This window comes from Dactylosporangium sp. NPDC006015 (assembly GCF_040614215.1).
GTDB classification, from domain to species: domain Bacteria; phylum Actinomycetota; class Actinomycetes; order Mycobacteriales; family Micromonosporaceae; genus Dactylosporangium; species Dactylosporangium maewongense.
Genome location: NZ_JBEXUD010000002.1, coordinates 202345 through 259020 on the forward strand (window position 1 = coordinate 202345; position 56676 = coordinate 259020).

52 protein-coding genes and 1 tRNA gene (2 of these 53 cut by a window edge) are annotated in these 56676 nt (G+C 72.4%); 35 read left to right on the top strand and 18 right to left on the bottom strand.

Annotated features, from left to right (window positions below):
* The 3 genes in view from ABZ321_RS04005 to ABZ321_RS04015 are tightly spaced (at most 2 nt apart) and all read left to right on the top strand, a layout consistent with a single transcriptional unit that may run on beyond the window.
* On the top strand, positions 1–949 hold the 3' portion of the coding sequence (locus tag ABZ321_RS04005; RefSeq protein WP_354889191.1) for a bifunctional polysaccharide deacetylase/glycosyltransferase family 2 protein. 1208 nt of this gene lie to the left of the window's left edge; 949 of the gene's 2157 nt are visible here — the last part of the coding sequence; its start codon lies beyond the left edge, outside the window; it ends in the stop codon at positions 947–949.
* Positions 946–1866: an RNA polymerase sigma factor gene (locus ABZ321_RS04010; protein ID WP_354889193.1), complete on the top strand. Its 921-nt coding sequence runs from the start codon at positions 946–948 to the stop codon at positions 1864–1866. Before ABZ321_RS04005 ends, ABZ321_RS04010 begins: the two co-directional genes overlap by 4 nt.
* 2 nt (positions 1867–1868) lie before the next feature.
* Positions 1869–2678 (top strand): hypothetical protein, encoded by an 810-nt coding sequence (locus ABZ321_RS04015; RefSeq protein ID WP_354889195.1) that lies wholly within the window; start codon positions 1869–1871, stop codon positions 2676–2678.
* Here the strand turns inward: ABZ321_RS04015 and ABZ321_RS04020 are convergent.
* A complete protein-coding gene (locus ABZ321_RS04020) occupies positions 2675–3124 on the bottom strand; it encodes a MarR family transcriptional regulator (protein WP_354889197.1) in 450 nt (149 codons plus the stop codon). The two genes, ABZ321_RS04015 and ABZ321_RS04020, sit on opposite strands and share 4 nt — an antisense overlap.
* 62 nt (positions 3125–3186) lie before the next feature.
* Between ABZ321_RS04020 and ABZ321_RS04025 the strand changes: the two genes are divergently transcribed.
* The 5 genes from ABZ321_RS04025 to ABZ321_RS04045 all read left to right on the top strand — a co-directional run bounded on the left by ABZ321_RS04025 (position 3187) and on the right by ABZ321_RS04045 (position 6603).
* Entirely contained in the window at positions 3187–3753 is a 567-nt protein-coding gene (locus ABZ321_RS04025; RefSeq protein ID WP_354889199.1) for a hypothetical protein, read from the top strand.
* 36 nt (positions 3754–3789) lie between these two features.
* A complete protein-coding gene (locus tag ABZ321_RS04030; protein WP_354889201.1) occupies positions 3790–4428 on the top strand; it encodes a sugar O-acetyltransferase in 639 nt (212 codons plus the stop codon).
* Position 4429: 1 nt separating this feature from the next.
* On the top strand, positions 4430–5014 hold the full coding sequence (locus ABZ321_RS04035; RefSeq protein ID WP_344515249.1) for a TetR family transcriptional regulator: 585 nt from the start codon (positions 4430–4432) through the stop codon (positions 5012–5014).
* Positions 5011–6252, top strand: coding sequence for an MFS transporter (locus ABZ321_RS04040; protein ID WP_354889202.1), 1242 nt, complete (start codon positions 5011–5013; stop codon positions 6250–6252). Before ABZ321_RS04035 ends, ABZ321_RS04040 begins: the two co-directional genes overlap by 4 nt.
* A gap of 72 nt (positions 6253–6324) precedes the next feature.
* The gene (locus ABZ321_RS04045) at positions 6325–6603 is read left to right on the top strand and encodes a GlsB/YeaQ/YmgE family stress response membrane protein (RefSeq protein WP_344515253.1); all 279 of its coding nucleotides are present in this window, start codon (positions 6325–6327) and stop codon (positions 6601–6603) included.
* Between the two features lie 327 nt (positions 6604–6930).
* On the opposite strand, the gene ABZ321_RS04050 is transcribed toward ABZ321_RS04045, so the two are convergent.
* Together ABZ321_RS04050 and ABZ321_RS04055 are read right to left on the bottom strand one after the other, a co-directional pair.
* Positions 6931–9294 (bottom strand): FtsX-like permease family protein, encoded by a 2364-nt coding sequence (locus ABZ321_RS04050; protein ID WP_354889204.1) that lies wholly within the window; start codon positions 9292–9294, stop codon positions 6931–6933.
* A complete protein-coding gene (locus ABZ321_RS04055) occupies positions 9291–9989 on the bottom strand; it encodes an ABC transporter ATP-binding protein (protein ID WP_354889206.1) in 699 nt (232 codons plus the stop codon). The genes ABZ321_RS04050 and ABZ321_RS04055 overlap by 4 nt, the downstream gene beginning before the upstream one ends.
* Positions 9990–10057: 68 nt before the next feature.
* Here ABZ321_RS04055 and ABZ321_RS04060 point away from each other — a divergent pair, with 68 nt between their 5' ends.
* A complete protein-coding gene (locus tag ABZ321_RS04060; protein WP_354889208.1) occupies positions 10058–12730 on the top strand; it encodes a LuxR C-terminal-related transcriptional regulator in 2673 nt (890 codons plus the stop codon).
* A gap of 24 nt (positions 12731–12754) precedes the next feature.
* On the opposite strand, the gene ABZ321_RS04065 is transcribed toward ABZ321_RS04060, so the two are convergent.
* Complete coding sequence (locus ABZ321_RS04065) at positions 12755–14380, bottom strand: beta-1,3-glucanase family protein (protein WP_354889210.1); 1626 nt, start codon at positions 14378–14380, stop codon at positions 12755–12757.
* A gap of 156 nt (positions 14381–14536) precedes the next feature.
* Complete coding sequence (locus ABZ321_RS04070) at positions 14537–15394, bottom strand: flagellin (RefSeq protein ID WP_354889212.1); 858 nt, start codon at positions 15392–15394, stop codon at positions 14537–14539.
* 145 nt (positions 15395–15539) lie between these two features.
* On the opposite strand from ABZ321_RS04070, the gene ABZ321_RS04075 reads away from it, so the two are divergent.
* The 3 genes from ABZ321_RS04075 to ABZ321_RS04085 all read left to right on the top strand — a co-directional run bounded on the left by ABZ321_RS04075 (position 15540) and on the right by ABZ321_RS04085 (position 19949).
* On the top strand, positions 15540–16265 hold the full coding sequence (locus ABZ321_RS04075; protein WP_354889214.1) for a DUF6086 family protein: 726 nt from the start codon (positions 15540–15542) through the stop codon (positions 16263–16265).
* Positions 16266–16346: 81 nt separating this feature from the next.
* On the top strand, positions 16347–18800 hold the full coding sequence (locus ABZ321_RS04080) for a LamG-like jellyroll fold domain-containing protein (protein ID WP_354889216.1): 2454 nt from the start codon (positions 16347–16349) through the stop codon (positions 18798–18800).
* A gap of 114 nt (positions 18801–18914) precedes the next feature.
* Positions 18915–19949: a DNA polymerase IV gene (locus ABZ321_RS04085; protein WP_354889218.1), complete on the top strand. Its 1035-nt coding sequence runs from the start codon at positions 18915–18917 to the stop codon at positions 19947–19949.
* On the opposite strand, the gene ABZ321_RS04090 is transcribed toward ABZ321_RS04085, so the two are convergent.
* The 3 genes from ABZ321_RS04090 to ABZ321_RS04100 all read right to left on the bottom strand — a co-directional run bounded on the left by ABZ321_RS04090 (position 19946) and on the right by ABZ321_RS04100 (position 24287).
* The gene (locus ABZ321_RS04090) at positions 19946–20359 is read right to left on the bottom strand and encodes a GNAT family N-acetyltransferase (protein WP_354889220.1); all 414 of its coding nucleotides are present in this window, start codon (positions 20357–20359) and stop codon (positions 19946–19948) included. The genes ABZ321_RS04085 and ABZ321_RS04090 overlap by 4 nt on opposite strands.
* Before the next feature lie 313 nt (positions 20360–20672).
* The gene (locus ABZ321_RS04095; protein WP_354889222.1) at positions 20673–22745 is read right to left on the bottom strand and encodes a cellulose binding domain-containing protein; all 2073 of its coding nucleotides are present in this window, start codon (positions 22743–22745) and stop codon (positions 20673–20675) included.
* Positions 22746–22850: 105 nt separating this feature from the next.
* On the bottom strand, positions 22851–24287 hold the full coding sequence (locus tag ABZ321_RS04100) for an ankyrin repeat domain-containing protein (RefSeq protein WP_354889224.1): 1437 nt from the start codon (positions 24285–24287) through the stop codon (positions 22851–22853).
* A gap of 1050 nt (positions 24288–25337) precedes the next feature.
* Between ABZ321_RS04100 and ABZ321_RS04105 the strand changes: the two genes are divergently transcribed.
* From ABZ321_RS04105 to ABZ321_RS04135, 7 genes are all read left to right on the top strand, one after another.
* Positions 25338–25790: a helix-turn-helix domain-containing protein gene (locus ABZ321_RS04105; protein WP_354889226.1), complete on the top strand. Its 453-nt coding sequence runs from the start codon at positions 25338–25340 to the stop codon at positions 25788–25790.
* Between the two features lie 57 nt (positions 25791–25847).
* Positions 25848–26201 (top strand): hypothetical protein, encoded by a 354-nt coding sequence (locus ABZ321_RS04110; protein ID WP_344514846.1) that lies wholly within the window; start codon positions 25848–25850, stop codon positions 26199–26201.
* Between the two features lie 93 nt (positions 26202–26294).
* Positions 26295–26456 (top strand): hypothetical protein, encoded by a 162-nt coding sequence (locus ABZ321_RS04115; RefSeq protein WP_354889228.1) that lies wholly within the window; start codon positions 26295–26297, stop codon positions 26454–26456.
* Between the two features lie 20 nt (positions 26457–26476).
* Positions 26477–27922, top strand: coding sequence for a hypothetical protein (locus tag ABZ321_RS04120; protein WP_354889230.1), 1446 nt, complete (start codon positions 26477–26479; stop codon positions 27920–27922).
* Positions 27913–27985: transfer RNA gene (locus tag ABZ321_RS04125), tRNA-Met, on the top strand. The genes ABZ321_RS04120 and ABZ321_RS04125 overlap by 10 nt, the downstream gene beginning before the upstream one ends.
* Positions 27986–28007: 22 nt before the next feature.
* Positions 28008–29762 (top strand): ankyrin repeat domain-containing protein, encoded by a 1755-nt coding sequence (locus ABZ321_RS04130; protein ID WP_354889232.1) that lies wholly within the window; start codon positions 28008–28010, stop codon positions 29760–29762.
* Positions 29763–29779: 17 nt separating this feature from the next.
* Positions 29780–30130 (top strand): cyclic-phosphate processing receiver domain-containing protein, encoded by a 351-nt coding sequence (locus ABZ321_RS04135; RefSeq protein WP_344514946.1) that lies wholly within the window; start codon positions 29780–29782, stop codon positions 30128–30130.
* On the opposite strand, the gene ABZ321_RS04140 is transcribed toward ABZ321_RS04135, so the two are convergent.
* The 3 genes from ABZ321_RS04140 to ABZ321_RS04150 all read right to left on the bottom strand — a co-directional run bounded on the left by ABZ321_RS04140 (position 30101) and on the right by ABZ321_RS04150 (position 35513).
* The gene (locus tag ABZ321_RS04140) at positions 30101–30664 is read right to left on the bottom strand and encodes a GNAT family N-acetyltransferase (protein ID WP_354889234.1); all 564 of its coding nucleotides are present in this window, start codon (positions 30662–30664) and stop codon (positions 30101–30103) included. The two genes, ABZ321_RS04135 and ABZ321_RS04140, sit on opposite strands and share 30 nt — an antisense overlap.
* Before the next feature lie 41 nt (positions 30665–30705).
* Complete coding sequence (locus tag ABZ321_RS04145) at positions 30706–34140, bottom strand: glycoside hydrolase family 2 TIM barrel-domain containing protein (protein ID WP_354889236.1); 3435 nt, start codon at positions 34138–34140, stop codon at positions 30706–30708.
* A gap of 95 nt (positions 34141–34235) precedes the next feature.
* The gene (locus ABZ321_RS04150; protein ID WP_354889238.1) at positions 34236–35513 is read right to left on the bottom strand and encodes a hypothetical protein; all 1278 of its coding nucleotides are present in this window, start codon (positions 35511–35513) and stop codon (positions 34236–34238) included.
* A gap of 111 nt (positions 35514–35624) precedes the next feature.
* Here ABZ321_RS04150 and ABZ321_RS04155 point away from each other — a divergent pair, with 111 nt between their 5' ends.
* Genes ABZ321_RS04155 through ABZ321_RS04165 form a run of 3 tightly spaced genes read left to right on the top strand, consistent with a single transcriptional unit; the run spans position 35625 to position 38033 of the window.
* On the top strand, positions 35625–36845 hold the full coding sequence (locus tag ABZ321_RS04155; protein WP_354889240.1) for a sensor domain-containing protein: 1221 nt from the start codon (positions 35625–35627) through the stop codon (positions 36843–36845).
* Between the two features lie 2 nt (positions 36846–36847).
* On the top strand, positions 36848–37486 hold the full coding sequence (locus ABZ321_RS04160; protein ID WP_354889242.1) for a response regulator transcription factor: 639 nt from the start codon (positions 36848–36850) through the stop codon (positions 37484–37486).
* Between the two features lie 31 nt (positions 37487–37517).
* A complete protein-coding gene (locus ABZ321_RS04165; RefSeq protein WP_354889244.1) occupies positions 37518–38033 on the top strand; it encodes an N-acetyltransferase in 516 nt (171 codons plus the stop codon).
* Between the two features lie 30 nt (positions 38034–38063).
* On the opposite strand, the gene ABZ321_RS04170 is transcribed toward ABZ321_RS04165, so the two are convergent.
* Entirely contained in the window at positions 38064–39179 is a 1116-nt protein-coding gene (locus ABZ321_RS04170; protein ID WP_344514864.1) for an aromatic ring-hydroxylating dioxygenase subunit alpha, read from the bottom strand.
* A 159-nt stretch (positions 39180–39338) separates the two neighbouring features.
* On the opposite strand from ABZ321_RS04170, the gene ABZ321_RS04175 reads away from it, so the two are divergent.
* The 7 genes from ABZ321_RS04175 to ABZ321_RS04205 are packed head-to-tail and all read left to right on the top strand — an operon-like array spanning position 39339 to position 45251.
* A complete protein-coding gene (locus tag ABZ321_RS04175) occupies positions 39339–40946 on the top strand; it encodes an AAA family ATPase (RefSeq protein ID WP_354889246.1) in 1608 nt (535 codons plus the stop codon).
* Positions 40943–41398 carry a hypothetical protein gene (locus ABZ321_RS04180; RefSeq protein WP_344514868.1) on the top strand — a complete coding sequence of 152 codons (456 nt, stop codon included), beginning with the start codon at positions 40943–40945 and terminating at the stop codon, positions 41396–41398. The genes ABZ321_RS04175 and ABZ321_RS04180 overlap by 4 nt, the downstream gene beginning before the upstream one ends.
* Complete coding sequence (locus ABZ321_RS04185; protein ID WP_344514870.1) at positions 41395–41613, top strand: DUF2997 domain-containing protein; 219 nt, start codon at positions 41395–41397, stop codon at positions 41611–41613. Before ABZ321_RS04180 ends, ABZ321_RS04185 begins: the two co-directional genes overlap by 4 nt.
* Positions 41597–42532 (top strand): helix-hairpin-helix domain-containing protein, encoded by a 936-nt coding sequence (locus tag ABZ321_RS04190; protein WP_344514872.1) that lies wholly within the window; start codon positions 41597–41599, stop codon positions 42530–42532. Before ABZ321_RS04185 ends, ABZ321_RS04190 begins: the two co-directional genes overlap by 17 nt.
* A complete protein-coding gene (locus ABZ321_RS04195) occupies positions 42525–43205 on the top strand; it encodes a 4Fe-4S cluster-binding domain-containing protein (RefSeq protein ID WP_344514874.1) in 681 nt (226 codons plus the stop codon). Before ABZ321_RS04190 ends, ABZ321_RS04195 begins: the two co-directional genes overlap by 8 nt.
* A complete protein-coding gene (locus ABZ321_RS04200) occupies positions 43193–44539 on the top strand; it encodes a S9 family peptidase (RefSeq protein ID WP_354889250.1) in 1347 nt (448 codons plus the stop codon). The genes ABZ321_RS04195 and ABZ321_RS04200 overlap by 13 nt, the downstream gene beginning before the upstream one ends.
* A gap of 49 nt (positions 44540–44588) precedes the next feature.
* The gene (locus ABZ321_RS04205) at positions 44589–45251 is read left to right on the top strand and encodes a hypothetical protein (RefSeq protein ID WP_354889252.1); all 663 of its coding nucleotides are present in this window, start codon (positions 44589–44591) and stop codon (positions 45249–45251) included.
* Between the two features lie 183 nt (positions 45252–45434).
* On the opposite strand, the gene ABZ321_RS04210 is transcribed toward ABZ321_RS04205, so the two are convergent.
* Entirely contained in the window at positions 45435–45818 is a 384-nt protein-coding gene (locus ABZ321_RS04210; protein ID WP_354889254.1) for a hypothetical protein, read from the bottom strand.
* A gap of 124 nt (positions 45819–45942) precedes the next feature.
* On the opposite strand from ABZ321_RS04210, the gene ABZ321_RS04215 reads away from it, so the two are divergent.
* The 4 genes from ABZ321_RS04215 (at position 45943) to ABZ321_RS04230 (ending at position 50439) form a co-directional block, all read left to right on the top strand.
* Positions 45943–46359, top strand: coding sequence for a hypothetical protein (locus ABZ321_RS04215; protein ID WP_354889256.1), 417 nt, complete (start codon positions 45943–45945; stop codon positions 46357–46359).
* Between the two features lie 76 nt (positions 46360–46435).
* Positions 46436–47104, top strand: coding sequence for an NAD(P)-binding domain-containing protein (locus tag ABZ321_RS04220; protein WP_354889258.1), 669 nt, complete (start codon positions 46436–46438; stop codon positions 47102–47104).
* Positions 47105–47395: 291 nt separating this feature from the next.
* A complete protein-coding gene (locus ABZ321_RS04225; RefSeq protein WP_354889260.1) occupies positions 47396–49018 on the top strand; it encodes a DUF885 domain-containing protein in 1623 nt (540 codons plus the stop codon).
* Between the two features lie 131 nt (positions 49019–49149).
* Positions 49150–50439 carry a cellulose-binding protein gene (locus tag ABZ321_RS04230; protein WP_354889262.1) on the top strand — a complete coding sequence of 430 codons (1290 nt, stop codon included), beginning with the start codon at positions 49150–49152 and terminating at the stop codon, positions 50437–50439.
* A 42-nt stretch (positions 50440–50481) separates the two neighbouring features.
* On the opposite strand, the gene ABZ321_RS04235 is transcribed toward ABZ321_RS04230, so the two are convergent.
* Together ABZ321_RS04235 and ABZ321_RS04240 are read right to left on the bottom strand one after the other, a co-directional pair.
* Positions 50482–51342, bottom strand: a complete 861-nt coding sequence (locus tag ABZ321_RS04235) for an RNA polymerase sigma-70 factor (protein WP_344514892.1) — start codon at positions 51340–51342, stop codon at positions 50482–50484.
* A 5-nt stretch (positions 51343–51347) separates the two neighbouring features.
* A complete protein-coding gene (locus ABZ321_RS04240; RefSeq protein WP_344514894.1) occupies positions 51348–51677 on the bottom strand; it encodes a DoxX family protein in 330 nt (109 codons plus the stop codon).
* A 110-nt stretch (positions 51678–51787) separates the two neighbouring features.
* Between ABZ321_RS04240 and argG the strand changes: the two genes are divergently transcribed.
* Complete coding sequence (gene argG / locus ABZ321_RS04245) at positions 51788–53236, top strand: argininosuccinate synthase (protein ID WP_354889265.1); 1449 nt, start codon at positions 51788–51790, stop codon at positions 53234–53236.
* Between the two features lie 212 nt (positions 53237–53448).
* On the top strand, positions 53449–54213 hold the full coding sequence (locus ABZ321_RS04250) for a hypothetical protein (RefSeq protein ID WP_344514898.1): 765 nt from the start codon (positions 53449–53451) through the stop codon (positions 54211–54213).
* 54 nt (positions 54214–54267) lie between these two features.
* Here ABZ321_RS04250 and ABZ321_RS04255 read toward each other — a convergent pair whose 3' ends face one another.
* The 3 genes from ABZ321_RS04255 to ABZ321_RS04265 all read right to left on the bottom strand — a co-directional run.
* Complete coding sequence (locus ABZ321_RS04255) at positions 54268–54882, bottom strand: hypothetical protein (protein WP_344514900.1); 615 nt, start codon at positions 54880–54882, stop codon at positions 54268–54270.
* Between the two features lie 129 nt (positions 54883–55011).
* Positions 55012–55821: a hypothetical protein gene (locus ABZ321_RS04260; protein ID WP_354889268.1), complete on the bottom strand. Its 810-nt coding sequence runs from the start codon at positions 55819–55821 to the stop codon at positions 55012–55014.
* A protein-coding gene (locus ABZ321_RS04265; RefSeq protein ID WP_354889270.1) for a hypothetical protein crosses the window boundary here: on the bottom strand, positions 55818–56676 show its final stretch. Its footprint extends 1262 nt past the window's final position; the window shows 859 of its 2121 coding nt (coding positions 1263–2121); the start codon falls outside the window, past its right edge — the gene reads right to left on this strand; it ends in the stop codon at positions 55818–55820. The genes ABZ321_RS04260 and ABZ321_RS04265 overlap by 4 nt, the downstream gene beginning before the upstream one ends.

Sequence of the window (56676 nt, forward strand, 5' to 3'; positions counted from 1 at the left end):
GATCGGCCGGCTCGTCCAGCCGTTCGCCGACCCGTCCGTCGGCGCGGTCAGCGGCAACACGAAGGTCGCCAACCGGGGCGGGCTGCTCGGCCGGTGGCAGCACCTGGAGTACGTGGTCGGCTTCAACCTCGACCGGCGCATGTTCGACCTCGGCGAGTGCATGCCGACCATCCCGGGCGCGATCGGCGCGTTCCGCCGGGCGGCGCTGCTGGACACCGACGGGGTGCCCGCGGACACCCTCGCGGAGGACACCGACCTGACGATGGCCATCCTGCGCGCCGGGTGGCGGGTCGTGTACGCGGACCGCGCCATCGCCTGGACCGAGGCACCGTCGTCGCTGCGGCAGCTGTGGCGGCAGCGGTACCGGTGGTGCTACGGCACCATGCAGGCGGCCTGGAAGCACCGCCGGGCCGTCGGCGAGCGCGGCCACCTGGGCCGGCGCGGCCTGGTCTACCTGGCGGTCTTCCAGATGCTCCTGCCGCTGACCGCACCACTGATCGACGTCTACGCCGTCTACAGCCTCCTCTTCCTGCCCTGGGCCCAGGTGGCCGCGGTGTGGTGCGGCTTCACCGCCCTGCAGGTCCTGGCCGCCGGTTACGCGCTCCGGCTCGACCGCGAGTCCCTGGGGCCGTTGTGGACGGTGCCGCTGCAGCAGGTGGTGTACCGCCAGCTGCTCTACCTGGTCGTCATCCAGTCGGCCGTCGCCGCGCTGCTCGGCGGCCGGCAGCGCTGGCAGGCATCGGTCCGCACCGGCCTCGCCGCGGCCGCTGTCACCCCGCGCGGGCCCGGGCTCCCGGGTGCCCTCGAACCGCACCAGGCGCCGGCGGTGGACCCGGACCGGGCATCGCACTCGACCCATTCCATGGACCTGCCCGCGCCACAGGGCTTCGAGCCGTGGGTGGCGCGCGACGGCCGGGCGTGGCCGTCGGATCTGTCGGGCCGGCCGTGACCGCCTTGGCCGGTACCCACCCGACGCCGTACTCCAACGGCTGCTCCGCGCGCTCGTCGACGGGCGGCGACGCCAGGACGCCCGCACGCGCCGACGCCAAGCCCTCGGCGGGCGCCGACGCCGGCACGTTCGGGCGCGGCGACGCACGGACGCCGGCCGGCGGCGACACCGGGACGTCCCCGCGCACCGACGCCAAGCCCCCGGCGGGCGCCGACGCCGGCACGCCGGCGGTCGACGCCGGCGATGCCGGCACGTTCGCGCGCGGCGACGCCGGGATGCCCGCGGACGGCGACACCGGGATGTCGCCGGTCGAGCTGGCGCTGGGCGAGACCACGCTCGACGACCGGCTCGAAGTGGCCCTGGCCGGGGCGATCGGCGGCGACGCCGCGGCGTTCGCGGAGCTGTGGCGGGCGCTGCAGCCGCTGGTGCTGCGGTACCTGCGGGTCGTCTGCGGCGACGCCGCCGAGGACGTGGCGTCGGAGACGTGGCTGCAGGCGTCGCGGGACCTGCGGCGGTTCAGCGGCGGCACGACCGCGTTCCGGGTGTGGCTCTTCCGGATCGCCCGCAACCGCGGCATCGACGAGAACCGGCGCGCGTGGCGGCGCCGCGAGGAGCCGCACCAGACCGTGCACGAGGTCCGCGAGGCGGCCGGCGAGATCGTCCGCGACGTGGCCCTCGACGCCGGCGACCGGTCCGGCACCGAATGGGCGCTGCGGATGATCCGCACCCTGCCCCCCGACCAGGCGGAGTCGGTGATGCTGCGCGTCGTGGCCGGTCTCGACGTCGCCGGCACCGCCAAGGTCCTGGGCAAGCGCCCCGGCGCGGTCCGGGTCGCGACGATGCGAGGGCTGCGCCGGCTGGCCGAACACCCCGAAGTCCAGGCGCACCGCGGCACAGATCCGCGGGAAGGCGGCTGATCATGCCCGAGACACCGATCCACGACTCGCTGACCCCTGACGCGCCGGCACCCGACGGCCTGGCCCTGGACGGCCTGACGCCCGACGTCGCCGAGCGCCTGCTCGACCTGTGCGAGCCGGCCGCCGGGCGGCACGCGGGCGTCGCCGCGCTGCTCGTCGCCGCCGCGGGGCCGGCCCTGCCCGCCGAGCTGACCAGCGAGGACGACACCGTGCGGGAGTTCCGCCGGGCGTACCGCCGCAGCTGGCGCAGGCGGCGCAACGCCCTCATCGCGTGCGCCGTCGCGGCGGTCGTGTCGCTGGGCGGCACCGCGTACGCGGCGAGCGGCGCGCCCCTGCCGGATCCGGTGCGGCGCACCGTCGAGTCGCTGTTCGGCGACGACGAGGGCAGCGCGCCGGCCACCTCGCCGCACGCCCCGCCGCCCGGGTCGCCGGCCGCCGCACCGGCGCCGTCGCGGTCGCCGTCACCGCAGGCGAGCTTGTCGGGCGCCACCCGGATCGAGGAGCTCTGCCGCGCGTGGGAGGCGAGCCGCGCCAACCCGCAGGCCCCGCCGGTCAGCGGCGAGGACCGCCGCACCCTCGCCCAGGCGGCGAAGGGCGCGACCGGGATCAACGACTTCTGCCGGGGCGTCCTCGCCCCGGCGCCCGCGCCCACCACCCCGACACCCGCGCCCACCGCCCCGGCGGCCTCCCGCCCGGGCGAAGAAGGCGCGAATGTCGAGCCCTCCGCCGTGGAGGCCTCCCGCCCGGGCACCGTCAAGCCCAGCACCGTCAAGCCCAGCCGCACCCACCCGGTCAAGCAGTCCGGCCGCTAACGCCGCGCCGCGTCCAGGGTGGCGCGGACCTCCGCGAGGAGGTCGACGAGCTGGCGCAGCCGCTCGTCGTCGAGCCCGGCGAAGGCGACCGTCGCGTCGGGGTGCATGGCGCGCATGGCCTGCCCGATCAGCTCGCCGCCGAGCGCGGTGAGCGCGACCGAGCGCCGGCGGGCGTCGCCGGGTGCCGCCTCCATCGTCACCGCGCCCCGGTCGACCAGCGTCTTGAGGGTCTTCGAGACGGCGGGCTGGTTGACCTCCATCGCGGCCGCGATGTCGCCGACCGAGCCCGGTCCGGCGTTGGCGAGGTGGAGCAGGACCGCGGTGTGGGTCATGGTCAGCCCGAGCGGGCGGAGCGCCCGGTTGAGCCGCGTCTCGGCGAGCTGGTGCGCGATCGACAGCTCGCGCATCGCCCGCCCTTGCAGCTCAGCGCGCGTCTGAGGGGTCATGTGGCAAATATATTCCATGGAACACTTGACGTCACCCCACCGCTCTCCGCAAGATACATTCCATGGAATTCATTGAGCGTGTGCAACGCGCGAAGCTCCCCGTCCTGGCCGGCGCCACCGTGGCGGGCTTCGTCGCCCAGCGGGTCACCCAGACGGTCCTCGACGGCTTCTACGCCCGGTCCGGCTACCCGGTGCCCTACTACGTCGGCCAGCTGTCGTTCAGCGCCGGAAAGCTCTCCGGCTGGTACACGGCGATGGGGGACGCGGGCACCCTCGGGGTCTACTGGCAGACCCAGTTCATGGACTTCGCCTTCATCGCCGCCACGGCGCTGTTCTTCACGGCCGCCCTCGCGCTGGTCGCCCGCGCATTCCCGGCCGGCAGCCGCGGCCGGCGGGTCGCCACCGCCGCCGTGGCGCTGGGCCTGTCCGCCCCGCTGTGCGACGCGGTGGAGAACCTGCTCTCCTTCGTCATGCTGCCCGACCCCGCCACGGTGAACCCGGTCGTCGCGGTCCTCTACTCGACCGCCGCGGCGCTGAAGTTCGCCGGGTTCTTCGCGGTGTACCTGTGGATCCCCGCCGCCCTGGTCGCCGCGCTGATCAGCCGGCGGCGCAGCGTGGCGGACGCGTAGTGTACAGATGTACATAGCGAGTGTACGGTTGTACACATGACCGAGAGGACCATGCGGGAGCGGATGCTCGCCGGGGAGCTGTACCGCGCCGAGGACCCGCAGCTGGCGGCCGACGACGCCCGCGCGCAGGCGCTCACCCACAGGTTCAACACGACGGACCCCACCGATCACGAGGGCCTGCGGGCGGTGCTGACCGAGCTGCTCGGCGGCTTCGGCGAGGGTGCCTACGTGCGGCCGCCGCTGCGCTGCGACTACGGGTATCAGACGACGTTCGGCGCCCGCGCGTTCGCCAACTGGGGCCTGGTCTGCAACGACGTCGCGACGATCACGATCGGCGACGACGTGCAGATGGGGCCCGGGGTGCAGCTGCTGACCTCCACCCACCCGCTGGAGCCGGACCCGCGCCGCGACAAGTGGGAGGCGGCGAAGCCGATCGTCATCGGCGACAACGTCTGGCTCGGCGGCGGCGTCATCGTCTGCCCCGGCGTCACGATCGGCGCCGACACCGTCGTCGGCGCCGGCTCCGTGGTGGTCCGGGACCTCCCCGCGGGCGTCCTCGCGGTCGGCAACCCGGCCCGGATCGTCCGCCACCTCACCGACCCACCGGCCCCGGCGGCCACCCCGGCCACCCCGGCGACCACGCCCGCGCCGATGGCAACGCCCGGCCCGGCCTGAGTTGGCGGCGGGGACACGGCGGCACGACCCGAACCGGAAGGACCGCATCGTCGACGCCGCGATCGCGGTGATCGCCGAGCACGGCGTCGCGGGCACCACCCACCGGCTCATCGCGGCGGCGGCGGACGTGCCGCTGGGGTCGCTGACGTACCACTTCAGCAGCCTCGACGACCTGCGGGCGCAGGCCTTCCGGCGGCACGCCGAGCGGATGTCGGTCGTCTACGAGTCGCACTTCCTGCACGTACACACGCATGAAGCGCTGGTCGAGGCGGTCACCGACCTGATCCACGGCGACGCCGGCGCCGACACCGCCGACTGGGCCATCGCCTACGAGCTCTACCTGGCCGCGCTGCGCGACCCCGAGCTGCGCACCATCACCGAGACCTGGATGCGCACCAGCCGCGCGGTCCTCGAGCGCTTCGTCGACCCGACCACCGCCCGGGGCGTCGACGCCCTGATCGAGGGCCTGGTCATGCACAAGACCCTGTCCACGGCACCCGTCTCACGCGAGGAGATCCGCGTGATCGTGGCCCGGGTCCTGCACCAACCCGCACAAGACCCACAGATCAACGGAGACCCGCGATGACCCTGACCGCCGGGCCGGCGCTCACCACCGACCGATCACTGCGCGCCGCGACCCGCGCCGTCTACGCCGCCTTCATCTGGTCCGGGTTCGCGATGGCGAGCTGGGCCACCCGCATCCCGCAGATCCGCGACGAGCTGCGCCTCGGCCCGTCGCAGCTCGGCCTGGTCCTCGTCGCCATCGCGGTCGGGTCGATCATCTCGCTCGTCCTGTCGGGCCACATCGTCGCCCGCCTCGGCTCCCGCGCCACGGTCGCGGCGATGGCGGTCCTGCTCGCCGTCGGCCTGACCGTCGTCGCGGCCGGGTACCACCTCGGCGTGCCGCCGGTCGTGCTCGGCCTGTTCGCGTTCGGCTTCGCCAACGGGGCCTGGGACGTGGCGATGAACGTCCAGGGCGCCCTCGTCGAGCGCCGCCTAGGCCGGGCGATCATGCCGCGCTTCCACGCCGGGTACAGCGTCGGCACCGTCGCCGGCGCCCTGCTCGGCACCGCGATGGTGGCGCTGAAGGTGCCGGTCACCGCCCACCTGATCGCCGTCGCCGTCCTGGCCGGCGCCAGCACGTTCGTCATGGTCCGCACGTTCCTGCCCGACGACGCGCCCGCGTCCGCGGAAGGCGGCTCCCCGGAGAAGAAGGGTGGGCTGCTGGAGTTCTGGACCGAGCCGCGCACCCTTCTCGTCGGCGTCTTCGTGCTGGCGTTCGCGTTCACCGAGGGCGCGGGCATCGACTGGATCGCCGTGGCCGTCATCGACGGGTACGACACCCCGGCCGCCGTCGGCACGCTCGCGTTCACGGTGTTCCTGACCGCGATGACCGCCGGCCGCTGGTTCGGCCCGGCGCTGCTGGACCGCTTCGGCCGCGTCCCCGTCGTGCGGGCGCTCGCCGTGATCGCCCTGGCCGGCCTGGCGCTGTTCATCTTCGGCCCCAACACCCCGACCGCGTACGCCGGCGCGCTCCTGTGGGGCACCGGCGCCTCGCTCGGCTTCCCGGTCGCGATGAGCGCCGCCTCCGACGACCCGGCCCGGGCCGCGGGGCGGGTCAGCGTGGTGGCCTCGATCGGCTACTGCGCGTTCCTCGGCGGCCCGCCCCTGATCGGGGTGCTCGGCGACCACATGTCGGTCCTCCGGGCACTCATCGCGATCCCTGTCCTGCTGACCGTCGCCTTCCTGCTGGCGGGCGCGATCCGCCCGCTGCCGGAGTCGCCGGAGACCCCGGAGACCCCGGAGACCCCTGCGCGTGTTTGATCGCATCGGTGATCGGGCACCCCTGAACCAGCGGCACATCGACGCCGCTGCGTCGGGAAACGAGGAGGAACAGTGACCGTCACCGGAATCATCACCGCGCTGATCGTCGGTCTGATCGTGGGCGCGCTCGGCAGGCTGGTGGTCCCTGGCCGCCAGAACATCCCGATCTGGCTCACGATGGTCATCGGCGTCGTCGCCGCTCTGATCGGCACCTTCATCGCCAACGCCGTCGGCATCGCGACCGACACGCCTGGCGTCGACTGGGGCGAGCTTCTCGTCCAGGTGATCGTGGCCGCCATCGGTGTCGCGCTGGTCGCCGGCTTCGCCGGCCGGGGCCACCGAGCCCTCTGACCGCGTCTCCGAGCGACCCCCGGCCATCCCCGGCCGGGGGTCGCTCGCTGTCTGCACAGCGTTGTCCACAGGGCCTGAGCAGGCAAACCACCTTCGTACACATGTGCTATCCACAGGCTGTGGATGGAACGTGTGTACGAAGAACCCGATCGTCTGAACGTCCGATGAACGGGCGGCGACATCGCGATGGACCAGCCTCCGATCGTCCACGAAGGACGTCATCCGGTTGGCACTGGCGGATGCGCCGCGGGCGGCCTATCCTTGGATGCAGTAGACCGGCGCCTTCCCCCGTGGGTGCCGGTCTCACTATTTCTCCAGGGCTTCCTGTCAGCTCCTCCGGGGCTTCCTGTCAGTGGCTCTGTCAGTGGCTCCCACCAGCGCCGCAGTGACCGCGATGAGCGCCGTCCCCCCGGTCAGGGCGCCCAGGGTCGCCCACGGCACGCTCACCGTCACCGCCCCGGCGACGCCCAGCAGCGTCGTCCACAGGCCGGCCACCGCGACCACCGCGACGACCACCCCGAGCAGGACGCCCAGCGCGACCGTGACCAGCGTCTCGACCGCCGTCCACGCCAGGACCTGCCGCCGGCTGGCCCCCAGCAGGCCCAGCGACCGCCGCTCCCCCGCCCGGTCCGGCGCCGCCATCAGCAGCGTGTTGACCATCGCCAGGGTGGTGTACGCGAGCACGATCCCGAGCACCACCAGCAGCCCGAGCCGGCTCGCCGACCCCTGGCCCTGGCCCGCGGCCGCCAGCCACGCCTCGCGCGTGACCGCCCGGGCCCGGTGCCCGTCGGCGGCGGCCCGCAGCGCCGCGGTCGCGGCGGCCGGGTCGGTGCCGGGGCGCAGCCGCACGTACGCGACCGACGGCAGCGTCCCGGCGGACGCCGGCAGGTAGGCGTCGACCGCGCTCCCCGGCGGCAGCACCTCCAGCACCCGCAGGCGCGCCTCGCTGCCGTCGGCGAGCCACAGCCGGGCCGTGTCGCCGGCGCGCAGCCCCCAGTCGCCGGCGACCTTGATCCCGCCGGCGGGCACGTCGTCGGCCTCCGCCGCGTCGCGCCGGACCAGCGCGGTGTCGCCTTCCAGGGTGTACACGGTGGTCTCGGCGCTGAAGGTGACGTCGACGCCGGGGACGCCGCGCAGCCCCGCGACGAGTTCCCGGTCCAAGCCTTGACCGATTTTCGGACCGTCGGGCAGGACCAGGAAGTCGGCGTGCGCGGGCCTGGCGCGCAGCACGTTCTTCGCCTCGTCGGTGAGGTCGGACGCGATGAGCAGCGACGCCGCCAGCCCGACGGTGACGAGGACGGGCGCCGCGACCGCCGCCGTCCGGCGCGCCGAGGCCGTCACGTTGCGCACCGCCAGCAGCAGGCCCGTGCCCCGCGGGGCGGCGCCGCCGAGGCGGCGGGCGACGACGGCGACGAGCGCCGGGGCGAGCAGGCCCGCGGCGACGATCAGCAGCATCACGACCGGCATGTAGCTCTTGCGGTTGGTCGCGGACGCCGGGTCGTCGATCGCCGTCACCGCCATCGTGACCAGCGCGGTGCCGAGGGTCAGGATGCCGGCGACCCAGCGGGCGGGCGGCATGGTCCGGGACTCCACGACCGTCTCGCGCAGCGCCTCGCCGGGGCGGACCCGGCCGGCCCGCCACGCCGCGGTGACCGCGCCGAGCAGCGCCACGGTGACGCCGGTGCCGAAGGCGGTCCACATGGGCCACCGGGCCGGGCTGATCGTGTGCACCCAGCCGGGCGCCATGCCGCGCTCGCGCAGCAGATCCAGCAGTGCCGGGGCCAGCGCGGGACCGGCGAGGGCGCCGATCGCGGCGGCGACGAGCGCGACCGCCAGGGCTTCCCAGTACACCAGCCGCCGCACCTGACCGGGGAGCGCTCCGCCGGCCCGCAGCAGGGCGAACTCCTGCCGCCGCTGCCCGACGGCGAAGGCGAACGTCGAGGCCACGACGAAGATCGCGACGAAGGCGGCGAACCCCAGCGCGATGCCCACGATCGTGTTGGCGTTGTTGCGGGCCCGGGCGTCGGCGGTGCGGCCGGGGTCGAGGCGGGCGCGGTCGTCGCCGGTGAGCACCCTGGCCCGGTCGCCGACCGCGGCCCGGACCCGCTCGCCGTCGCCGTCGACGACGACGGCGTCGACCTGCGGCCGCAGCTGTGCGGCGGTGGCGTCGGTGAAGAACAGTCCTTCCTTGACGGTGCCGCTCACGGTGTACGAGCGGATCCCGTCACCGGTCACGATCCGGATCCGCGCGCCGAGCGGTGCGCCCGAGGTGGCGACCTCGTCGGCGGCGGCGGGCACGCGGCCCGACAGCAGCGCGGGCGCGAGCGCCCACGGCCGGGCGATCCCGGAATAAGCGCCTGCACCGGGCGGCCCGTCGGCGAACTGCGCGGGGATGATCCGGTCGACCCGCCCGGCCGGCAGCGCCGCCACCACGTCCGCGGGCAGGCCGGGCGAGACGGCGAGGGGCTGGCTCTCGCCGCCGCGCCAGGTCGGCACGGTCAGCGTGTCGTGCGGCGCGACCACGACCGGGTAGGCCGCGTACCGCTGCGGCGCCCGGTCCGGGGCGGTGGCGGTGGTGGCGAGGACCTGCCCCATGGCGGCGATGAGGGCGCTGCCGAACGCGAGCGCGAGGAACGTCCCCACGAACGACCGCCACCGCAGCCGCAGCCCCGCGAGCGCGATGCCGATCATGCGGCGGCCATCATCTCGATGACCGCGGACGCGGTGGGGGCGGACAGGGAGCCGGAGAGGCGGCCGTCGGTCAGGAACAGCACGCGGTCGGCGTACGCGGCGGCGGCCGGGTCGTGGGTGACCATGACGACCGTCTGGTGGTGCTCGTCGACGAGGTCGCGCAGCAGCCGCAGCACGTCGCGGCCCGTGTTGGTGTCCAGCGCGCCGGTCGGCTCGTCGGCGAAGAGGACCGCCGGGCGGGTGACGAGGGCCCGAGCGATCGCGACCCGCTGCTGCTGCCCGCCGGACAGCTGCTGCGGCCGGTGCCCGGCGCGGTCGGCGAGGCCGACGGCGGCGAGGGCACGGTCGACCGTGGCGCGGTCCGGGCGGCGGCCGGCGAGGCGCATCGGGAGGCCGACGTTCTGCCGGGCGGTGAGCGCGGGCAGCAGGTTGAAGGCCTGGAACACGAAGCCGATCCGCTCGCGGCGCAGCAGCGTGAGGCGGCGCTCGCTGAGGCCGGTGAGGTCCTGACCGGCGACCGTGATCCGGCCGGCGTCGGGCCGGTCGAGTCCGGCGGCGCACTGCAGCAGCGTCGACTTGCCGGAGCCGGACGGCCCCATCACCGCCGTGAACGTGCCCCGCGCGAACGCGACCGTGACCGCGTCCAGCGCGGTGTTCTTTCCGTACCGCCTGGTGACGGCCTCGAGCTCAACCATGCCGCCGACCGTACGAGCGGCGGGCGTGGTCGCGGTACCGGACAGGTGACCAGTACCCTCGAATGATCATGCTTTGGGGGCGGGACGTCGATCGGGCCGCGACCGGCGCGGTGCTCGACCGGGCCCGCACCGGGCACAGCGCCGTCCTCGTCGTCCGCGGCGACCCGGGCATCGGCAAGAGCTCCCTGCTCGACGACGCGGCCGCCGGCGCCGCGGGGATGACGGTCCTGCGCTGCGCCGGGGTGGAGACCGAGGCCGAGGTCCCGTTCGCGTCGCTGCACCAGCTGCTGGCGCCGGCGCTCGCCTCCTCGTCGCAGCTGCCGGACGTGCAGGCCGCCGCGCTGCGCGGGGCCCTCGGGCTCGGCCCGGCCGCCGGCGGCGACCAGCTGCTCGTCGGGGCCGCGGTGCTGACGCTGCTGGCCGAGCTGGCCGAGGAGCGCCCGGTGCTGTGCCTGGTCGACGACGCGCAGTGGCTGGACGGCTCCTCCGCGCAGGCGCTGCGGTTCGTGGCGCGCCGGTTGCAGGCCGAGTCCGTGGCGATGCTCTTCGCCGCGCGGGACGAGTTCGCCCCGGAGGGCCTGCCGGAGCACCGGCTCGCCGGGCTGGACCCGGAGACCGCGGACGCCCTGCTGCGGCGCATCCGGCCGGACCTGCCGCCGCGGATCCGGATGCGGCTGGTGCGCGACAGCGCCGGCAACCCGCTGGCGCTGCGGGAGCTGCCGCGCGGTGCGCCGCCGTTCGTGCCGGCGCTGCTGCCGCGCCGGATCCAGGAGGCGTTCGCGGCGCGGATCGACCGGCTGCCGCCCGACGGCCGGGCGATGCTGCTGATCGCCGCCGCCTCGCCCGACGAGGGCCTCGGGGTCGTGCTGCGGACGGCGGAGCTGCTCGGCGTGGCACCGTCCGGCCTGGGCGCGGCCGAGGAGGCGGGCCTGGTGACGGTCGCCGCCGGGCGGATCGCGTTCACCCATCCGCTGCTGCGGGCCGCCGCGTATCAGCAGACCACGTTCGATCGGCGGCTGGCCGTACACCGGACGCTGGCGCAGACACTTCCCGCCGACGACGACCGCCGGGCCTGGCACCTGGCCGCCGCCGCGACCGGGCCGGACGAGGAGGCGGCGCTCGCCCTGGAACGCGCCGCCGAGCGGGCCCTCGGCCGCAAGGGCTACCCCGCCGCGGCGGCGGCGTTGCAGCGCTCCGCCGAGCTGACCGCCGCGCCCGGCGAACGGACCCGGCGGCTGGTCGCGGCGGCGGTCGCCGCGAACGACGCCGGCCAGCCCGACCTGACCCGCCGGTTCCTGGCGTCCTGCGACCCGGTCGACGACGACCCGGTGCTCACCGCCCGGGTGTGCGAGCTGCGGGCGCGGCTGGCGTTCGACGAGGGGTCGGCGGCGTCCGCGCACGACCTGCTGGTCGCGGGGGCGTCGGCGCTGGCGCCGGTGGACCGCCGGGCCGCCGGGCTCCTGCTGGTCGACGCGGCGCGCAACGCGTGGCAGCTCAGCGACCCGCCGCGGGTGCGCGAGGCGGCGCGGCGGCTGGACGACCTCGGCCTGCGACCCTCCGACGGCCTCGCCCCGGCGGTGGCGGCGGTGACGGCGGCGGCGCGGCTCCTGCTTGAGGGTCCGGCGGCGGGTGTACCGGCGATGCGGGCCCTCACCAGCACCAGGACCGGCCCGCCGAACCTGCGGCTCAACGCGGCGTTCGTGGCCGGTCTCGTCGGCGACTTCGAGGCCGGCCGGGCGATCTCGCAGGGCGTCGCCGACGAGTCGCGGGCCGAGGGTTCGATCGGCTGGCTGCCCCTCGCCCACGTGACGCTGGCGGCGTCGGAGCTGTACCTGGGCCGCTTCCGGGACGCGGTCGCCACCGCCACCGAAGGGCTGCGGCTCGCCGCCGACACCGGCCAGCCGAACCGGGCCGGATACCTGGAAGGGATCCTCGCCTGGGTCGCCGCGGCCAGCGGCTCCACCGACCGCTGTGTCGAGCTGGCGGCGCGCTGCCACGACCGGTACGCCGGCAACCACATCGCCAACGGGCTCGCCTGGGCGGAGTGGGCCCTGGCCCTGCTTGACCTGGGGCAGGGCCGCCCGGCGGAGGCGTCGGACCGGCTCGAGGCGGCCCTGGCCGGCCCGGTCCGCCACCAGATCCAGGCCGTCTACAGCGCACCGGACCAGGTCGAGGCGGCGGTGCGGATCGGCGCGTTCGACCGGGCCGAGGCGGCCTGCGCGCGCTTCGCCGACTGGGCCGCCGCGGCGCGCCTCGACTGGGCCGACGCGGTCGCGCACCGCTGCCACGCCCTGCTCGAGCCGTCCTGGCCCGACGCGAGCCGGCACTTCGAGGCCGCGGTCGCGCTCGGCGGCCACCCGTGGGAGGCGGCCCGCACCCACCTCGCCTACGGCGAACGGCTGCGCCGGGAACGCCGCAAGACCGAGGCCCGCGCCCAGCTACGGACCGCGGCGGAGGTCTTCGACCGTCTCGGCGCCGTCCCGTGGGCGGAGCGGGCCCGCGCCGAGCTGCGCGCTTCCGGTTTTCAGCTCGCGGTGTCGCCGCCGGCCAGCGCCGGGGCCACTTTGTCCCCGCAGGAGCTCCAGATCGTCAGGCTCGTCGCGGCCGGCCTGACCAACCGGGAGATCGGCGCCCAGCTCTTCCTCTCCCCGAAGACCATCAGCTACCACCTCTACCGCGCCTTCCCGAAGCTCGGCGTGGCCAGCCGCACGCAACTGGCCCGCCTCGACCTGTCCGGCTGAGGCGGGCCACTGCTCACGGCGTGGTCAGACTTTGTGCCACTTCTGGTTGGCGCCGCCGGTGCACTCCCACAGGTGCAGGACGGCGTCGTTGTCCGGGTTCCAGCCGGCGATGTCCACGCACTTGTTGGCCTGGGGGTTGACCAGGTCGCCGGCGGCGGACAGGACGAACTGCTGGGCGGCGTTGCCGCTGCAGTTGGCGATCTGGATCGCGGCGCCGTTGTCCTTCGAGCCCCAGGCGACGTCCATGCACTTGTTGTTCTCGGTGCGCAGGGTGCCGTTGACCCAGGTCCAGCGCTGGTTGGTGCCGCCGGTGCAGTTCCAGACGATCAGGCGCTGGCCGTCGTTGAAGTTCCAGTTCGGCACGTCGATGCACTTGCCGTGCCAGTTGCTGGCGATCCCGCTGACGTTGCCCGCCGGGGGCTGCGTGGTGCCGCCGCCGGTGGGCGGCGGGGTGGTGCCGCCGACGAACGGGCTCAGGGTGATGCCGGCGGACCGCGGGTCGCCGGAGTGCACCAGCGACTCCTGGTTCTGCACGTCGTCGAAGGCGAACCCGTACGCCTTCCCGTCGGCCATGTTCGCGTGGATGATCCGCGAGTAGTGGTTGGTCAGCGAGCTCTTGTAGAAGTCCGCCGCCCCGCCGCCGGGCTGGGTGTCGATGGTGCCGAGCGTGCCGCGGTGCAGCGCCGCGCAGAGCGTGCGGGCGATCGGGCCGACGACCTGGTCGTTGGGGGCGCCGAGCGCGCCGTCGCAGCCCCAGACGTTGCTGGTGCTGGGCTTGTTGAACGACGCGACCCGCTGGCCCGAGCCGTTGGTGAAGTTCATGACGTTGCCGCTGGTCCGGCCGAAGTACTTGACGCCCGGCTGGTCGGTGAAGGGCACCACCGTCAGGGTCTTGGACGTGTACGCGTTCCAGGCGTTGGTGATGTACGGGTCGAGGTACGTCGCGCTGAACAGCCCGGCGTCGGCCGCCTTGCCCGGGGCGAGGACGCGCAGCACGGTGCCGTCGGCACGGGTGACGACGGTGTTGCCCCAGCCGGACTGGGCCTTGATCTGGTTGATGACGTTCTGCCGGCCGTTGGCGACGGGCGCGCCGGTCCTGGTCGTGACGCCGTTGCTGCCGGTGACGCTGACCTCGTGCGGCACGGCGAACATGTCGACCTGCGAGCTGTTGAGCCACAGCCCGGCGTCGTTGTAGGTGAACTCGCTCCAGTCGAACAGGATGTCGTGGTTGGGGTCGCCGGCGGCCCACGGCGCCGGCTGGACGAGCCCGTCGGGGGTGAGGAAGAACTTCAGCTTCTGGCCCAGGGACATGTACACCCGGCCGGACATGTTCTTCGGCAGCTGGATCGTGGTGCTGCCGCCGTTGCCGGGGCCGGCGATCGCGACGTCCGGCGCCGGGGAGGGCGGGTTGGACCCGCCGGCCCAGTTGGTGAACGTGCCGCCGGCGTTGGCGTAGCCGAGGCGGCCGGTGGTGAGGTTGACACCGATGACGTAGAGGTAGACCGCGTCGCCGCGGCCCGTGGTGTTCTTGACCGTGAAGGGCAGCAGGTTGGGTCCGAGCGCCGACGCCGACGGCATCGCCGCGATGCCGACCGGCACCGCCACGGCGAGCGCGGCGAGCGCACCGAGCACCTTTGTCCTGAAACGCACCGAGAGACTCCTTCGTGAGAGCGCTCTCAGCAGCCTTTGTTACCGGTGGGGAACGTGTCAACAGAGATCGACAGAATCCACCGTCACCGAATCGAAACTTAAGAAATCGTTGAGCGGAGCCCAACGTAGGTCGGGCTCCGCTCACGGTCTGTTGATTTATCGGAGCAGCGACAGGACGTTCTGCGGCGCCTGGTTCGCCTGGGCCAGCATGCTCGTCCCGGCCTGGGTCAGGATCTGCGAGCGGGTGAAGGACACCATCTCCGAGGCCATGTCCGTGTCGCGGATGCGGGACTCGGACGCCGACAGGTTCTCCACCGCGGTGTTGAGGTTGTTGATGGTGTGCTCGAACCGGTTCTGGTACGCACCGAGCGTGGCCCGCGCGGTCGAGATGCCCTTGATCGCGGTGTCGATCGCGGTGATGGCGGCCGAGGCGCCGGTCACCAGGTCGAGCGAGTCGACCCCGAGGCCGGTCGAGTCGAAGCCGGTGACGCCGGTGACGCTGCCGAAGGCGGCGGTGCCGAGGTTGACCGCGATCTGGTCTGCGGTGTTGGTGTTGGCGCCGACCTGGAAGGTGCCGGTGTAGGAGGCGCTCGAGTCGAGCAGCTTCTGGCCACCGAAGGACGTGGTGGTGGAGATGCGGTCGAGCTCGGCGTTCAGCTGCGTGAACTCCGTCTGCGCCGCGGTACGGGCGTCGGTGTCCTGCGAACCGGTCGAGGACGCCTGCACCGACAGGTCACGCATACGCTGCAGGATCGAGTGCGTCTCGGTGAGCGCGCCTTCAGCGGTCTGCACGACCGAGATGCCGTCCTGCGCGTTGCGGACCGCGACCTTCAGACCACCGATCTGGGACCGCAGGCCCTCACTGATCGACAGGCCGGCCGCGTCGTCCGCGGCGCGGTTGATCCGGTAACCGGACGACAGGCGCTCCAGCGACTTGCTCATCTGGCTGTCGGTCGTCGACAGGTTCCGGTAGGCGTTCTGCGCGGCGATGTTGTTGTTGATACGAAGACCCATGGTGATTCCTCCTTGATCCGGGTCGTACTGCCCGGGCCGTCCGTGGCCCGCACGGCTCTGACATCGGCGCCACCCGGATGGGCATGAGGCTTCGCCCGGACGTTTTTTTTCGTCGCCGCGGCCCACGGATGGCAAGGTCATGCGCATGGGCATGTACGGGTACGTCGACGGGGTCCCCTTCTGGAAGCCGGGCACCAGCACGGCGCAGCTGTTCGCGGCGCAGGTGCGCGTCATGGAGCACCGGATCCAGCGCTCCAGCGGCATCCTCGGGCCCGAGAGCGACGAGCTGCACTTCGACCCGTTGAAGCTGCGGGAGTTCTTCGTGTTCCTGCTCAACGACTGGAACCGGCAGCACTCGCCGGCGGTCCGGGCGATGTCGCTCGGCACGCTGCAGGTCCTCGCGTCGCTCGACCAGCACCTCAACGGCCCGCTGCGGGAGCTCGGCGGCAACCCGGAGATCCGCGACGGCATGCACATCGCGCTGCCGCCGAGCGGGCTCGAACCGGTCGCGTGGGGGCCACCGACCGCGCGGGAGCTGCCGCCGTCGGTCCGCTTCGAGCTCGCGGCGATCGTGTTGGATCTTGTGCGGGGCTGGTACCAGACGATCGACGCCCGCACGGACGGCCTCGGCTGGCAGGGCGACCGGCTGCGGGAGATCGTCGACGGATACCCGGTGCCCCTGCTGCTGCCGCCGCAGCGGATCCCACCGGACCTGATCAGCACCGATGAGGGGTACCGCCGGGTCAGCGTCATGTCGCTGTGGGACACGGTGTACGGGGTGTCACGGCTGCGCCTGCAGGTGGTGCACGACGGGCTGGGCCACCGGATCACCTGGCTCGGCTTCGGGGATCCACCCCCGAGCGTGGCATGAGGTGTTTGAATGTGTCAATGCTTGACGTAACCTGATTGTTTTTGTTGGTATGGGTGCACTTCGATGCTAAGGAGTGCACCCGTGAGAAGACTCGCCTGGATCGCGGCCGCCACCGCGATCGCGGTCGCCGTGGCCACCCCCGCGGCCGCCGCCCCGCCACCGCCCGAAGGACCCAGCTGGCACCCCGGCATCCCGCCCATCGCCACCCCGTGGACCGCGCAGGTCGGGCCCACCAACGCCCTGCCGGAGTACCCGCGGCCGCAGCTCACCCGCAACCGCTGGCAGAACCTCAACGGCGTGTGGGAGTTCGCCCGGGCCACCGTCGACCAGGCCGTGCCGACCGGGCAGAGCCTCGGCGAGCGGGTGCTGGTGCCCTACCCGATCGAGTCGGCGCTGTCCGGGATCCAGCGGCACGAGGACCGCATGTGGTACCGGCGGACCTTCACCGTCCCGGCCGCCTGGGCGGGCCAGCGGCTGGTCCTGCACTTCGGCGCGGTCGACTACGACGCGAAGGTGTACGTCAACGGCACCCAGGTGGGCACGCACCGCGGCGGGTACGACGGCTTCGACCTCGACGTGACCGACGCGCTGGTCGGGACCGGCCCCCAGGAGCTCATCGTCTGGGCGGAGGACCTCACCGACGCGACCGGCCAGCCGATCGGCAAGCAGCGCCGGGTCAGCGACCGCGGCATCTTCTACCAGGGCAGCTCCGGCATCTGGCGGACGGTGTGGATGGAGCCCGTCCCGGCCGCGTCCATCACCTCCCTCTCGATGACGCCCTCCCTGGCGACCCAGAGCCTGGGCCTGACCGTGAACGGAACGCCCGGCCAGCAGTTCGAGGCGGTCGCCCGCAACGGCAACAAGGTCGTCGGCCGGGTCACCGGCACCGTCGGCACGCCGGTCGCGGTGCCCGTGCCGAACCCGAAGCTCTGGTCGCCGGACAACCCGTTCCTGTACGACCTGCAGGTCCGGCTGACCTCCGGCGACACCGTCGGCTCCTACTTCGGCATGCGACAGATCGGCACGCTGCGCGGCGCCGACGGCAAGCTGCGGATCGCGCTCAACGGCAAGATCCTGTTCAACCTCGCCAACCTCGACCAGGGCTTCTGGCCCGACGGGCTCAACACCGCGCCCACCGATGCGGCGCTGAAGTTCGACCTGCAGCAGGACAAGGCGATGGGCTTCAACGCCGTGCGCAAGCACATCAAGGTCGAGCCCGACCGCTGGTACTACTGGGCCGACAAGCTCGGCCTGATGGTGTGGCAGGACATGCCGGCGGCCAACACCGGCCCCATCCCGGTGGAGTGGCGCGACCAGTTCGAGGCCGAGCTGCACGAGATGGTCCGCGAGCACCAGAGCTGGACGTCGATCGTGGCGTGGGTGCCCTTCAACGAGGGCTGGGGCGAGTGGGACCGCACCGCGACCGGCCGCATCGCCGACGACGTCAAGGCCCAGGACCCCTCGCGGCTCGTCAACGCGCACAGCGGCGTCAACTGCTGCAACTCCAAGGGCGACTCCGGCCGCGGTGACGTCATCGACTTCCACCAGTACCTCGGCCCGGCCTCCCCCGCGCCGAGCGGCGACCGCGTCTCGATCGACGGCGAGCACGGCGGCTTCGGCCTGAAGACGTCCAACCACATGTGGTTCGGCGACGGCGGCGCGTACGAGATGACGCCCGACAAGGCGACGCTCACCGCGAAGTACGTCGAGAACCAGAAGGCCGTCATCGCGTCGGCGAAGTCCTGCGGGATCAGCGCCTCGGTGTACACCCAGATCACCGACGTCGAGGGCGAGCTCAACGGCTTCTGGACCTACGACCGGCAGGTCGCGAAGATGGACCTCAAGCAGGTCAAGCAGATCAACCAGCAGATCATCGCCGCCGCCGACGGTTCACCGGGCAACGTGCCGCAGCCACCGCCGGGCACGCCGGGCCTGACCGGCATCGCCTACTACCCCCTCGACGGCTCTACGTCTGACGAGGCCGGCTCCCACGACGCCACCGTGGTCGGCGGTGCGGCGTTCGTCGCGGGGCACACCGGCGACGGCGTCTCCTTCGACAACGGCTACCTCGACACCGGCGCCCCGCTGATCGACACGGCGACCGACTACACCGCCGCCGCATGGGTCAAGCTCGACCGCGTCGACGGCGCCTTCCAGACCGTCGTCAGCCAGGACGGCCCGACGAACAGCGACTTCTTCCTGCAGTACTCCGGCGCCGACCAGCGCTTCGCGATGAGCTTCGTCGGCGTCCGCGCCCTGGCCCCCACCAGGCCGAACCCGGGCCAGTGGTACCACCTCGCCGGCGTCAGGGACACCGTGAAGGGCGAGCTCCGCCTGTACGTCGACGGCCAGCTCGCCGGCACCGCCGGCGCCTGTCTCCCGCAGGCCGCCCCCACCGGCAACACCGTCATCGGCCGCGGCAAGTTCGGCGGGAACCCCGTCGACTTCCTCGACGGCACCGTCGACCAGGTCCACCTGTACGACCGTGCCCTGACCCCCGCCGAGATCCAGCAACTGTTCACCTCCGGCAACTGACACCGGCGCCGGGAGCGGGCCTTCCCGCTCCCGGCGTTTGTTCCAGCGTGCTCAGATGTGTGCCGTGACGGCGCATCGGCCCTGCGTGCGGCGTGGTTCGGTTAGCGTGGACGGGTGGGCTGGTGGCTGCTGCACGTCGACCTCGATCAGTTCATCGCGGCGGTGGAGATCCTTCGGCGGCCATCGCTGAAGGGGCTGCCCGTCGTCGTCGGCGGCGACGGGAATCCGGAGCGGCCGCGGCAGGTGGTGGCGACCGCGTCGTACGAGGCGCGCGCCCTCGGCGTCCGGTCCGGCATGCCGTTGAAGGCGGCGGCGAAGCGGTGCCCGTCGGCCGTGTTCCTGCCGTCCGACGTCGAGGCGTACCAGGCCGCATCGGTGCAGGTCATGGCGACCTTGGCGCGCTTTCCGGTGCTGCTGCAGGTGTACGGCTGGGACGAGGCCTTCCTCGGCGCCGACACCGACGAGCCGATGGTGCTCGCGGCCGACGTACGGCAGGCGGTGCTGGACGAGACCGGGCTGAGCTGCGCGGTCGGCGTCGGCGACAACAAGCTCACCGCCAAGCACGCGGCACGGTTCGCCAAGCCCGGCGGCCTTTTCCAGCTCACAGGTTCGACGTGGCCCGACGTCATGGGTGGCCTCCCGGCGGCCGACCTGTGGGGCGTCGGCCCGAAGACCACGAAGCGGCTCACCACCATCGGCGTGCACACCGTCGCCGACCTGGCCGCCTGCGACGTCGCCCTGCTCATCGAGCACTTCGGGCAGCGCAGCGGCACGTGGCTCGCGGCGACGGCCGTCGGCACCGGCGACACCACCATCGACACGGAGCCCTGGATCGCCCGGTCCCGCAGCCGTGAGACGACGTTCCTCACGGACGTCACCGACCCGGACGAACTCGCCGGCCACGTCTCCGCGCTCGCGACTGCACTGGGCGCCTCGGTCGTCGCCGACGGGCGGCAGGTCACGCACGTGGCGGTGAAGGTCCGCTTCTCGTCCTTCTACACCCCCACCAAGGTCATGAAGCTGCGCGGCGGCCCGACCACCGACCTCGACGTGATCGCCGGGACCGCGCGGACCGTGCTGGCCAAGTTCTCCCTGCACCGCCCGGTGCGGCTGCTCGGCGTCCGCCTGGACCTGGAGCTGCCGGCTTAGAGGTCTCGGTAGTAGAAGTACATCGGCTCATCCGCCCCCGGCTCGACGTTGACGAACCCGTGCGCCTCATAGAACCGCCGCGCCTCCGTGTCCGCCCCGTCCACATGGATCTCCAACGCCTCCGCCCCACGCCCCTTCGCCACCTCACACGCGGCGCCCAGCATCGCGCGCCCGACCCCCTGGCCGCGCAGCCCCGGCCTGACGTACAGCTCATCGAGCACGACGGCAGGCCCCTCGGACCAGACATTGACCCGGAACGACAGCACGGCAACCCCGGCGGCCGGCTCCCCGGCCAGCAACACCACCAGCTCATCCCCCACCAGCAACCGCTCAAGCCGCCCGGCAAGCACCTCAACCCCGGGCGTAGGCGTGTCGAACTCCCGGTTGAACGCATCCAGCAACCCCGCCACAACCCCAGCATCCGCCGCCGCAGCCCGCCGCACCTCCCACGTCCCCACCCCACTCATCCTGCCGCCGCCCCCCACCCCCACAACACATTTCGACGGCAAACGCCTCCGGTCCGGCAACAACTGCCACCAGCCCGTCTCGCCAGGCACTTGCCGCGGGTAACGCCTACTGCCCGGACCGGTTCGCCGGCAATCGCCCCGTGCCGGCAACAACTGCGCCCAGCCGGTGGCTCCCGGTCCGGCAACAACTGCGACCAACCAGTGGCCCCCCGGTCCGGCAACAAACTGCCGCCGGACCGGTTCGCCGCAGGACGGGTCAGGCGGCGACGGTGCAGACCGTGCCGTTGAGGCGGAAGGCGGACGGGAGAACGTTGGGTCCGTTGTACGCGCCGACGAACCCGGTGCTGGTGGCCCCACCGCCGGCGGCGAGGGCGCCGTTCGTGTCGATGTTGGTGACCTTCACGTCGCGGCCGGTCTGGGTCCAGTTGCCGTTCCAGCTGCCGCTGACGCTCTGCCAGGCGGTGGGCCAGGTGAAGGTCAGCGTCCACCCGTTGATCGGGCTCGGGCCGGTGTTGGTGATGTCGATGTTGCCGACGTAGCCGTTGCCCCAGTCGTTGACGTCGGTGAAGCGGACGGTGCAGGCGCTCGTCGCCGGGCTCGTCGTCGTGAACGTCAGCGGCGGCGACGACCAGGAGACCTTGCCCGCGGTGTCGCGGGTGACCACGTTGACGGTGTACCGCGTGCCGGGGTTCAGGTTGTACACCGGCAGCGACGTGCCGGACGTCTCGCCGAGCTGCTCGCTGATGGCGCCGTTCTGGCGGTACACCTCGTACTTGGCGATCGGGCTGCTGCCCGCGGACGCCGCCGGCCACGCGATGGTCGCGGTGTTCGCGCCGATGGCGGTCGTCGTGGGCTGGCCGGGTGCCTTCGGCGCGCCGGTCGTGGACGACGACGGGTGGAGCACGAGCAGCGTCAGCGAGTACGGCGCGATCGTCTGCGCCGCCGCCGTGCCCGCCGTCGCGGTCGACGGGGCGCTGTCACCGTTGCGGAACGTGGTGACCGCCGGCGCGCCCGACGCGGCGGACCAGCCGGAGTACTTGAGGCTGACGGACCGCGCGTTGTCGGGGTCCTTGTTGATGAGCAGGACGGCGAGGTCCCCGTTGGGCCGGCGGGCGGCGTGCGCGGCCACGAGCGGGTCCCCGGTGGCGGCGCGGACGAGCTGGTCCCCCGGGCGGACGAACGACTTCATGACGCTCAGCGCGTGATACGGCGCGAACGGCGTGTTCATCGCCGGCTCGCACACGGTGCCGCCGGTCTGGCAGCCGCCGCTGGACAGCAGGCCGAAGTCGCCGTAGTCGGTCTGCCCGGCGACGGTGGAGACGGTGCCGATGCCGTTGTGCACGTTCCACCACTGGATGGTGAAGACCCCGTTGGCGAGAAGGCTGCTGTACGTGTCGGCGAGGAACAGCGCTCCCGGCTGCGTGTTCTGGCCGACGCCCACGTTCAGCTCGGTGAAGCTGACCTTGATGCGGCCGGCGCCGGTACCCGCGTAGCGGGCGATCTGCTGCCGCGTCAGGTACATGATGTCGTCGATCTGCTCGGTCTTGGTCAGGGACTCCGCGGCGGTGCCGCCGCCCGGATACCAGTGCAGGTCCACGAAGTCGATCGACGGCCCGGCGACGGACAGCACGACCTGGTTCCACGTGCCGGCGTCGCCCGAGCCGACCAGCCCGTCGGGCCAGTTGCCCGGCGTGGTCAGCACCGCGCCGATCTTGATGGTCGGGTCGACGGCCTTCATCGCCGCGGCGAACGCGACCACGCCCTCCGCATACGCCCGCGGGCTCTTGTCGGCGTGGTTGTCCGCCTCCCACGCGGAGCCGTAGTGGCCGTTGCCGTAGTTCTCGTTGCCGATCGTCCAGTACTTCGCGCCGTAACCCTTGGTCACGTTGGCGTAGCGGACCCAGTCGGCGGCTTCCTCGGCGGTACCCGTGCCGTAGTTCGCGATGATCATCGGCTGGGCGTTGATGCGGCGGACCGAGCCCATGAACGTGTCGAAGTCGGTGTTCGGCGCCACGTAACCGCCGGGCGCGGTGTGGTCGCGCCAGTGGTAGATGTCGGCATACGAGCCGCCCGGATACCGCAGCATCTGCACGCCGGCGGCGCCGAGCAGGTCGGACACCGCGGTGGTGCCGAGCTCGGCGTCCCAGATCGCGTCGTTGACGCCGAGCGCGGTGTCAGGGACGGTCGCGAGGCCTGCCTTGGCGTTGACGGTGACGGTGGTGGCGACGGGGTCGGCGGCCATGGCGGCCCCCGGAACGGCGACCGCTGGAACGGCCGCGAGCAGCAGCGCCGCACCCATCACGGCGCCGCGGCGAATTCCGATCTTCATGACGGTCCAATCGGAGAGCATGGATGGAAGCGCTCCCATGCTGGGGATGCCCCGGGACCATGTCAAGCGCTTCGACAGCGCTGACCTCGTGACCATGGCCGCGCCCTACTCGGTCCGCGAACGTTCCACGGACGCCAGGTAGTCCGCCACCACCCATTGCTCGTTGTGCTCCGCCCAGCCCCGTGCCGTGGCGTGGAACGACGGATCCGTCCGCCCCGGGTCGGCGCCCAGCTCGACCAGCGCCCGCACCGTGTCGAGGTGCCCGTGGTACGCCGCCTCGTGCAGCGCCAACGTGCCCCTGAACTCGAACCCCAGCTCCGCCATCAGCCGCACCGCGCCCGTCCTGCCAAGCTTCGCCGCGGCGACGAGATGGTGCGGCTTCGCCGCGATCGCCAGCTCCGCCGTCCGCCGGTCACCGGTCGCGGCCGCATCACCGCGCATGCAGGCGCCCAGAAACCGCAGCACCGGGTCTCCGTCGCCCCCGAACAGCTCCGCCACGTCGGCATTGCCGTACAACACGGCCGTCGAGAACGCGTCAAGCCCCTGGAACACGGGATGCCTGGTGCCCAGGCCCCGCGGATCGGCGCCGTGCCGCACCAGGAGCCGCGCGCGCTCGACCGACCCGTGCTGCGCCGCCTTGATCAGCTCGTCCTGCAGCAGCTGCGCAGGCGTGGGGTGGGTCGGCCCGAGCCGCCGGTGCCACACCCCGCCGTCACCACGCCCGAGCCCGTGCCGCAGCAGCACGGGAAGGTGCGAGTCATCGTCTTGGTGGAGGCCGCGGTTGTACAGCGTCTGACTGTCATTCGCGTCGGCTCCCGCCTCGAGCAGCAGCTCCGCCAGCGCCGGCCCGTCCCGGTGCGCGGGCTGACCGCCCTCGCCGCCGCCGAACACCCCCGCCAGCACCGTGAACGGCGACGTCAACCCGTCCCACAGGAACCCCGCGGCCGGGTCGGCGCCGCGCTCCAGCAGCAGCCGCGCGACCTCCACTGTGGAGTGCCCCGCCGCCGTGCTGTCGACGCGCGAATACGCCAGATACAGCAGCGGCTCCCACCTGTGCGGGCCGCCCTGCCGATCCGCCGCGCCGGGATCCGCGTCGAGGATCCGCCGTGCCGCCGCGACGTCCCCGACCGCAGCGGTGGTGTAGATGGAGTGCCCGGCCAGCTCGGGCCGCTCGTCGAGCATCTGCCGCGCCCGCGCCCACCGCCGCGGGTCGTCGCCGCCATAGGTCAGGCAGGCGAGCACCAGGAACTCGTCCGCCGCGCCGGCGGGCCTCTGCTGGTGCGGCGATCGGGCGAACCTGCCGATCACGTCCAGCGTCGCCCGCAGCGCCGGCCAGCTCACGAACCCGTAGGACCGCGCGACCACCAGCTGCGCGTCGGCCCGCTTGACGGTCTCGGGCCGCACGTCGCGGTGCCTGGGATGGAACTCCCGCAACAGCTCCAGCGCCTGCGGATCACTGTCACGCACGCGCCGCTGGAGCGCCTTGGCCTGGTTGCGGAGCTGCTCGACGTCGGGTTGATCGGGAAGACGACGGGTCGGCACGACTGCCTCCTTGTCCGTGCGCCTGGTGTCCGCAAACTCAGGCCGGAAAGGAGGTGATGCCGGCACTGCCTCGATCTACCAGGTGGGCTTCGCCCTTCGCGCGGACTGCTGGCGCCCCGAGCGCCGACCCCAAGGCTAGACGACTTCACCCGCCGCGGTCACCCGCGACGCCGCAATGCAACTCTCGGTGGTTGGGTTGGTGGCGGTGGGTGACAGTGGGCGACGCCGCTGGACGCGGGATCGTGCGACCCCGACGATGGAGTGCAGCGCCTACCGGGGGGAGGCAGCCCATGCGATCCGCTTTGACAGCAACAGATTCCGCCTCGTCGGCGCCGTTCGGCTCGGACGAGTGGATGGCAGCTCGCCGCGCCGCGCAGGCCGCAGCCTCCGACCGGCGGTGCGAGGAGAAGCGGCGGGTGAGGGCGGAGTTCGCCGAGGCTCGCGCGCATGGGCTGGCGGCCCGCCACGCAGCGAAGCTGACGAGGCTCCGCAACGCTCGCATCCTGACAGAGGCGGCACCGCCGACCGCCACGGCACCGTGCGGCGGACGCGCCGACGGCGGCCGCCCGGGTCATGGCGAGCCGGTCGACGATCCAGCACCCGCCGGCGCACCGCCTTCGCCAGGGCCGCTCGCACCTGGACCACCCACACCTGAACCGCTCGTGACTGAAGCGCCCACGGCTGGACTGCCGACCAGGTCCTCGCCCGCCACCGAGAGCTCGACAGTCGCTGAGCACGAGCGGGCAGACACAGCGGCGGTCGAACCCGTGAACGCCGAAGCTCACGAGGTTGCGGGTGGCATGGGCTCCGAGCGAGCGGGGCGACAGGCGAGTGGGCGCGCTTCGACGTCGGGCTGTCGAGCGCTCTGTCGACCCGCGCGACGACCCGTCCCGTGGGGTGCGCGTCGGCGGTACCTATTGGGCAGGCGCCGCGGGTTCGGCGTCGGAGGCCGGCGGGGCGTGCTCCACCTTGGACGGCTGGTGAGGTGTCGACAGTATTTAGGAACGTTCGTTCTTGACTGATCGTTCCTTTACTCGTACCGTCTGAGGGGTGGGGCGACCGAGAGGCTTTGACGAAGAGGTGGTCACGCGGGCGGCGGTGCGGCTGTTCGCGGGACGGGCCTACGACGGGTTGTCCGTGGATGACCTGGTCAATGGGTTGGGGGTGCATCGGAACAGCCTGTACAAGACGTTCGGCAGCAAGCGGGGGCTCTATCTGACCGCGTTGCGGTGGTATCTCGAGCACGAGTTTGAGCCGGCGCTCGCGGCCATCGAGAAGCTGGCCCCGAAAGACGGCGGCCGGGATGCCTCGCTCATCGAGGGGGGCGTGCTGGATCTGTTGCTGCTGGCGGCCGTTGAGCAGGCGCCGGGTGATTCAGAGGTCGCCGGGCTGATCAGGGGTGCGCTCGCCCGGCTGGATGACGCCGTTGGAGTGGAGCGGGCCACGGAGCTGTTGGGGCTGCGGCTGCGGGCCCGGGCCGGTCAAGAAGCCTCGGCCGATTGAGAAGTCCTGGCCGGTCCAGAAGGGCCCGGCGGTCAGAGAAGCTAAGGAGTGATGGGGATGGCGACGGTCAGTATCGATTCGGGGAACCTCGTTGTTGAGATGGAAGGGCTGGACAAGCTCTGGGCGCTCAAGAGCAGGCTGGAGATTCCGCTGGCGAACGTGCGGGGGGCCACGGCGGACCCGGGAATGGTGCGGCAGCCGAAAGGGATCAGGACGGCTGGGACGCACCTCCCGAATGTGATCACGGCGGGGACGTTTCGCCTTGACGGGGAGAAGGTGTTCTGGGATGTGCGGGACGCGGAGAAGGCCATCGTCGTGGAGCTCGCCGACGAGCGGTATGCGCGGTTGGTGATCCAGGTCGACGATCCGCGCAGTGCCGTTGACCTCATCGAACGGTCCGTCAAGCGGTGAACGAGGCAGTGAGGAAACGGGCGGTTAGGACTGTGGCGAGGGGGTAGTCGGCGGATCGGTACACGACTGAACGACAACCGCACGGGGCGACCGATGACAGTGAAGAAAACGCTGACCTACGCCGCTTGGGCATTCATCATCTACTTCATCGCGTTCCGGCCGCAGGCGGCGGCGAGCGTCGCCCGAGGGCTCCTGGGGCTGATCAGCGCGCTCGGCACCGGGTTCGGGGACTTCTTCAGCAAACTGGTGACCTGAGCTACGGATAGGGTCGGTGAATGGCGTACCGGTTGCAGCGGCGGCTCGTCGACGAGTTCGCGGCGTGGGGGTCGGAAGACGAGGCTGAGCGGGACCGGATCGCGGTGTTGTTGCGGGTGCGGGCCGAGCGGCTGGAGCGGCCCGATCCGACCCGGTGGCGCAGTGGGGACGTGCACGAGCTGTTCATGAACGCCGTCGTGCCACGGCAGGTCGACGCGTGGGGGCTGGCCGAGCACGGGCTCGGCACGGTGCGGGAGTTCCTGCGGTTCCTCGACGCCACGGACCGGCTGCACCCGGCGAGTGCCAAGCCCGCCGCGCTGCTCAAGGAGGCGGACCGGCTCACGGCGAAGTTCCCGGCCGCGATGGCCGACACGAACCGGTGGGAACTGGCGAAGCGGATCTTCACCGCGATGCTCCGGGACGGCGTCAGGCCCGACGGGGACCCGGCGGAGATCGACGCGTGGGCGGCGAAGTTCAGTGCGCGGCAGCCTGAGGAGCGCCGGGAGGTGCTCGGGCGGCTGATGGAGGAGCGTGAGGGGTACGCGACCGGCCACGTCACCATCGACGGCGGCACCGTCACGATGAGCACCCGACCTCCGCAGCGGACAACGACGACCGCGCCGGACCAGACGAACGCGTCGGCGAAGACGAGCGAACCGGCGAAGACGAACGCACCGCAGCAGACGAAGGAACCGGAGAAGCCGGAACAGCTCAAGGTCGAGCCGCCGTACGAGCAGGTCAGGGACAGCGCGCTGCTGCGGGACCTTGCCGCGCTCGCCGGCTGGGTCGGGGTCGACGGCCGGCCGCTCGACGACCGGGGTGAGCTGCGCAAGGCCGACCGGCCCGCGCTGCTCGCGGTGCTCGGCCACCAGAGCACGGCCGAGCCGATCCTGACGCCGCTGTGGCTGCTCGCGATCGAGTTCGACGTCATCCAGCTGCGCCGCACCAGGGTCGTCCGCGGACCGGGGGCGGCCCTGATCGACGACGTCCTGGCCGGGAAGACACAGCCGCAGGAAGCGCTCGACCTGTGGGTGGACCTCGCCGACGCGCTCATCCACCCGATCACCCCGCTGCACTCGGAGAAGGGCACCGCGCAGCTGCGCCAGTGGATCGACCCGTGGACCCCGCTGTTCCTCGACCAGCTGGCCGTACAACAGGGAAAGGCCGAATTGGAGAAGCTCACCGACCAGCTGATCCACGAGCACGGGAGCCGCCTTCCGGCCAGGGATCCCGACCTGTTCGCCGGCATCGCCGCCACCGCCGTCCGCAACACCCTCGCGTCCCTCGCCCGCCACGGCGCCGTCGCGGTCGCCGGGTTCGCGGACGACCCGGAAGCGGCCGCCGAGGCCGCCGCCATGTGGGGCACCGCGCCGTGGGCGGTGCATCCGGAGCCCGGCGTCACCATCGAGCTGACGGACCTGGGAAGGTGCCTGCTGTCGTTAAACTCGGCCGCGGCAGGGCCGTAGCGCAGAGGTGGTCGCGTCCGTCTCATAGTCGGAAGGACACCGGTTCGAATCCGGTCGGCACTGCCTGCAAACAGGAGGGCGGGCCGTGGTGCTGGGGTGGATGGTCGAGCGGGCGACCGAGCGGCGGCTCGCCGGCGACTGGCACGGCGCGTGCCAGACCGCGGGCGTCGACGTCGACGTGGACCTGCCCGCGATCAGCAACGCCCACGGAAAAGAGGTCGCCGGGCGAATCGAGGACGACCTGCGCCACCTCGTGCCCGACCTGCTGCGCTGGCACCTGCCGCAACGCCCCGGCGACGGCCTGCTGCGCACCGGACTCTGCCTGCCCCTGGCGGTGTTCCCCGACGCGTACGCGCTGGTCGCAAGGCCGCCGGGAAACCTCGACGAGCCGCAGCGGATCCGGTTGGCGTTCGAGCGCCTCGACGCCACCACGCCCGGTAAACGCGACCATTCGCTGCTGCTGCTCCGCGACCGCTGGGACTCCCGGTGCACGGGCCGGCTGATGCGACGCTGCGGCGGCACGACCCACCTGCCGTTCTTCAACGACACCGGCGAGCGTAGGGCAACACAGCCGGAAACCGTTGCCGAGCAGGCGATGCGGCTGGACGACGAGGGCCGGCACGCCGAGGCGTGGGCGGCGGCCGGGTTCGAGCTCCAGGTCCTGCTGTTCGACCCGGGATGGGGCCGGGAGCGCATCGACCCGGCGGCGTTCGCGCCCGGCCGCACCGGCGACGAACTGCGGACCAGCAGGCAGACCGTCGTCGAGCAGTCGCTCACCCGGCTGCGGCCGGTGCACACGACGCTGCCCGAGGCGGCCCGCCGCGTGGCCGAATACGTGACGAACCTGCGCCACGCAGCACCGCTGGAGCAAGACAAGAGCAGCCAACCAAGGTACTGGGGTCCCCAAGGAGAACCGCCGCGGCCCGACCCGATGCCGACCGACGTCGACGAGCACTGCGGCCTCGTCCGGATCGACCGCCCCGGGCGCTGCCTCGTCCTGGACCGCCTCGACACGCCGCAGCCGCGCGCCCGGCTGGTCGCGGCCGTGCCGTACGGGCAGGCCGACGACGACCGGAAGCGCGCGGAGATCGCCGAGTTCGGCCTGGAGCTGGCCCGCGTGCCACGGCTGCCGTCCGTGCTGTCCCGCCGCCCGGACGAGCTGACCGGGCTGCTGCGCGGGTCGCTGCGCCCCGACCAGCTGCATCCGCTGGTGCACGAGGCGTTGTTCCCGGCCGGTACGACGCCCGCACCGCCAACGGTCCGCATCAAGGACCGCGTGCGGATCTACTGCACCGGGACGATCCACGAAGTGGTGCTGCGCGACGGCGCCATCCAGATCCAGGACTCGCCGGCCGAGATCCAGCGCGAGCGGGCGATGCGCGCGTTCGGCGGCCCGGTCCGCGGCTGCGTCGCCGCCCAGGAGGGCTGGCGGGACCCGGCGGTGCGGATGCCGAGCCAGATGCGCGGCCTGCGCCGTGACCTCATGCGGCTCGTCCACCTCGGCGACGGCCCGGCGGTGGCGGCCGCCCTGGACTCCGGCATCGACCCGCACGTCCGCGACGAGCGGGGCCGCACGCTGCTGCACCTGCTGCCGTGGCTGTTCGACGCCGACCTGGCGATCCTGACCCGGCTGCTGGCCGCCGGCCTGGACGTCGACGCACGCGACGTGAACGGCGAGACGCCCCTGCACCCGGCCGTCGCCTACGGCAGCCCGGCGCTGGTGCGGGCGCTGCTCGACGCGGGCGCCGACCCGAAGGCCCGCTCGGAGCGGCCGTTCCAGCGCATGGCCATCTGGACCGGCCGCCGCGACCTCGATTTCCTGCGCACCCTGAACCGCTGATGGCGCACCCTGAACCGCTGATGGCGAAAGTGATCCTCGTCGACGACCTGCGGTCCTTCGTGGACGGCCGGGCGGCCGAGGTCGCCCGGACCAGCGCGGCGGGCGTCGAGGCGCTGCACCGGCACCGGCAGGCGCGGATCGACGAGCTGTGGCTGGATCACGACCTCGGCGGCGACGACACGATCTGGCCGGTGGTGGAGGTCCTGGAGATGGCGGCGTTCGAGGGCAGGCCGTTCGACATCGGGGTCGTCCTCGTCCACTCCGCCAACCCCCCGGGCGTGGCGAAGATGCTGCAGGCCCTGCGCCGGTGGGGGTACGAGGTCCGGTCCGCCACGGGATCACCCCAGGTCGCGTACCTCGGGGAGTGAGGACACGAGCGGGAAGGCGTACTCGAACTCGGGGCCGGCCGACAGGGTCACCTCGACGCCGGTGCGCTTGAAGCCGGCCTTCTCGTAGAGCGCCTGGGCGCGGGCGTTGGACTCGTGCACGTAGAGGCGGACCCGGTCGACGGGCTGGGTCCGGGACCACTCGACCGCCGCGTCGAACAGCGCCAGGGCCAGGCCGGTGCCGCGCGCCTCGGGGCGCACGAAGACGCCGACGACGTGCGTCTGGGCGAACGGCGCGGTCTGGCCGCAGAAGTCCTCGACGCCGGCGGGCTCGACCAGGACGGTGACCGAGCCGAGCCAGCGGCCCTCGGGAGACTCACCGATGAACTGGCGGACCGTCTCACCGAGTGCCGCGTCGGCCGCGCGGCCCTGCCAGAAGTCGTCCGGCTGGGCGACGGCCCGCTCGTACGTCTCCAGGAACGCGATCGGCGCGACCGGATCCTGCAGCGCGGCGAGCCGGAGCTCCTTCACCAGAGGCCACTCGGACGCCTGCACGGGCCTGACAGTGAACGACATCGCGCCATCCTCGCACCGCGGAATCAGCGCCGGCAGCCGAATTACGCGGGCGTGAAACGGACCGCCGAGGCGCGGGCGAACGTGGTGCCGGCGGTCAGGACGACCTTCCCCGAAGCACCCTGGACGAACGACCACGTGCCCAGCGTGTACCAGGAGCCGCCGACGCTGACCTGGTTCACCGTCAGCGAGGCCGTCCCGCCGCCATGGGTGACCTGGTACGCGGCCGCGGTCGTGCTGCTGCTGCTCGACGGCACCCACACCTCGACCCGGTACGTGCCGGCGGCCCGCAGCGTCGGCGCCCAGGTGGCGGTGGAGCCGGCGGTGTTGCTGTACCGGCTCGGGGTGCCGTCCACGCCGGGCAGGCTGCTCGCCAGCCAGGTGCCGGCCTCGCGGTAACGGACGTTGCCGGCGCAGTCGGCGGCCGTGTCGAGGGGCGTGACCGTCACCTGCCGCGGCCCCGGCGTGCCGGGCACGACGTAGCCGGCGGACGCGGCGCTAACGCCGCCCTCCCCGATGGCCGTGACCCGGTAGGCGACGCCGGCGACCGCGGACGCGGCCCCCACGACCAGCGACGCGGCCGAGGTGACGACCGTGGTGGGCAGCGATCCGCAGTCGGTGGCTGCGACGAGGTAGCCGGCGGCGCCGGGCACCGGGGACCACACGAGCGTCGTCACGCCCCCGCTGGTCGAGCTGCCGAGTCCGGTCGGCGTGGCCGGCGCACCCGCCGGTAGCACCGGGACCGTCCGGGTGGCCACGGTGACCGGATCCGACCAGCCACCGCTCGTACCGCAGCGGACGACGACACTCTGAGCGGTGTCGGCGACCAGGCCGGCGACGGTCAGCAGCTCCACCGCCGAGGACTCCACGACGCGCGTCACGGTCCGCCCGCCGCCGGTGGCGGTCACCTCGTAGCGCTCCGCGAACGGGTCGGGGGTGATCCGCACCGCGACCCGGTCGTCCGCGGCGAGCGCGCCGTGGGTCGCGAAGCCCCCGGACGGCGAGACGTATTCGCTCCACACGGTGTTGTCGCCTTTGACGCGTACTGCGGAGCCGCTGGTCACGATGCGGACCGAGCCCTTGAGCGTGGTGGTGAACGACGGGCCGCCCTGCACCTCCACCTGGTGGTCGGCCGCCCCGGGCGCGACGATGAAGCCGAGCACGAGCCCGCCGTCGACCGGGACCACGTCCTGGATCTTCGGCGGCAGCGCGAGGGTGCCGCCGGGCGTGACGGTCACCGGCGCCGACGCGGCCGACGTGCCGGCGCCGTTGAACGCGACCACCCGCACCTGCGCCGCGACCCCGTTGGCCAGCGTCACGTCGGCGAACCCGTTGATGGTGTCGGCGCTGGTGGCGCCGGTCGAGGCGAGCACCCGGTAGCCGTCGGCGTTGGCGACCCGGTCGAAGACGACGCGGACGGCGCCATTCGCGGCCTGCACGGAGCTGATGGTCGGCGCTGCCGGCACCCGGACGTCCAATGTGGACACGGCGACCTCGTGGCCGGAGGGCGCGAGCAGCGTCAGCCGCTGCCGGACGGCGGTGCCGGGGTCGGTCCACCGGACGGCCCGCTGCAGCGTGGGGCTGCCGGGCGCGATGTCGGGCAGCGGTAGCAGCCGCCCGTCGATCACCGTGCCGGCCGCGTCGGTGACCTGCCACGCGAGCCGGTGCCCTCGCAGGATCCGGGCGGGACCATCCTTGACGGACAGCGACAACATGGTCAGGCCGCCGGAAGACAGAAGACCAAGCCCCACAAGGGCGTTCGTCGCCTGCAACTGTGCGTAGGCCCGCTTCCGCTGGCCCCACACGTTCTGGATCCCCCAGCCGCGCACCTGGTCCGGGGACGAGCCGCCGTAGCCGCTGCGGTAGTCGTTGAACGTCCAGTGCGAGCTGCCCACCACCCACGGCCGGGACGGATAGGCGAGGGCCGCCGCGTCGCTGGTCGTGCGGAAGTCGACGTCCTCGCGGCTGGTGGGGAACGTGAAGCTGTCCGAGCTGTACTCCGACACGAAGATCGGCTTGTCGGGGTAGAGGCCGTGCACGTGGTCGACGTTGCCGGCGAAGTTGCCGTACATGTTGAGGCACGCGAAGTCCGTGTACTGCAACGCTTCCGCGCCGGGCGTGGCGGCGCCCGCGTAGGTGTTGCTGACGTACGTGCACAGGCGGGTGCTGTCCAATGTGGACTTGATGTAGGCGATCATCTCGCGGACGAACGTCATGCCCTCCGCGCTGGTGCCGCGGATCTCGTTCGCCACCGACCACGCGATGACCGACGGGTGGTTGTAGTCGCGGCGGATCATGTCGCGCAGCTCGGCGCGGGTGACCTCGTCGGCGGGGTCGAGGTTGGCGCCGGTGCCCCAGACGGGGATCTCCTCGATGAGCAGCATGCCGATCTCGTCGGCGTAGTCGAGCAGCTCCGGCGTCTGCGGCACGTGGTGGATGCGCATCAGGCCGGCCCCGGCGGCCTTCATCCGGTCGAGGTCGCGCCGCACCAGGTAGGTCGGCTCGGTCGCGCCGGCGACCCGGTCGTCGCCGACCCGGTTGTAGCCGTTGAGCCTGACCGGTTCACCGTTGAGCAGCAGCGCAGTGCCGCGGACCTCGACCTTGCGGAAGCCGAAGCGGTCCGACTTCACGTGCAGCGCGGTCGCACCGTCCAGGACGGTGGTTTCGCAGGTGTACAGGCTGGGCCGGTCCAACCCCCACAGCGCGTACCCACCGGATGGGACGCTGCTGTCCAGCCTCGCCTCGGCGGTGCCCCGAGCGGGCACGGTGATCGTCGTCGCTGGGGTGCCCCACGGGAACGCGCTCCGCACGGTGACGGTCTTCGCGGTCGCGCCGGCGTTGGACACCGTCACCCAGTTGACGACCGCCCCCGTGCCGGTCGTCAGGTCCGGGGTGGCGATGACGTGCTGCCGCTCGATCCGCACGGCGGCGTCGACGGTGAGCGACACCGACCTGCTGATCCCGCCCCACGGCCACCAGGCGCCGATGCTGTAAGTGTTGCTCGCCGCGACCACGACGGTGTTGGTGGCGGCGAGCCGGCTCGTGACGTCGAACTCGAACGGCGTGTAGCCGCCGGAGTGTTCGCCGAGGTAGGCGCCGTTGAACCAGACCTTGGCCCGGTGGTACACGGCCTCGAACCGCAGCCGGACGACCTGCCCGGCGCTGATGGCGGGCGACGCGACGGTGCGCCGGTGCCAGCCCCAGCCGCGGTAGCCGGCCCACGCGTCGTGGACGTCCCAGTTGCCGGGGATGCGCAGCGTCGCCCAGCCGGAGTCGTCGAAGCCGGGCGTGGCCCAGCCGGACGCCTCGCCGGTGCCGCCGGGGTCGGTCGCGAAGCGCCAGTCCCCGTCGAGCGGGACCACGGCCGAGCCGGCGGCCTGCGCCGGACTGTTCAGGACAACGGGAAGGACAACGGGCAGGAAGGCTCCGGCGGTGCCGGCACCGATGAGTTTGAGGACGTCGCGCCGATGCGGGGTCACACGGGCCTCCGAAGATGGGAGCTGCTTGCCGGAATCGGCTGCGGGCGGATCCGATTCGGGAAGCGGCTTGCAGTAGACGCGAAGCTAATGCACTCTCAGCAAGTCGTCAACCACTGGACCGCCCAGACCGCGAACAGTGCTCCTTCGATGGGCCGGCGCCGCCAGACGGCCGCCGCCACGGTCGCGACGGCGAGCAGCTGCAGGGTGAGCCACGCGAGGGGCTGGGCGAGGACGATCGGGCCGGCCACCTTGCCCGCGACGGCAAGCAGGAAGAACAGGTAGGCGAGGGTGCCGGCGACGGTGGCCGCGGCGAGTCCAGCCGGCAGCCACGCCCTGTGCCTGACCACGCCCGCGACCAGCGCGCCCAGCAGGAGCGCCGCGGTCACCAGCCGCGCCCAGGTCGTGTCCCACCAGCCGCGCGGCGCGCTGTCGACGATCGCCGCCTCCGCTGGGAGTGCGACGCCCGGTGCTTCGACGGCCGGGTCGGCGATCCAGGCGGCCTCGAAGTCCCCGTAGCCGGCCGGGAGGAGCGGCAGCCGGTCGAAGCCGTCGTCCTCGGTGCGGTGCAGGACGTGGTTGGTGCCGGCGACGACGCGGACGGTGTGGTGCGGGTTGCCGCCGCGGTCGAGCGCCCCGCCGATGAGCCGGCTGCTGAGCGACGGCACGGCGTCGCGGTCGAGCTCGCCCCACTGCAGGAGGACCGGCTGGCGGACCCGCTCCCAGTGCGGCACCGGGTCGAAGCCGGCCTCGGCGAAGAGCCCGAGGTCGATCGTCGCGCGGACCACGCTGGTCTGCATGAGCCGGGGCAGCGGGCCGCGGACGCCGGCGTGGCGCAGGTACTGCCCGTACGCCCACGCCGTCTCCTCCGCCGGTGTCGTGCCGACCGCGCCGACGGTGATGACGAACGTGACGTCGGTCGAGCGGTTCGCGGCGATCGGGGCGACGAACGCGCCCTCCGACAGCCCCCACAGGCCGGTCTTCCGGGGATCGACATCCGGCCGGGCGCGCAGCAGGCGGAGCCCGGCGAGCGCGTCGTCGGCCAGCACCGAGTAGTCGCGGTGCATCAGGGAGTACCCGGTGCTGCGCTTGTCGTAGGTGAGCGTCACGATGCCGTGCCGCGCGTACGCCTCGGCCTCCGCCCGCAGGTAGCCGCGGCCCCGGCTGCCGGCGCCCTCCAGCAGCACGATTGCCGGTTTCCGGGCATCCCCTCCGGTGGGCGCGAGCACGGTGCCGTGCAGCGTGACGCCGCCGTTGCCGGTGAACGTCACCTCGGTCGCCGTCAATCCCTCGGGTGCGGCCTGTGCCGGCGTTCCCACGGTCAGGGGCGCCGCCACCAGCACCGCCGCCGCGATCGCCATCATGATCCTTCGCATGCCGCTCAGCCTGGCCGTCGCGGGCAGGCAGGCCCAGGGCGGCGACACCCCTGTGCATTCAGGTGTCCGCACCCTGTCCGGCCCGCCCCGGCGCCGCCTACCGTCGGAGCCGTGAACCGCTTTCGTGATCGATTGGCCGAGCTGCGCCGGCTCGCGGTGGGCGCGGCCGTCGGACTGCCGGCCCCGGTGCTGCTGGTTTCGTTTGCGGCGTCTGTACCGGCGAGCCTCGCCGCCGGAGCGGGAGTGCTCCTGTTCGCGGCCGCGCTGTGGGCCTGCCGCAAGCTGGCCGGAGTGCAGCGCCGGGCCGCGGCGGTGCCCGCCCCGTACGCGCCGCTCACCGGCGGGCCGCTGGCGCGGCTGCGGACCGTGGTGCGCGACCCGGCGACGTGGCGGGACCTGCTGTGGCTGCCGTGCCAGTTCGTGGCCGGCGTCGGCGGCTTCGTCGTCGCCGTCGCGCTGTGGCTCGCCGCCGTCCAGTGCGTGACCGCCCCCGCGCTGCGCGCCCTGCTGCCGTCGCCGACGGGCTACGACCCGGCGGTGCTGGAGTGGACCGGCCGCTCGGGACCGCTGACCTGGATCCTGGTGCCGGTCGGCGCCGGCCTCACGGTCGTCGCGGTGTGGCTGCCGCGCCACCTGATCCGGGCTCAGTCGGCGCTGGCCCGGGCGCTGCTCGCGCCCACGTCCGCGGCCCGGCTGGCGGCCCGCGTCGACCGGCTCACCACGACCCGGGCGGCCGCCGTCGACGCGTCCGCGGCCGAGCTGCGCCGCATCGAACGCGACCTGCACGACGGCGCCCAGGCGCGGCTGGTCCTGCTCGCCATGCACCTCGGCGTCGCGTCGGACGTCATCGACGACGACCCGGCGGTGGCGAAGGCCCTGCTGGCCGAGGCCCGGACCGGCGCCGGCGCCGCGCTCACCGAGCTGCGCGGCCTGGTCCGCGGCATTCACCCGCCCGTCCTCGCCGACCGCGGCCTCGCCGCCGCCGTGCACGCGCTCGTGCTGGGCAGCGCGGTCACCGTACAACTGGATCTGCGGCTGGCGCGGCGGCTGGCGGCACCCGTCGAGGCCGCCGCCTACTTCGCCACCGCCGAGGCGCTGGGCAACGCGATCCGGCACAGCGGCGCCGGCGAGATCCGGATCGCGCTCGTGGACGCGGGCGACGCGGTGCACATCACGGTGCGCGACAACGGCGTCGGCGGCGCCGACCCGTCCCGGGGCACCGGCCTGCTCGGCATCCAGCGCCGCCTGTCCGCGTTCGACGGCACCCTGCACGTCACCAGCCCATCGGGTGGCCCGACCGTGCTGGAGATGTCACTGCCGTGCGAGGCTTGACCGTGCGCGTCTTGATCGTCGAGGACCAGGTGCTGCTGCGGGACGGGCTGACCCGGATGCTGACCGCGTACGGGTTCGACGTCACCGCCACCGACCCCGACGGCGCCGGTCTCGCCGACCGGATCGTCGCCGCCGCCCCGGACGTCGCGGTGGTGGACGTCCGCCTGCCGCCGACATTCACCGACGAGGGGCTGCGCGCCGCCGTCGCCGCCCGCCGCGCGGTGCCCGGCCTGCCGGTGCTCGTCCTGTCCCAGTACGTCGAGCGCCTCTACGCCCGTGACCTCCTCGCCGACCGGTCCGGTGCCGTCGGCTACCTGCTGAAGGACCGGGTCGCCGAGGTCCGCGAGTTCGTCGACGCCGTCCGCCGCGTCGCCGCCGGCGGCACGGTCATGGACCCGGAGGTCGTCGCGCAGCTGATCCACCAGCCGTCCGCGCTCGACGGCCTCACCGGCCGCGAGGCCGAGGTCCTCCGCCTCATGGCCGAAGGCCACTCCAACGCCGCCATCGCCGCCCGCCTCGTCATCGCGGAGAAGTCGGTCAACAACCTGATCAACTCGCTCTTCGCGAAGCTCGGCCTCCCCCCGTCCGGCGACCACCACCGCCGCGTCCTGGCCGTCCTGAGCTACCTCGACCACCGCTGACCCGTCTTGAGCAGGCTGCATAATGCTCGGCATGGTGAAGTTCCGGGGTGCGACGCCGAACGATGTGCCGGCGCTGGTGGAGTTGGTGCAGCGCGCGTACCGCGGGGACAGCAGCCGCGAAGGGTGGACGACCGAGGCGGACCTCCTCGAAGGCCAGCGGGCCGACCCGGAGATGGTCGCGGAGGCGATCGCCACCGGCTTCGTCCTGGTGGCGGAGGACGAGCGGGGCGTCGTCGGGTGCTGCCAGCTGGAGCGCCGCGACGGGTACGTCTACTTCGGCATGTTCGCCGTCGACCCCCGGCAGCAGGGCAACGGGCTCGGCCGGGCGGTCCTCGAGGAGGCCGAGCGGCGGTCCCGGGACGAGTGGGGCGCCGGCGAGCTGCGGATGACGGTGATCGTCCAGCGGGACGACCTCATCGCCTGGTACGTGCGGCGCGGCTTCGCCAGGACCGGCGAGCTGTCGCCGTTCCCGTACGGCGACGAGCGCTTCGGCCGCCCGCTGCGCGACGACCTGCGGTTCGAGACCCTGACGAAGAAGCTGGGCTGAGCGCCGCGGCGCCGGCCCAGCGCCGAGCGGCTAGGTCAGGCGGATCCCGCGGCCGAGGTACGCCTCGGCGATCAGGGTCGTCCACTGGTAGACGGCGTCCTCGTTGGGGGCGAGCGGCCCCGGGACGAAGTGCGGGGAGGCCAGCCCGCGCTGGACGGACTCGCACGCGGCCCAGTCCTGCCGGTTCGTCAGGTCCCAGAAGTCGACGGCGTACGCCGTCTCGGTGAACCCCTCCGGGAAGAACCAGCTGCACTCGATCGTCGTCAGCCCCGGCTCGACAGGCGTCAGCCGGTGCGTCATCACGTAGTCCGGATGCGCCGACACCAGCAGGTTGGGGAAGAGCCCCACGTACAGCACCGTGCGGCGCGGCGCGTCGGGGATGAAGTGCCCGGGCCCGCTCCCGTCGAACGACATCGTGGTCGCGTGCGGCCGCAGGTCCATCGAGCCCCCGACCCACGCCCCCGGCAAGGCCCAGTTGTCGCCCGACGTGGGCGGCGACACCTTGCACAGCTCGGGGTGGATCAGCGGGCAGTGGTAGCACTCGTGATAGTTGTCGATCATCACCTTCCAGTTGGCGGCCACCCGGTATTCGTGCCTGGCTCCCAGTTGGAGTTCGCCCATCCCGTACGGACGCAGCAACCGCTCCAGGTCCCCCAGGTGCTCGCCGAACGGCTCCGCGCGGGCGCCCGCGTTGACGAACAGCCACCCCTCCCACTCGGCGGCGGGCAGCTCGATCAGCCCGAGCTCGCCGGCGTCGACCGCCCCCATCCCGGGCGCGGTCGCGAGTTTCCCGTCGAGCCGGAACGCCCACCCGTGATACGGGCACACGGCCGACGGCCGCCCGTTCGACGCCCCGTCCGGCAGCAGCTCGTGCGCCCGGTGCCGGCACACGTTGGCGAACGCGCGGACGGCCCCGGCCGGGAAGGTCAGCAGCACCCCGACGTCGCCGACGGTGACCGCCCGCTGCGTGCACCCTTCCCGCAGCTCGTCGACGCGCCCCACGCACGTCCACGCGTCCGCGAACAGGTGCCGCCGCTCCCATGCCAGCACCGCGGGGTCGGTGTACGCCGCCGCGGGCAACATCCGCGACGACCCGAACGGCAACAACGCGGCCTCAACGGCCCCCCGCTCCACCGGCGCTTCCATCCCTCCATCATGACCCGCCCCACGCCGGTCAGGGAACGGCACTACACGCTGCTGTGACAGGTGGCGAATCGCCACCCTCCCACCTGGCTCGATCGTGTCGGAGACGTGGCGGCGCGTTGCTACAGTCGTGCGCTCGACGAGGACTGGAGGGCAGCCGGGATGCGGGGGTTTCGCGGCGACCTGGCCCAGTTGCTCAAGGCGCGCTTCCCCGTGCTCTACATCGAGTCGTACGAGGAGCAGCGGGTCCTCGCCGAGGTGACCGCGGTGGCGCGGGACGCGTCGCTGCTGCGCACGCCCCGCCCGGTGTGGACGTGGTCGGCGACGCAGGGGCTGGTCCAGCCGGACGGTGTGCCGCACCGGGGCACGACCGAGCCCGAGGCCGCGCTCGACGTGGTCCTGCGCGGCCGCGAACCGGGCGTATTCCTCTTCAAGGACCTGCACGCGGCGCTCGGCGGTGGTGACCGGCCGGCGAACCCTGTGGTGGTGCGGCGGGTCCGTGACGTGGCGGCGGCGTTCCGCTCCGGGCAGGTGCCGCGGGTCCTGGTGATCGTGTCACCGGTACTGCGGATCCCTGTCGAGCTGGAGAAGGACATCACGGTCGTCGACTTCCCGCTGCCGGGCGAGGCCGAGATCAGGGCGCTGCTGGACAGCATGATCGCCAGCAACGCGGCGGGCGGGCGGATCCGGATCGGGTTAAGCGACGTGGACCGGGAGCGGTTCGCCAAGGCCGCCGCCGGCCTGACGCTGCACGAGGCGGAGAACGCGTTCGCCCGCGCGATGGTCAGCGACGGCGTCCTCGACGTCCATGACCTCGCCGTCGTGCACGACGAGAAGCGGCAGGCCGTCAGCCGGTCCGGGGTGCTGGAGTACGTGGAGGGCGGCGCGGAGCTCGCGGACGTCGGCGGGCTGGAGAACCTGAAGCGGTGGCTCGCGAAACGGGACGGCTCCTGGCTGGCCGCCGCCGCGCAGTACGGGCTGCCGGCGCCCCGCGGCGTGCTGATCACCGGCGTGCCGGGCTGCGGCAAGTCGCTGACGGCGAAGGCGGTCGCGGCGGCGTGGGGGCTGCCGCTGCTGCGGCTGGACGTCGGCCGGGTGTTCGCCGGGATCGTCGGGTCCAGCGAGCAGAACATGCGCACGGCGCTGCGCACCGCGGAGGCGACCGCGCCGTGCGTGCTGTGGGTCGACGAGATCGAGAAGGGCTTCGCGGCCGGCGTCGGCGACGGCGGCACGACGCCGCGGGTCTTCGGCACGTTCCTCACCTGGATGCAGGAGAAGACGAAGCCGGTCTTCGTCATCGCCACCGCCAACGACATCGAGCGGCTGCCGGCGGAACTGCTACGCAAGGGGCGCTTCGACGAGATCTTCTTCGTGGACCTGCCGACCCGCACCGAGCGGGCCTCGATCTGGCGGGTGCACCTGGGCAAGCGGCTGCGGCACAAGGCCGTCGCCGGCGAGCTGACCGTGGACGAGCGCGTCGTGGCCGAGCTGTGCGACTTCAGCGCCGGGTACTCGGGCGCGGAGATCGAGCAGGCGGTCGTGTCCGGCCTGTTCGACGCGTTCGCCGAACGCCGGCCGCTGCGCCAGGACGACCTGATCCGCGCGACGGTGAACATGGTGCCGTTGACCGTCACCCAGGCCGAGCGGGTCGCCGCGATCCGGGCGTGGGCCGAGACGCGGGCGGTGGCCGCGACCGCGGCCGAGGACTGGGACCTGGGCGCACCGCCGCCGGGCATGGGTTCCGCGACGTCGACAGGAGGTGCCGGATGAGTGTGTCGCTGATCCTGGTGCCGCTGGCCGTGGCCGCCGTGAGCGCCGCGCACGGCCTGCGGTCCGGGCGGGACGAGCAGCAGCAGGCGGTCTGCCAGGTGCAGACCCGGATGCGGGACGCGTCGCTGCTGGCCGCCGCGCTGCGCGGGACGCAGGCGGAGGTCACCGAGACCGGCGAGGAGATCGTCGCCAGGTGGAAGGGCACGCAGGCCCGCTTCACCCGCGGCGAGGACGAGATCTGGGCCGCGCACTTCACCGGCGACGTCGACGAGGCGCGCGCCGTGGACATCGTCCGCGCGATCGACGCCGGTTACGGCCTGCAGGTCCAGCGGGCGGTGCTGGAGCGGCTGCGGGAACGGGCGCCCGCGGCGGGGCTGCGCCTGGAGTCCGAGAGCGTCGCCGCCGACAGCAGCGTCAAGCTCGTCTTCGCCGTGGAAGGGAAGTCGTCGTGACGTCCACGCCGCGCATCGTCGTCACCGTCGGCAGCGACGGGCAGATCAGCGCCGAGACCGAGGGGCTGCTCGGCGGCGAGTGCCTCGACTACATCGCGGTGCTGGAGGACCTGCTCGCCGCCCGCACCGTGCAGAGCGCCTACACCGCCGACTACGCCCGGGTCCGCGTCGACGAGCCCGTCCTCGAGGTGCAGCGGGATGTCGATCGTGCCTGACGCGTTCCGGCCGTACACGCCGCAGTACGGACCGAACCCAGCGGCGAAGCTGAGCTGGCGGATCCTGCAGAGCTGGTGGCTGCTGCTGCCGATCCTCGGCTCCAGCTGCATCGGTAGCGCCGGGTTCCTCTACGTCGGGTTGCGCGCCAGACGGCCGGCCTGGTGGATCGCCGGGATCGTGTACATGGTGCTCAGCTGGGTCAGCTTCCTGCTCGTCGGCGCTTCCCCGCAAGGGCAGCCCTCCGCCGTCGCCAACTGGGCCATAGGGGTGTGGCTGGCGCTCTGGTTCGCCGGCGTGGTGCACGCCTGCCTGCTCAACTCGGCGTGGTTGCAGTGGCGGGCGGGCTACGTCCCCTGGTACGCCGAGCCGTCCGCCCCGCCGCCGACCTGGCAGCAGCCAGCGCCCGCAGCCAACTTCACCGTGCCGCCCGCCTACTCCAACCCGGCGCCACCCGCGTTCCCCGGCCCAGCGGCCACCGCTGTCAACCCCGGCTCACCGGCGCCCGCCTTCAACCCCGGCCCACCGGTCGCCGCCTTCGGTCAAGGCCTTCCCGCCGCCTTCGGCCAAGGGCCGCAGGCCGCCCCGTTCGGTCAAGGGCCGCCCGCCGTCCCGCTCGACAAGGGCGCCTTCAGCCAAGGCCCGCCCGCTGCCGGCTTCGATCAGGGGGCGCCGGCCGTCGTGGACGTGAACACCGTCTCCGCGGCGGACCTGGCCCGGCTGCCTGGGTTCGACCTGGACCGGGTGCGCCGGACCGTCGCCGAGCGCGGGCGGCGCGCCGGGTTCGCGAGCGTGGAGGAGTTCGCGTCCGCCGCCGGCCTGGCGCCGCACGAGTTCGCCCCGCTGCGGGACCGGCTGACCTGCACGCCGCCGACGACGCACTGGCAGCGGCCGCCGGAGGGCCGGGTGCTGGATGTCTGAGCTGCCGCTCGTACCGGCGACGAACACGGATCCCGACAACGTCGCCGTCGCGAGGTTCCTCGCCGCCACCACCGCGGAAGGCCCCGGCGAGCGGACCGCGGTCTGGGTGCAAGGTTGCACCATCCGCTGCCAGGGCTGCTTCAACCCGCACCTGTGGGCCTTCCGCGGCGGCGCCATGACCCCTGTGGAAGCGTTGGCGGCTCGTGTACTGGCGGCGAACACCACCGGGGTGACCTTCCTCGGTGGCGAGCCGTTCGACCAGGCCGCCGCGCTCGCCAAGGCCGCCGCGGCGGTCCAGGCGGCGGGGCGGTCGGTGATGACGTTCACCGGGTACACCACCGGCCAGCTCCACGAAGCCGAAGCAGCCGGCAGGTCTGACGTCGCCGCCCTGCTCGCCGCGACGGACCTGCTGGTGGCGGGCCCGTACGTCGCCGGCAAGGTCGACACCGCCCGCCCCTGGGCGGGCTCGACCAACCAGGAGTTCGTGCTGTTGAGCGACCGCTTCCCGCACCTGCTGGACGACCTCACCACGACCCCCGACCGGGTGGAGGTCACGGTCGGCGCCGACGGGCGGGTCGCGGTGAACGGCTGGGCGGAGCTCGACGCGCTCGACACCCTCCTCGCCGGCCTCGGGCAACGGCGGCGTGGAGAATCGGAGCCGTGCACGACCTGAGACACGATCCGCACGGCGACGCGCTGCACTGGGTGGACGGGGCGCGGCTGCTGCGGTGGGAGCCCGGCGGCGAGCCGGTCGACGTGACCCCACCGGGCGTGGGCGTCGGCGGCGGGGCGCACGTGCACGGCGGCGGCGACTTCGTGGTCGCGCCGGACGCGGTCTGGTGCGCCACGCCGGACGGCCTGTTCCGGGACTCGACGCTGGTCGCCGAGGGGGCGTTCGGCGACCTCGCGCTCGGCGATGGTGAGCTCCTCGCGGTCCGGGAGGACGCGAGCGGCGACGCGCTCGTGGCGGTCCCGCTCGACGGGGGTTCGTTGCGGGTCCTGGCCGAGGCGGCGGGCTTCTTCGGGGCGCCGCGACCGGCGGGCGGCATGCTCGCCTGGACGTGGTGGAGCGCGAAGGACATGCCGTGGGACGCGTGCGAGGTGTGGGTCGCCGGCTACGAGCCCGGCGGCGACATCGGCGACCCGATGCGCGTCGCGGGGGGCGGCGACGAGGCGGCGATCGAGCCGCGCTGGGGCCCCGACGGGATGCTGTACTTCATGTCCGACCGGACCGGCTGGTGGAACCTGTACCGCCACGACGGCACGGCCATCGCCCCGATGCCCACCGACTGCGCGGCGCCGCCGTGGGAGCTGGGCAACGCGTCGTACTGCTTCCTCGACGACGGCCGGATCGCCATGCTCGTGCGCGAGGGCCCCACCCACCGCCTGCTGCTCGACGGCTCGGCTGTCCCCCTCCCGTACACCATGATCAATCCCTCCTTGACGGCGTGGGGCTCTTCGGTGGCCCTGGTCGGCTCCGCGCCGGGCCTCGGACAGCAGCTCGCGATCGTGGACCCCGCCGGCTTCTCTCGCAGGGTCGTCGCGTCCGCCGCCGTCCCCGTCCCCTCGCGTATCCCCGTGCCGGTCAACGGCGACCGGTTGCTGGTGGCGCTGGTGTACGGCGCAGCCGGCGGCCCCACCGTCGTGCGCGTGCCCGCGGGCCCGCCAGATCTCGACCAGGTGCGGCGCTTCAACGAGCACGGCTTCACGGTCGTCGACATCGAGGACTTTGCCGACGCCGCGGACTGCCGCACGGTGGCCTCACACCTGATCGACTCCGGCCTCGCGACACAGGTCTTCATCCACGGCGAGGGCATCGGCGGGCCGACGGCCCTGGAGGCGGCGGGCGGCCCGTTCACCGCCGCGGCCGTCACCCCACCCGCCCCAGCGCCGCGTTTCCTCCGCCCGCTGGCTCGCCCGCCCGTCGACGCCAGCGCCCCAGTGCACCTCATCGGCGACGACTTCTCCGAAACGATCCGGTTCTTCGAACTCCATCGGGCTCGTTGACACTCCACGTGCGTTGACAGATAGCTTCGTGAAAGCGAAGCTATCTGTCATGGAGTTGGTGACGGTCGGGGACGCGGCCGCTCGACTCGGCGTGTCCACCCGCCAGGTGCAGCACCTCGTCGCGGCCGGCGTGCTGCGGTCTCTCGCGCGTGGCGTCATCGACGCGATGTCGGTCGAGCGGTATCTGGTGAGCCGGGGCAGTTACCGGTGGCGGGCCTGGTCGAGCCCGACCTCCTGGGGCGCCGTCGCGCTGCTGTCCGGCCACGACGCCGGCTGGGTCGGCACCGCCCAGCGGTCCCGCCTGCGCAGGCAGCTTCACGCGATGGCCGCCGAGGAGCTGGTGGGACGCGCCCGCGGAAGGGCGGTCGCCTCGCGGTACACCGGCCACACCAGCACCGCGGGCAGGCTCCGCGGGCAGGTGGTGGACACCTCCCGGGCGAGCGAGGCGCTCGGCCTGACCGCGACGGTGGCTGTCGACGGTTACGTCGCCGCCGCCGAGCTCGACGCGATCGCCGCCCGCCACGGCCTGATCCCCGACGAGGCCGGACCGTTCACGCTGCGGGCCACCGACATGCCGCTCGACGTCGTCGCCCAGCTGGCGAGCGCCGGGCCGGTGCTGGCGGCGCTGGACCTCGCGGAGTCCCTCGACGTCCGCGAGCGCCGCGCCGGCCTCGACGCCCTCACCAGCGCACTGGCCCGGTTCCGTGACTGACCGCCAGACCATCGACATTCCCGGCCCGCGCGGCGGCTGGCTGCCGCCATGGCCCAACGTCGCCGCCGGGTCGAGGTGCTACGGAAGGCACTGCCGGACAGCCACCCGGCGTGGCGCGTGCTGGGCGGCGACGTTCGCGGTCAGGGCCAGGCGGCGCTGAGGCTTCTGACCGCTGGGTGATCGTCAGGTTCGCGTCGGCCGGCGGCGGTGTGCGACGAGGCCGGCGGTCAGGACGACGGCCACCGCGCCGAGCGTCCACGGGTCACTGGACCGGCCGCCGAGGTCACGGTCCAGGAAGTGCGCGACAGCATGGACGGTCGCGCCGACCGACCCGCCGAACAGCGCCACGGACAGCCCGTCCCGCCAGACCAGGCTGATCAGGATCGCCGCGGTCAGTCCGAGCTCGAACGCGCCGATGTCGTGGAACAGATGCTCGTTGTACGGCGGGTACGTCGCGATGACGTCGTAGAACGAGCGCGGGGCGAAGAACGCCCACACTCCCGGCCCGCCGTTGATGATGGCGGCCAGCACGAGGGCTGCGGTCGTGAACGGGCTGCGTTTGGTCATGGTTGTCTGGACGTACGAGGCCCGCGAAACGTGACACCCCCGCCGCCGTCGTCGTCGCGGGAAAGTGTCGTACCTCGTGGATAGGCTCGGCTGCATCGACGTGGAGTTGGGAGGGAGGTGGCACATGGCTTCGGACTTCGAGGAGCTCGCCGCCTTCCTCCGGCGGCCCGGGGTCGGTGAGCATCCGGTCGACGAGGTGCGGGAGTCCGTCTGCGGGTCGTGCGGCGGCGGGCGGTTCGAGGTGCGGGTGATGGACACGGCGAAGGCCGCCCGGCGGACGTGTCTGGGGTGCGGGCAGCACGCGTTCATCGCCGACAGCCTTGAGTACTGGGACGAGGACGACGAGGTGCAGGTGGTCTGCGCCTGCGTGTGCGGCGAGGAGGAGTTCGCGGCGGCGGTCGGGTTCTCGCTGCGTGAGGATGACGACGACGTGCGCTGGATCTGCGTCGGGCTGCGCTGCCTCGCGTGCGGCCGGCCCGGCATCTACGAGGAGTGGCTGATCAAGTGGGGGCCCAGCAACTACCTCCTGGACCACGCATGAGGTCGTGTCTGAGAAATCACCCTGGTCGCCGCGGTCTTCAGGGAATCGGTCCGTGGTGGGCGGGGTTGTCGGCGGTATGACGACGATCGGGTTCATCGGAAGCGGGTTCATCGGCGGGACGGTGGCCCGGCTGGCGGTCGCGGCCGGGTATGACGTGGTGGTGAGCAACTCGCGGGGGCCGGAGACGCTGCAGGACCTCGTCACCGAGCTCGGGCCGCGGGCGCGGGCGGCCACGTCGGCCGACGCGGCGGCGGCCGGGGACATCGTGGTGGTGAGCGTGCCGTTCAAGGCGTTCGACAAGGTGCCGGCAGAGCCGCTCAAGGGCAAGGCCGTCATCGACACCAACAACTACTACCCGCAGCGCGACGGCACGTTCGCCGAGCTGGACAACGCCGAGACGACCAGCAGCGAGCTGCTGCAGCGGCACCTGGACGGCGCCCACGTGGTGAAGGTGTTCAACAACATCTACTTCAAGCACCTCGGCTCGCTCGCCCGGCCCGGCCAGGCCGACGACCGCAGCGCGCTGCCGATCGCCGGCGACGACGAGACCGCGAAGCGCGCCGTGGTCGAGTTCCTGGACACCATCGGCTATGACGCCGTCGACGTCGGGACGCTGGCGGACGGATGGCGGTTCCAGCCGGACACCCCTGCGTATGGACCGCCGTATGGCACGTTCGACGACCCGGCCGGCCACCAGGCCACCGCGGACCAGCTGCGGACGGCGGTCGACCAGGCCAAGCGCTGACCACCTGCCACGGACGCCCCGGCCAGCCACCAGGGCCGCCTGAGCGGAGGTTCGGGTGGCTGCCGGGCGCCGCGCGACCAAGAGGGTGCACCAACGACCGGCGATCAGGGCAGCCGCTGACAATCCGACTCGGACGACCCGGCCAGCTATTGGGGCTGCGGTTGGGCGCTGACGACCAGACGCGAGCCACCCGGGCCATCGCGCTGAGCGGTGACGACCAGGCGCGGCTCGGCCGGGCACCAGGGCAAGCGTCGAGCAGGCCGGGGGCTGGTGACCGGATACGGTGGAGCGATGGACACGCTGGCGCGGTTGGGTGATGAGTACTTCCGGCTGCACTTCGCGGCTGAGCCGTTCGCGGCCACCGTGTTCGGCGTGGACGGGCACGACGCCGACGTCCCCGATCCAGGCAGGGCCGCGGCCGGCAGGCACCGGGCCGCGCTCCAGCAGGTCGAGGCGGAGCTCAAGACCGTCGAGACGGCCGGGCTCAGCACGCAGGAGAAGATCAGCCACACGATCCTGGGCCGGCTGCTGCGGGACGAGCAGCGGATCTCCAAGGACGGCGTCAGCGAGGTGGCGGTGACGGCCAGCATCGCCGGGCCGGTCGCGCAGGTGGTTTCGACGATGACGACGACGGGCGACGCGACGTACCTGACCCGGCTCGCGAAGCTCGGCGACTTCTTCGACGGTTACGTCACGCGGTACCAGCAGGCCGCGCAGGACGGGCGGTTCCCCACGGCGCTGGGCGTGCGGCAGGCGATCGCGCAGGTCGACGCGTACCTGAGCACGCCGCTGGAGCGGGACCCGTTGCTGCAGCGCGACGTCGCGCAGACGAAGCAGGCCGCCGACCTGGTCACGGAGCACGTGCGGCCGGCGTTGCGGCGGTTCCGGACCGTACTGGACGAGCAGCTGCTGCCGGTCGCCCGCTCAGGGGACCAGGTCGGGTTGTGTCACGTGCCCGGCGGCGCCGACGGGTATCGCACCCTGATCGCGGCGTACACCACGACCGACCTCGGGCCGGAGGAGATCCACCAGATCGGCCTCGACCTGGTGGCGGGGCTGCGGGAGGAGTTCGCCGACCGGGGTGGGCGGGCGCTGAACGCGAGAAGCACGGACGACGTCATCACACGGCTCAGGGACGACCGGGAGCTGCGGTTCGACAACGCCGGGCAGATCGTCGACGCCGTCACGACGGCGCTGCGCAACGCCGAGGAGGCGGTGCCGGACTGGTTCAGGAAGTACGACACGGCGCCGTGCGTGGTGCGGGAGATGGACGCCGCCGAGGCGGAGAACTCGGTGCTCGGCTACTACGTCGCGCCCGCCGCGGACGGTTCGCGGCCCGGGGCGCACGTCGTCAACACGTACCGGCCGGAGTCGCGGGCCCGGTTCGAGTACGAGGTGCTCGCGTTCCACGAGAGCGTCCCGGGGCACCACCTGCAGATCGCGGTCGCGCAGTCGCGGGCGGACCTGCCGCGGTTCCGGCGGTTCACCTACTTCGACGCGCACGGCGAGGGCTGGGGCCTGTACACGGAGCGCCTCACCGACGAGATGGGCCTGTACACGTCGGAGCTGAACCGGCTCGGCACGGTGTCGTTCGACGCGTGGCGGGCCTGCCGGCTCGTCGTGGACACAGGCATGCACCATCTCGGCTGGTCGCGAGACCGGGCCATCGCGTACATGCGCGACAACACCGCCCTGTCGGAGACCAACATCGCCAACGAGGTCGACCGGTACATCGCGATGCCGGGGCAGGCCCTCGCGTACATGCTGGGCCGGCTGCGAATCCAACAGCTGCGGGAGCGGGAGCGGGCGGCGCTCGGGCCGGCGTTCGACATCCGCGCGTTCCACCACGAGGTCCTCGCGCACGGGCCGCTGCCGCTGGACACCCTCGAGGACCTGATCACGTCCCGCTGGTAACTTTCACGCCGAAACGGTTTCGGCAAGCGTTTCGGGCACGGGTAGCCCACACAACACATTGACACGCATGAGCAACGTTGGCACGGTTCCGAAAAGGATTTCGGCAACCGGCAACGGAAGGAACAGCGCTCATGCTGCGAAGACTCGTCCTGCCCCTCGCCACCCTCGCGATACTCGCCGGCGGCCTCACGGTGGCGGAGACCGCCGCCCAGGCCGCCCCCGGACAGAGCGACAACCTGGCCCGATCGGCCACCGCCAGCGCCTCGTACACCTCGCCGTGGGAGAGCACCGCCGCGGTCAACGACGGCATCGACCCCGCGAATTCCAACGACACCGTCAACCGGCGCTGGGGCACGTGGCCGAACACCGGCGAACAGTGGGTCCTGCTCACGTGGGCGTCGACGCAATCCATCCGCTCATCGGACATCTACTTCTTCGACGACGGTGGCGGCGTCCGTACGCCCGGCAGCTGGCGCCTGCAGTCGTGGAACGGTTCGTCCTATGTGGACGTGGCCGGCGCGGCGGGCTATCCCACGGCCGTGAACCAGTACAACGCCGTGAACTTCACCCCGGTCAGCACCAGCCGCCTGCGCCTCGTCCTGCAGAGCGGCGCCGCGTCGGTCGGCGTGCTGGAGTTCCGGGCGTACAGCACCGCGATCGGCACCACGCCGCCGCCGACCAGCGGCTGGAACCCGCCGGCGAACCTCGTCACCCCGCTCAACCAGGTCTGGCAGCACGTCGAGTCGACGTATTCGAACCCGTACGGGTTCCGCAACTACGGCTGGGACCAGGTGTTCGCGAACCGGGGCAGCATCAATTACTGCGTCCGTTGGGATTCCAGCGCCCCGGTGAGCGCCGCGCTGCGCGACCAGATCCACGCGTCGCTGGCGCGGCAGTTCAAGAAGTGGATGGACGTGATGGCCGGGCACAACGGCTGGCCATACCAGAACGTGCCGCTGAAGGTCGTCGGCTGGGCGGTCCGCGACCGGGCCACGCTGCAGTGGTCCGACAACTCGGTCGACGTCTACGTCAACAACATCCGGGAGAACGCGCCGCAGTGCTCGGAGCCGTGCGGCCGGTTCTTCAACCAGAGCGGCAACTACCCGAACTGCCCGGGCGGCGCCTCGCACCACTACGACATGTCACTGTGGCTGACGGCCGGCATGAACGGCGGCGCCGGCGGCGACTGGGGCCAGCGCGTCGGCAGCGAGTACTTCGTCGGCGCCCTCAACAACGACAACATCCACATCCTGCTGCACGAGATAGGCCATAGCTTCGGCCTCGACGACTTCTACGACTGGACGCCCACCGGCGTCGGCGGCTTCCTCATGAAGGCCGGCTCGGCCTCGTCGATCACCGAGTTCGACGCCTGGATGCTGCGCGACTGGTGGCGCCACCTGAAGAGCCGTTACGGGTATTGATCACCCAGCTGACGCGGGTGCCGTGCCTTCGCGGCACCCGCGTCATAGCGCCTGCAGCTTGTCGGGGTTGGCGACGTTGTAGATGCCGGCGATGCGGCCCTGGTCGTCGAGGTCGAGCGTCATGGTGCCGATGACCCGGCCGGCGCCGCGGAACACGATGCCCGGTCCACCGTTGAATTCCACGAGGTCGACGCGCATGTCGGCGAGCTGCACCCCCTGGTACGGCTGCTGACCGAGCGTCGCGAACCACGCCGCGACCCGCTCGGCGCCGGTGACCGGGCGGGTCGCCTGGCGCACCTTGCCGCCGCCGTCGGTCCACAGGGTGACGTCCGGCGCGAGGAGCTGCATGAGCGTGTTGATGTCGCCGCCGGTCGCCGCGGCGAAGAACCGCTCGGTGACCCGCCGCTGGGTGGCCTGCCCGGCGTGGAACCGGGGGCGTCGCGCGTGCACGTGCTCGCGGGCACGGTGCCCGACCTGCCGGACGGCGTCCTCGGAGCGCTCGACGGCGGCGGCGATCTCCGCGTACGTGAACCCGAACGCCTCCTTGAGCACGAACACGGCGCGCTCCAGCGGGCTCAGCGTCTCCAGCACCACGAGCAGCGCCATCGACAGCGAATCGCCACCGTCGGCCCCACCATCCAAGCCGCCGGTCGGGATCGGCTCCGGCAGCCACGGCCCGACGTAGACCTCCCGCCGGGACCGCGCCGACCGGAGCCGGTCCATGGCCACGTTCGTGACGATGCGGACCATGTACGGCTTGGCCTCGCCCACCTGCGCCCGGTCCACGGAGGACCACTTGAGCCACGCGTCCTGGACCGCGTCCTCGGCGTCGGACGCGCTGCCGAGGATGCGGTACGCCACGGAGAAAAGCAGTCGGCGATGGATTTCGAACTCGTCGGTCATCACGATCAGTACAGCACCAGGACGCCGACGACCGGAGCCATGTACATCAGCGGAAACATCACGTGTGAGTAGGACCTCGCCCGCAGGACGGTGATGACCGCCCCGGTGAAGTACAGGACGAGGCCGATGCCGGCCGCCACGCCGACGGCCGGGACGAACAGTCCGGCCAGCAGCCCCAGTACACCCGCCGCCTTCGCGACGCCGAGCCATGGCCACCACGTGGCCGGGACGCCGTAGGCCGCGAGCGGCTCGACGACCCACTTGGCGCGCATGAAGACCGACACGGCGGAGAACCCGACCCAGAGTGCTGCGGCGATGGTGATTGACGTAGTCATGACCGCGGGACGGATGCCGCGGCGCCGAACGTGACATGCGCGTGTCATCCGTCACATCACTCTGCAGAACAAGTTGCATCACCATGCAGTGTGATGCATATACTTACGGCATGTCCAAGGTGCTCACCTCCCTGCCCGTCGGTGAACGTGTCGGAATCGCCTTCTCCGGCGGCCTGGACACGTCCGTAGCTGTCGCGTGGATGCGCGAGAAGGGCGCGGTGCCCTGCACCTACACCGCGGACATCGGGCAGTACGACGAGCCCGACATCGCCTCGGTCCCCGGCCGCGCCGGCGCGTATGGCGCCGAGATCGCCCGCCTGGTCGACTGCCGCGCCGCCCTGGTCGAGGAGGGCCTGGCCGCGCTCGCCTGCGGCGCGTTCCACATCCGCTCCGGCGGCCGCACCTACTTCAACACCACCCCGCTGGGCCGCGCCGTCACCGGCACCCTGCTGGTCAACGCGATGCTCGAGGACGGCGTCCAGGTGTGGGGCGACGGCTCCACGTTCAAGGGCAACGACATCGAGCGCTTCTACCGGTACGGGCTGCTGGCCAACCCCGCGCTGCGCATCTACAAGCCGTGGCTGGACGCCGCCTTCGTCACCGAGCTCGGTGGCCGCAAGGAGATGTCCGAGTGGCTGCTCGCGCACGGCCTGCCCTACCGGGACAGCACCGAGAAGGCGTACTCCACCGACGCCAACATCTGGGGCGCCACCCACGAGGCGAAGACCCTCGAACGCCTCGACACGGGCATCGAGATCGTGGAACCCATCATGGGCGTGCGTTTCTGGGACCCCGCGGTCGAGATCGCCGCCGAGGACGTCACGATCGGCTTCGAGCAGGGCCGCCCCGTCACGATCAACGGCAAGGAGTTCGGCTCCGCCGTCGACCTCGTCCTGGAGGCCAACGCCATCGGCGGCCGCCACGGCCTGGGCATGTCCGACCAGATCGAGAACCGCATCATCGAGGCGAAGAGCCGCGGCATCTACGAGGCCCCGGGCATGGCCCTGCTCTACACCGCCTACGAGCGCCTGGTCAACGCGATCCACAACGAGGACACCGTCGCCGCGTACCACAACGAGGGCCGCCGGCTGGGTCGCCTGCTGTACGAGGGCCGCTGGCTGGACCCGCAGGCCCTCATGCTCCGCGAATCCCTCCAGCGTTGGGTTGGCTCCGCCATCACCGGCGAGGTCACCATCCGCCTGCGCCGCGGTGAGGACTACTCGGTCCTCAACACCACGGGGCCCGCGCTGAGCTACCACCCCGACAAGCTGTCCATGGAGCGCACCGAGGACTCCGCCTTCGGCCCGCTGGACCGCATCGGCCAGCTCACCATGCGCAACCTCGACATCGCCGACTCCCGCGCCAAGCTCGAGCAGTACGCCCGCATCGGCATCGTCGGCAGCGGCCAGCACCGCCAGCTCGTCTCCGCGACCGAGCAGTCGACCCGCCTGATCGGCACCATGCCCGAGGGCGGCGCGGAGGAGATCGCCTCCCGCGGCAAGGCCGCCACCGGCGACGAGCTCCTCGACGCGGCCGCCATGGAGGCCGGCACCGACTGATCCGTCCGCACCGCCTGGCGGGGACCCTTCGTGGGTCCCCGCTTTGCTGTTCACAGTCGGCGTTCCGACACATCGCGGTTGTCGCTGATAGACGTCTACGCAGGTCAGGCGGCCGGAGTACAAAATCCGACCGCTTGCGTGGGCTGGCTAACGTGCGACCGCATGCGGGGGGTTCCTGCCCCCGTGTCCGAATTGATTGAGGACGTGATGTGATGCGCAGACAGATACAGGCAGTGCTGGCGACCGCCGTGCTGAGCGCCGCCGCGCTCGTGCCGGCGTCGGCAGCCCACGCGGCCAGCCGCTGCAACGACCCGGTCCCGCCGCCGTCGTGCGTCGGCGAGCCGCCGGAGAGCACCGACGACTCCCCCGTCGGCACGGTGACGTTCACCAATCTGGGCACCGCGGTGCGGGCCACCGGCTGGGCGCTCGACCCCGACGGCGGGCCGCTGCAGGTGCGGGTGGCCATCGACGGCACGATCGTCGGCGGCACCACGGCCAACCTGCCCAACGGCACCAAGAACAACGGGTACGACGTCACCGTCGCCCTGCCCACGATGCCGGGCGGCCACCACGTCGTGGTGTCGGTGGCCAACTGGCCGGACGGGACCACACCGGTCGCGTTGAACCGCGTCCTGGGCTTCACCGACGTGAACGTGGCGCTGCCGGGGCCGACCGACCTGCAGCTGTCGGCCGGCGTTCACTCGCTCTGGTTCAACTGGACCGACAACGCGACCACGGAGACCGGCTTCTACCTGTCGATCAGCTGGGACCAGACCGTCTGGAACGACAAGGGCCAGCCGAGCCGGGTGCAGAGGAGCAACACCTGGTTCCTGCCGGCCAACCCCGGCACCGGGCCGATGTCGCACTTCGTCGAAGGGTTCCCCGAGAACACGTACTACCTGGCCAGCGTCTACGCGGTCCAGGACGGCGGCATCCGCTCGCGGGCCGCTACCGGCAACGTCCGCACCACTGAGTAACCTCCGGCACAGCAACGGCGGCACCCGGCCATCCGGGTGCCGCCCCGCTGCTGTTTACGGGAGGGGTGCCTTCGGCAGGGACGGCGCGGAGTTGAACACCTGCACCCCGGCCTCGTTGTCCCCGTCGAACGGCGTCACCGGCCCCTGCCCCGCCCCGAGGCAGAAGTCGTCCCCGGCCGGGTCCGCGAACCACATGCCCACGTGCCCCAGCTCCTTGCGCACCCGCTCCTTGCCGACCAGCGTCGAGGAGAACGCCTCCTCCGCGATCATCCGCAGCTCGGTCCGCCCCTTGCCGTACTTGTCGGTGAACACGTCCCCCACGTACTCGGCCGCCCCGAACGGCGCCGCCGGCACTTCGAGCAGGAACACCGTGAACGCCGTGTTCGCCGGCCCACCGCTGACCCTGACGTCGAAGACGTCGAACCCCTTCACATCGGTCTCCAGCGCGACGCTCACGTCGACCTTGACCTTCGGCATGCACTTCGCCAGCTGCTCCGAACTGGGCGCCAGCTTGAACTTGACGACCTCAGCCTTCTTCCCGCCGGTCGACGTGTAGTTCCCGACCTTGTCCAACTCGACGTCCCCGTACATCGCCCCGTAGCCGACGAACGCCGCCGCCCCCGCGACCGCCCCGACCGTCAGCAACGCAAGCCCCTTGACCACTCCCATGACTCCGACCTCCCACTCGGGCTACACAGCGGCGGATTCGCCGTCGGTACCCCAGAGCACGGCCAGCGCGCCGCCCCCGTTCACCAGCCCCGATGTCGCGACCTCGACAACGAACCACTTGAACCGGCATCACTCAATGGCATCGACCTCAGCCCGCTTGCGGTACTCGTTCAGCGCCGCGTCGAGCCCTTCGGCGTACTCGTACAGCCCGATCGCGTTGTAGCTGCGGCCGGCCCTCTCCAGCATGTCGATGAGCTTGAGCAGCTCGTCCTTGCGACCTTGGGTCATCGCCTTGAAGGTTTCGGCGAACGCCTGGTTGTCGACGAGGGACGCCGCATGGCGGCTGCGCGGATCGGCCTCCAGCGCCTTCATGACCTTCGACCACGCCTCGGTGCGCTCGCGGGTCAGTTCGGCCCGGCGCATCGCCAGCTCGTGCTCGGACTGCATCTCGATTCGCCGCTGCCAGTACGGCTGCATGCTGGCCCTGACCCGTGGATCCGGCAGCACGAACACCTCCGGACGGCAGATGAGCCGCTTGGCGGCCGCACCCATGGTCCAGTCCTTGACGGCCAGCCGGGCGGTGAGCTCCCGTTCGAGCTGGGCCGAGCGGTGCGGCTCAAACGTCCTCGCGACACGCTCGGTCCGGACGCGCAGCTCGTGCACCGCGTCAGGCGTGTAGGTGTCGACCAGCAGCTCGAACTGCGTGCGGGTCATGCGCTTGGCGTACCAGGTGAAGGTCGGCCGGACCGAGAAGTCGAAGGCGTCGCCCTTCGCCGCCAGCGCGAGCGGTACGCTCGGCCGGCTCTCGACGAGGTCGGTCTCGACGACCGGCTGGTCGACGGGCAAGGGCTGCCACCAGTCCGCGAGGAGCTGACGGAACCGGTGCCGCCCGGGCCGGGCGGTCGGCTGTTCGGTGGTGGCGTAGAAGTCAGCGGTCATGGTGCTGCCCCTTCCAGCATGGCTGCGACGGTGTCGAGGATCGGGTTGCCCGGCATGCTGCGCCGCCAGAAGCAGCGCATATAGAAGTCGGCACGGCGGTGGATCGGGCCGCCTCGAAGGACGTGGCCGAGGACCTCGCACAGCACGTCGGCGAGGTCGGCGTCGGCGGCGGCGAGGCCGATCCAGCGTTCGAACACGGACCACGCCTGCCGGGCGGTGGCCGGATTCAGCAGCGCGCCGGGCCACAGTCCGGCATGGTCGACCGCCGAGACCTCGCCCGTGGCGGTCTGTCGCAGGAGTGCTGGCCAGGCGTTGGTCCCGGCAGCTCCGATGGCGTCGCTGTCCAGGCTTGCCAGCTGCACCATGCAGCGGCTGGCCATGGTCCGCAGGTTCGCGATCGGCGAGTCGGGCCAGCGGACGAGTTCCTGCATCACCGCCGCGCTGTGGGTCAGGTAGAGGCCTGCGACCCCGAAGGGGATCGCGTTGCTCGTCCGCTGCATGCTGTCGCGTGCTGCGCGCTCGAGCACCGCCAGCGCCTTGAGCGGGTACCGCCGCCGGAAGGTGTTCGTGGCAAAGGTGCGGACCGCGGTGTCCCGACGGTTGCCCGACGACTCGGACCACCCCTCGACGCAGGCCAGCACCCGCGGCTCCAGGTCGGCATTGTGGACGGCGAGCTCACACGCGAGCGCGGCGGCTTCACGTCGTGAGCGGCGGTCGCTCGCCGCCCAGTTCTCCAGCAGGCCCCGGTGGATCTGGTCGAAGTCGTACTCGCACAACAGCCCGGCGGCCGCGGCGATCGGGCTGGCGTCGTCCGTCTCGACAAGGTCGTCGAGCCACTTGAGCAGCGGCCAGCGC

Bases quoted from the DNA above. Each gene is read 5' to 3' on its own strand.
- ABZ321_RS04015 (WP_354889195.1), top strand. From the start codon at position 1,869: ATGCCCGAGACACCGATCCACGACTCGCTGACCCCTGACGCGCCGGCA.
- ABZ321_RS04020 (WP_354889197.1), bottom strand. From the start codon at position 3,124: ATGACCCCTCAGACGCGCGCTGAGCTGCAAGGGCGGGCGATGCGCGAG.
- ABZ321_RS04025 (WP_354889199.1), top strand. From the start codon at position 3,187: ATGGAATTCATTGAGCGTGTGCAACGCGCGAAGCTCCCCGTCCTGGCC.
- ABZ321_RS04030 (WP_354889201.1), top strand. From the start codon at position 3,790: ATGACCGAGAGGACCATGCGGGAGCGGATGCTCGCCGGGGAGCTGTAC.
- ABZ321_RS04040 (WP_354889202.1), top strand. From the start codon at position 5,011: ATGACCCTGACCGCCGGGCCGGCGCTCACCACCGACCGATCACTGCGC.
- ABZ321_RS04050 (WP_354889204.1), bottom strand. From the start codon at position 9,294: ATGATCGGCATCGCGCTCGCGGGGCTGCGGCTGCGGTGGCGGTCGTTC.
- ABZ321_RS04055 (WP_354889206.1), bottom strand. From the start codon at position 9,989: ATGGTTGAGCTCGAGGCCGTCACCAGGCGGTACGGAAAGAACACCGCG.
- ABZ321_RS04060 (WP_354889208.1), top strand. From the start codon at position 10,058: ATGCTTTGGGGGCGGGACGTCGATCGGGCCGCGACCGGCGCGGTGCTC.
- ABZ321_RS04070 (WP_354889212.1), bottom strand. From the start codon at position 15,394: ATGGGTCTTCGTATCAACAACAACATCGCCGCGCAGAACGCCTACCGG.
- ABZ321_RS04075 (WP_354889214.1), top strand. From the start codon at position 15,540: ATGGGCATGTACGGGTACGTCGACGGGGTCCCCTTCTGGAAGCCGGGC.
- ABZ321_RS04095 (WP_354889222.1), bottom strand. From the start codon at position 22,745: ATGAAGATCGGAATTCGCCGCGGCGCCGTGATGGGTGCGGCGCTGCTG.
- ABZ321_RS04110 (WP_344514846.1), top strand. From the start codon at position 25,848: ATGGCGACGGTCAGTATCGATTCGGGGAACCTCGTTGTTGAGATGGAA.
- ABZ321_RS04115 (WP_354889228.1), top strand. From the start codon at position 26,295: ATGACAGTGAAGAAAACGCTGACCTACGCCGCTTGGGCATTCATCATC.
- ABZ321_RS04120 (WP_354889230.1), top strand. From the start codon at position 26,477: ATGGCGTACCGGTTGCAGCGGCGGCTCGTCGACGAGTTCGCGGCGTGG.
- ABZ321_RS04140 (WP_354889234.1), bottom strand. From the start codon at position 30,664: ATGTCGTTCACTGTCAGGCCCGTGCAGGCGTCCGAGTGGCCTCTGGTG.
- ABZ321_RS04150 (WP_354889238.1), bottom strand. From the start codon at position 35,513: ATGCGAAGGATCATGATGGCGATCGCGGCGGCGGTGCTGGTGGCGGCG.
- ABZ321_RS04165 (WP_354889244.1), top strand. From the start codon at position 37,518: ATGGTGAAGTTCCGGGGTGCGACGCCGAACGATGTGCCGGCGCTGGTG.
- ABZ321_RS04170 (WP_344514864.1), bottom strand. From the start codon at position 39,179: ATGGAAGCGCCGGTGGAGCGGGGGGCCGTTGAGGCCGCGTTGTTGCCG.
- ABZ321_RS04175 (WP_354889246.1), top strand. From the start codon at position 39,339: ATGCGGGGGTTTCGCGGCGACCTGGCCCAGTTGCTCAAGGCGCGCTTC.
- ABZ321_RS04180 (WP_344514868.1), top strand. From the start codon at position 40,943: ATGAGTGTGTCGCTGATCCTGGTGCCGCTGGCCGTGGCCGCCGTGAGC.
- ABZ321_RS04190 (WP_344514872.1), top strand. From the start codon at position 41,597: ATGTCGATCGTGCCTGACGCGTTCCGGCCGTACACGCCGCAGTACGGA.
- ABZ321_RS04195 (WP_344514874.1), top strand. From the start codon at position 42,525: ATGTCTGAGCTGCCGCTCGTACCGGCGACGAACACGGATCCCGACAAC.
- ABZ321_RS04205 (WP_354889252.1), top strand. From the start codon at position 44,589: ATGGAGTTGGTGACGGTCGGGGACGCGGCCGCTCGACTCGGCGTGTCC.
- ABZ321_RS04210 (WP_354889254.1), bottom strand. From the start codon at position 45,818: ATGACCAAACGCAGCCCGTTCACGACCGCAGCCCTCGTGCTGGCCGCC.
- ABZ321_RS04215 (WP_354889256.1), top strand. From the start codon at position 45,943: ATGGCTTCGGACTTCGAGGAGCTCGCCGCCTTCCTCCGGCGGCCCGGG.
- ABZ321_RS04220 (WP_354889258.1), top strand. From the start codon at position 46,436: ATGACGACGATCGGGTTCATCGGAAGCGGGTTCATCGGCGGGACGGTG.
- ABZ321_RS04225 (WP_354889260.1), top strand. From the start codon at position 47,396: ATGGACACGCTGGCGCGGTTGGGTGATGAGTACTTCCGGCTGCACTTC.
- ABZ321_RS04230 (WP_354889262.1), top strand. From the start codon at position 49,150: ATGCTGCGAAGACTCGTCCTGCCCCTCGCCACCCTCGCGATACTCGCC.
- ABZ321_RS04235 (WP_344514892.1), bottom strand. From the start codon at position 51,342: ATGACCGACGAGTTCGAAATCCATCGCCGACTGCTTTTCTCCGTGGCG.
- ABZ321_RS04240 (WP_344514894.1), bottom strand. From the start codon at position 51,677: ATGACTACGTCAATCACCATCGCCGCAGCACTCTGGGTCGGGTTCTCC.
- argG (WP_354889265.1), top strand. From the start codon at position 51,788: ATGTCCAAGGTGCTCACCTCCCTGCCCGTCGGTGAACGTGTCGGAATC.
- ABZ321_RS04250 (WP_344514898.1), top strand. From the start codon at position 53,449: ATGCGCAGACAGATACAGGCAGTGCTGGCGACCGCCGTGCTGAGCGCC.
- ABZ321_RS04255 (WP_344514900.1), bottom strand. From the start codon at position 54,882: ATGGGAGTGGTCAAGGGGCTTGCGTTGCTGACGGTCGGGGCGGTCGCG.
- ABZ321_RS04260 (WP_354889268.1), bottom strand. From the start codon at position 55,821: ATGACCGCTGACTTCTACGCCACCACCGAACAGCCGACCGCCCGGCCC.